Genomic DNA, 57,671 nt, shown 5'->3' with positions numbered 1-57,671 from the left:
TAGGGCGTCAGCCGAGCAGCAACCGGCCGAGCTGGTCGGTCGAGTGCACGACCGCCGTAGCAGCCTCGGCCTCAGCCGGAGAGCCGTAGCCCCACTCCACCAGAATGGCCGGAATGCCGTTGGCCTGGGCACCGATGGCGTCGTAGCTGCGGTCGCCGACCATGACGGCGCCGCTGGTGTCGACGCCGGTCGCGGCCAGCCGGGCGAGAGCCTCGGCGACGATGTCGGCTTTCCTGCTGCGGGTGTCATCGGCGGAGGCACCGACCGTGGCCGTGAAATACTTCGCTAGGTCGAAGTGCGTGAGAATGGCGATGGCACTCAGCTCGGGCTTGCTGGTGGCGAGGGCGAGCGGGATACCCGTCGCGTGAATGCGCTCGAGTAGACCGGCGATGCCGGGAAAGACAGCCGTGTCGAGGGCAGCAGCGCCGTGATACTCAGCCCGATAGACCGCGATGGCCTCCACGGCTTCGTCTGCGGTCATTCCCGCATATTCCTGGAAGGCGTCGAACATGGGCGGGCCGACGTAGGCGAGCAGTTCGGCAGCGGACGGAACCGGACGCCCGAGCAGCGTGAAAGTGCGAGCCAGCGAGCTGGTGATCGCCGGGGCGGAGTCAGTGATGGTTCCGTCGAGGTCGAAGAGGATGGCGCTCCAGGTGCGCGTCAATGTTGCGTTCATTCGGCATAGCCTAGGTGTTCTGGAGGCAATGTACCCCATTTGCCCATTCTGCTCAGCCTTTCCACGGTTAAGCGCGGTCGAGGCTGCGCTGTCGATCTGCTCAAGCGTGACTGGGTCGACAGCACGGTGCTGGTCAACCACCCGGACGGCGCCGACAACACCTTCCCGCACGGCACGCTCGAGTACTGCGCGAGCAATGGCGTGCGGCTGCAGGCCTGGGGCGCACTCGCCCAGGGCCGGTATTCCGGGGCGACGGGCACGGCGGCCGAGGAGGCGGCATCCGCTTTGGTGCAGACGCTGGCCGAGGTGAAGAACACGACCCGCGAGGCCATCGTTCTTGGCTGGCTGATGCGGCACCCCGCGCACATCGACCCCGTCCTCGGATCGAGCGATCCGGCGCGCATTCGGGCCTGCGGGGATGCAACCGCGCAGGCAGCGGCAATGACCCGCGACGAGTGGTTCGCGCTGTACCTTGCGGCCCGCGGGCGCCCGCTGCCCTAAAAGAGTTTCGAGGCCGTATCGTCGAGGCCGCGCATGGCGTCATAGTCGAGCAGCAGACAGCGGATGCCGCGATCCTCCGCCAACTTGCGGGCCTGCGGTTTGATCGTCTGCGCGGCAAAAACCCCACTGACCGGCGCCAAATGCGGGTCGCGATTCATGAGTTCGAGGTAGCGCGTGAGCTGTTCCACCCCGTCGATATCACCATTTCGCTTGAGTTCTACCGCGACAGATCGGCCGGCGGCATCCTGCGCGAGGATATCGACCGGCCCGATGGCGGTCATGTACTCGCGGCGCACGAAGGTGAAACCCTCGCCGAGCAGATGAATGTGCTCGGCCAACAGCTTCTGCAGGTGCGACTCCGCGCCGTCCTTGATCAGGCCGGGGTCGATGCCGAGTTCGTGGGCCGAGTCGTGCTGCACGTCGTAGACGCTGACCACGAGTTGGTCGGCGGTCTTGGCGTGGGTGACCGTCCAGAGGGCGGTGATGCCGGCATCCGCTTGATCGCCGTCGGGCTCGGAGATGGCGATCGAGCAGGGTGGGCTCATCCAGTTCAGCGGTTTGTAGGAGCCACCGTCGGAGTGCACGAGCACGCTGCCATCGGACTTGATCATCAGCAAGCGGGTGGCCAGCGGCAGGTGCGCGCTGAGACGCCCGGCATAGTCAACGGAGCATTTCGCAATTACAAGGCGCACTGAACGAGTTTATCCTGGTCGCCTTCGGCCTCTCATCGGCACGGGCCTCGGCGACCGCGCTCACGGGTCGGGCGGCTCAGAAAACTCGCATTGCGATCTCGGCCGGGGCGGCGAGTAGTGCCGCTATCTCGTCGTCGAGTCGCACCAGCGTGATCGAGGCACCGGCCATGTCGAGCGAGGTGCAGTACTCGCCGACATAGTTACGTCCCACGGTCATGCCCAGCGCGGTGAGCCGCTTGTGGATGATCCCGTAGAGAATGTACAGCTCACTGATCGGCGTGCCGCCGAGGCCGTTCACCATCACGGCGACCCGGTCCCCGCTGACGAATGGCAGGTCGGGAACGATCGCGCTGAGCAGCTCGTCCACGATCTCGTCGGCGGGCATCCATTTGGCCCGGCGTCGCCCCGGTTCGCCGTGGATGCCGACGCCGATCTCGATCTCGTCGTCGCCGAGGGCAAACAGGGGTTCCCCCCGGGCGGGAGGAGTGCAGGCCGTCAGCGCGACACCCATGGTGCGGGTGACGGAGTTGACCTTTTCGCCGATGCGCACCAGCTCGTCGAGGTCGGCACCGGACTCCGCCGCGGCTCCAACGGCCTTCATCACGAAGAAGTTGCCGGCCACTCCGCGGCGGCCGACGGTGTAGGTGGAGTCCTGCACCGACACGTCATCGTCGATGAACAGCGTGCGCACCTGGATGCCGTCGGCGCTGGATACCTCCTCGGCCATCTCGAACGCCATCCGGTCTCCGGTGTAGTTGTTGACCAGGAGCAGCACCCCCTTGTCGGAGGCGAGGAGCTTGGTGGACTCGATAATGAAGTCGATCGGCGGGGCGGCAAAGACGTCTCCAGGGCACGCGCCGTCCAGCATCCCCTTACCGACCGTCATCACGTGGGCTGGCTCATGGCCGGAGCCGGAGCCCTGAATGATGGTGACCTTGTCGTGGTTGGGGGCATCCGCTCGATGGATGAGGTGATATTCGGGAACGTAGCGCAGGGTGTCGGGGTTCGCGAGCGCGATGCCCTCGAGCATCTCGGGAACGAACTGCTGGGGGTCGTTGATGAACTTCTTCATGATGTCTCCACGTCGTTGTCGGGATCGGATGGTTATCGGTGGGCTAGTTGGCCCAGGTTCGGGCGAGGCGCTCGACCAGCACCGCAATGGCGATCGCGCCGGCGTCGGGCGATCCCACGCTGCGCTCGCCGGTGTAGCTCGCGCGCCCGCGCCGGGCCTGGAGCAGGCTCGTGGCTTGTGCGGCCTCCCGAGCGGAGACCGCCATCTTGCCCAGAGCAGTCTTGGCGTCGTCGCCGGCCGCAAATGCGGCCTCGAGCGTGTCGACGGCGGGCACGAAAGCATCGAGCAGGGTTTTGTCACCGACATCGGACTTACCGCGGTACTTGATCCCTTCGATGGCCGCGCGCAGCGCGGTGATGGTGTCCGCCGGGCTGACCTCGTTTCGGCCCTTGAGCGCGGTGCCGGCGCGCAGGAATGCCGTTCCCCAGAGCGGCCCCGACGTTCCCCCGATGGTGCTGGTGATGACGATCGCGATCTTGCTCAGGAACACCCCGGGGTCCGTGCGGTCAACGCCGTCCCAGCCGGAGAGCACAACCTCGAAACCGCGGGCCAGGGAGTAGCCGAAGTCCCCGTCACCGACAACTGAGTCAAGTTCGCCGAAGTATTTCTCGTTGACGAGGGCCTCCTCGGCGATGGAGCGCACCACGAATTCAGTCGCGTTCAGGGAACTGGTCATGATTCTTCCTCCTGGTTGGGGGCGCGCAGCAGCATCGAAAGGTCGCCCAGCGTCACGAAACCGTTCGGCACCACGCCGGCAGGAGAGCCCAGCACGGTTGCGAGTTCGCCATCCGGGTCGCCGAGCGAGGTGACGACGAGGGCAGCACCGTCAAAGTTCTCATCGACGGTGTAACTGCTCACTGTGACGAGGGTGCGCAACCCGGCAGCGCGGGCGGCGCGCAGGCCGTTGTTACTGTCCTCGATGACGATCGCCTCGTCGGTGCTCACACCGAGGTGCTCCAAGGCATAGGCGTAGATGTCCGGCGCAGGTTTCTTGGCGACCACGATGTCTCCTGCGAATACCTGGAACTGCGCGGCCAGGGACTCGCCCACCGCGTGGGTCAGCACTGCCCGCACGGAGGGTTCGGCCGAGGTTGAGGCGACCGCGAGCATCCAGCCGGCAGCAGCCGCCTCGGCGACGATCCGGGCGATCCCTGGGCGGGCGGGCAGCGCTCCGACAGCGATCAGGTCGGTGTAAATCTGGGTCTTGCGCCGATGCCAGGTGGCGACGGTTTCTTGTTGCCGGGCCGGATCGGCGGGAAGATTGGCCGCCTGAACGAAGTCCGGCGTGAGCAGGCTCGTAAGGCGTTCCTTGCCACCGCCGATCAGCAACTTCTCGGCGTAATCCTCCTCGCTCCAGTGCACGGGCAGTCCGAACTCCGCGAAGCTGGCGTTGAAGGCGGGCAGGTGTCCGTGGCGTTCGGTGTCGGCGAGTACGCCGTCGCAGTCGAAGATCAGTGCCGGCATCGCTTACCAGGCCTGGCCGGCCGAGCCGAACGTGCGGGCCAGGCCCGTTGTGAGGTCGACGACATCGCCACTCACAGCGCGAAAAAGCGTCGGCGGGTCCCATTTGTCGGCCTCTTCGGCGAACCGCAGGTTGGCCAGGGTGGATTGCAGATAGGTCACCTTGAGGGCGGTAGAGATGTTCACCTTGGAACAGCCACGCTGGATCAGGTCGTGGAATTGGGCGTCCGTCATTCCGGTGCCGCCGTGTAGGGCGATGGGTATTGGATGCGCCGCCACCAGATCGCTGACCCGGTCGAAGTCCAAAACGGGTTTCGATTTGTAGACGCCGTGGGCGTTGCCGATGGACGGAGCGAAGACATCGACGCCGGTCGCTTCAATGAACGCGAGGGATACGTCAAGGGTCTGCCGCGCCGCGGTCTGATCGGAGCCGACACCGTCTTCGACGCCGGTGATGGATTCAATCTCACCCTCGACATGGGCTCCGTAGCCTCGGGCCTCCTTGACCACCTCAATGGTTTGGCGCTGGTTCTCGGCCACGGGCAGCTGGGACGCGTCGAAGAGCACCGAGTTCCAGCCGATGGCCAGGCACTCGCTGATCACGTCACGGTCGGGGCAGTGGTCGAGGTGCAGGGCGACGGGCACGTCGATGTCGGCGGTCATGGATTGCCACATAGCGAACAGCACCTTCGCGCCGATCGAGCGCACGGTCTTGACCGACGTCTGCACGATGATCGGCGAGCGAACTTCGACTGCGGCAGCCAGCACCCCCTGCATGGTGAGGTCGTTGAACACGTTGACAGCAGGCACGCCGTAGCGGGCATCGAACGCCCGGTCGACGATTTCCTTCAGGGAAACAACTGGCACGACGGCCTCCTTTGGCTTCGTCTCACGTTAAACCGGCACGCGCATCGCGCGCTATCGGGGAGTCCCCCCATTCGCTTTGGGGGAAATCCCTGGTCGTCGTCGGCATCCGTTCAGGAATGATGCGGATGGGCCAGCCCGGCCAGCATTGTGCGGTTGGCTGCTCCCGTCTTCCTGAGGATCGTGCCGACGTGTTTTTCGACGGTTTTTACCGAGATGCCAAGCTCCGTACCGATCTGCTTGTCCCGGAGTCCGCCCTCCACCAGCCGGCGCACCTCCCGCTCGCGGGACGTGAGGAGGGCGGGATCGGCCGGGTCGCGCCACATTTCCAGTAGGGAGCGCGACAGAACAGCATCGCCGGCAACGGCCGAGTCGACCGCTCGCACGAGCGAATGCCCCTCGGCGGATCGGTTCAGGAACCCGCGGGCGCCAGAGTGGGCCGCGCGCCGGATTCGTTCGTCGTGTGGGTCTCCGACCAGGAGTACGACGGCCGTGCCCGGACTGGTGCGAGCCAGCGCCTCGATCAGGTCGGCGCCTGGCAGGTCGACCAGATCGATGTCAGTGACCACGACGTCGGGCTGCAGATACCGTGCCGCAGCGAGGGCGCCGGCGGCGTCGCCGCACTCGGCGATCACTTGGATGCCCGTCCCCTCCTGCGTGAGCAGGTGCACCAAGCCGGCGCGGATCACCGGTCGTTCGTGCATGACGAGCACCCGATGGGGGTGTGTCTCGGTCAGGCGCCCGATCGATACGTGCGTCGGTCTGCACGGATCGTCGCCGCCCGGCAGCCCGAATCCGTGGGCCAGCGCTGCGCGCTCGGACGTGTGAAACTCGGCCAGATTGATGTTGACCTCGATGGCCACGGTGTGCAGACGGAAGTCGGCGATGGCGGCGGCCGCCTGAGCGGCGAAACGTTCGAGTATCCGGGCGTCCTGGCTGGTGAAGAGGCGCTCGGAGCTATTGGCAAAGACCACGCAGGCGCCGATGACCCCGGAAGGAAGCCTGATCGGCACGCCGATGACCGGGCGCTGGTAGCGGGCGTCGTCCCGGCCGAGATGACCGCCCGGCACTTTGGAGTACTCACTGAACACAACGGATCCACCGGCTCGCACGACTGCTCCGGTGACGCCTTCATCCAGTGAGAAGACTTGGCCAGCCCGGCATTCGTCGCCGAGGTCGACCTCTTTGCGGTAGACCTGAGCGGTCTCATCGATAGTGCAGATCGATCCCATGGCGCATCCCAGCAACTGGGCGGCGCGCAGCAGGATCCGTTCCAGCAGAGGTCCGAGCCCCGTATCACCGGCCGGCCCCGTAGCCAGGAACAGGGCTACTTCATCGCCGGGCTCATCGGTCTGCGATCGAGGGGCATTACGAGGGGTCGGCAGGTGAGTCGGGGTCGGGCCCATCGTATTCTCGTCTCTGAGTGTGCAAGCCTGCCTGGTTCCGTAGACAGCACTTCACCCTACGGGTCTGTCCCCCCTTGGCGCTAGCGGCGGGTGCTTCGATGTGGCGAGGAACCACACCAGCCGACGTAGCCTTCTGTGCCGTGACTCATGCGGCGTGGGGCCGTGCCGCCGGGGCCGCCAGCCCGGCCAACACCATGAGCACCAAAACCAGGTAGAGGGCGTTGAGAATGCCCCAGGTCTCACCAAGCAGCCCCAGTACGGGCGGCCCGACCAAAAAGGCGAAATAGCCGATGATGGCCACGGCGCTCACTCGAGCGGCCGCGTTCTTGCTGTCGTCGGCAGCCGCCGACATGCCTACCGGAAAGCCGAGCGAGGCGCCGATACCCCAGAGCACGGTGCCGACGAAAACGAGCGGGGCGTTCGGCGCGAGGATGAACAGCACGAGCCCCGCAATGCCGATTCCGGCGCAGGCGCGCAGCACGACAACTCGACCGAACCGGTCGAGCACGGGCCCGCCGATGACGCGACCCACGGTCATCGCGGCCACGAATACGCCGAAGACAATCGCCCCGTCGGTGTTGCTGAAGCCGTGTCCATCGACCGAGGCGAGGGCGAGCCAGTCGTTCGCCGAGCCCTCGGCGAAGGTCATGCCGAGCACGATAACCCCGATCAACAGCAGTTTGCGATCACGCCAAACGGCGAGGCTGCCCTGCAGGCGCTCGCGCCACGCGAGGCGCGGGGCATCCGTTGTTGCCGTCAGGTCGACACCGACCGGAAGGAACCGCACCGCCACTACGATCGTGCCCAAAATCAGAACCGCCATAACGAGCAGGTGCCAGAACACTGAGATGTGTAGAGCGGATGTTGCGGCGCCGCCGAGCGCGCCGACCACCGTGCCGAGACTGAAGCAGGCGTGCATGAGGGGCATGAGTGTGCGGCCGATGGCCCGCTCGGCGGCCGCGCCCTCGACGTTCATCATGACGTCGAGGGATCCCATGCCCACGCCGAAGACGGCGAGGGCTGCGAACACGAACGGGGCCGAGGGCACGAGGCTGACGCCCGCGCCCATGAGCAAGAGCCCGGTGGCCGACATCGAGACGCTGACCAGCATGGCGCGGCGTACACCGAGGCGGGCGAGCTGGCCCGCGGCGATCAGCAGGCCGATGACCGAGCCGGCGGAGAGTCCGAAGATGAGCAGGCCGACCTGGGCGGTATCGAGCCCGAGTCCGTCGCGCACGGCGGGTACCCGCGACATCCAGCTGGCCAGGCCCAGTCCGGAGATGAAGAACGCTGCGAACACGGCGTTGCGCCAGCCGATCAGGGCTGGGCGCGTGGCGGAGGCGGTCACGGAGGAATCAGCGGAGGTCATCGGGCTCCTAATGTGGCGGGCGGAAGCCTCGACAGCGGGTGGGTGGGTGCCTTAACGCTACAACGAATACTGTTCGGGAGCATCGGAGCTTGCCAACCCGCGCGAGACGACAACTTCGGCCCCATGGGTGTGGCTGGCTCCAAGCGAGACGACGGAATCGGCCCCGTGAGACGCGGCGATGGGGCCGAAGGTGGCATCTCCCGCCGCATGAAGCCGGAAGACTGCCGATTCGCGCCTCAGAGCAACTTAGCGTAGCCTTACCTTAGTCGTTCAAACCCCTGCCCTTGGAGTCCTATGCGCATCCCCATCTCTGTCGCCGCGCTCGTTGCCGGCGCCACCGTTCTTGCCCTCGCCGGGTGCACCCAAGCCGCCGAGCCAACGGCAGAAGGGGCCACGAGCGACGGCGCCTTCACGCTCTACTCCGGTCGGGACGAAGCGCTCATCCAGCCGCTCATCGACCAGTTCGAGGAGCAGAGCGGCATCAGCGTCGAGGTGCGTTACGGCAACACCGCCGAGCTCGGCGCACTCCTGCTCGAAGAGGGCGACGCCACCCCCGCCCAGGTCTTTCTCGCCCAGGACGCCGGAGCGCTCGGCGCCCTCGCCAATGCCGACCTCTTCGCGACGCTGCCCGCAACGACGACCGATGCCGTTCCGACCGGCTTCACCTCGACCGACGACACCTGGGTCGGCGTCACCGGCCGTGCCCGCGTGATCACCTACGACAGTGAAGCGCTCGCCGCAACCGACGTGCCAACATCAGTTGACGCGTTCACCGACCCGGCCTGGTCGGGAAAGTTCGGTATCGCGCCGACCAACGCGAGCTTCCAGGCCTTCGTCACCGCCTACCGGGTGCTGAACGGTGAAGAGGCCGCCGACGAGTGGGTCAAGGCCGTTGCCGCCAACAACCCGGTCATCTTCGACAACAACCGCGCTATCCTCGCTGCCGTCAACGACGGGGTCATCGAGGCCGGACTCATTAACCACTACTACTGGTTCGCCCAGGCCGCCGAAACCGGCGAGGCCAACATGCGCGCCCAGCTGTCGTACCCCGAAGCCGGCGACGCCGGATCCATCGTCAACGTCACCGGCGCCGGCCTGCTTGCCGGCGCAGCAGACGATGCCGACGCCCTCGAGTTCATCGACTACCTCGTTGGCGCAAAAGCGCAGCAGTACTTCGTCGACGAGACCTACGAGTACCCCCTGATCACCGGCATCGACGCCCCGGCCGGACTGCCGGCGCTCGACTCGCTGGTCAACCCCGACCTCGATCTGGCCGACCTCGACACCCTCGAAGACACCCAGGCACTGCTCGGCAAGCACGGCCTGATCTAGCATTGAAGTAGTGAAGGCGCGGGTGCGGGCTCAGGTCGGCAGCCGCGCCCTACCCTCCAGCGCCTTCTCTCAACTGCTCATCACAGCGGATGCCCCCAGCCCGCTCAGCGCGCGTCCCGCAGGGCCGCTCGCATGACCGAGCTGCTTATTCCACCGCCCGAAACCGCCGTGCCCCGCCCGCCCGCCCGGTACCGCTTCGGCGCGCCGCCCTGGCTGCTGGCGCTCGCCGCACTGTGCGCCGCGACTGCTGCCATCCCGCTGGTCTACCTGGTCGTGCGCACGACCGAGGCGGGGCTCACTGACCTCCTCGAAACCCTGGTGCGCCCCAGGGTGCTACAGCTCACGGTCAACACGGTGCTGCTCGCCGCGGCCGTCACCCTGTCGTGCCTCGTGCTCGGCACGATCTGCGCCTGGATTCTCACGCGCATCCGCTTGCCGTTTCAGCGCACGCTGCTGCTGGCCTCGGCGCTGCCGCTCGCGGTGCCGAGCTACCTGGCTGCCTACGGCTGGCTGGTCTGGTTTCCGCACCTCAACGGATTCTGGGCCAGCTGGTTCGTCATGACCATGGTCTGTACCCCCTACGTGACGCTGCCGGTCGCGGCGGCGCTGCGCGGGGCATCCGCTGATCTGGAATCAGTGGCCCGCACGCTCGGTCGCGGCCCGCTGCGCGCCTTCGCGGCCGCGACCTGGCCGCAGATTCGCCCGGCCGCGATCGCCGGGGCGCTGCTCGTCTGCCTCTACTCGCTGAGCGACTTCGGACTCGTCTCGATGCTGCGGTTTCAGACGCTCACCTGGGGAATCAACGCCGCCTACGGCGCGAGTTTCGACCGCAACCAGGCCGCGCTGCTCGCCCTCGTGCTTGTCGTGCTCGCGCTCGTGGTCGTGGCCGGCGAACGCCGCAGCCGCCGTCAGGTCGGCAGCATTCCCGGGCGCAGCACCATGCCGGCCAGAGCCCCCGGCAAGACGGGCCCGCTCTTCGCTGCGGTGCTGCTCGCCGCACCGATCGCCGGGGTGGTGGTTCCGGTGGTCGGCTTGCTCAGCCGCCTGCTCGAAGCCGAAACCCTGCGCGCCATCGACGTTCCACGACTGGTCGAAGCCATCGGAGCGACCCTGGGGCTCGCCCTCGCCGCCGCCGTGGTGGCCGTGTTCGTCGCGCTGCCGATCGCCGCGCTCGCTGCCCGTTACCAGGGGCGCCTGGTGGCCATGATCGAGGCCGTCGGCTTTCTCGGCCACGCCCTGCCCGGCATTGTCGTTGGCCTGTCCCTCGTATTCTTCGCGCTCGCCGCGGTTCCAATGTTCTACCAAACCTCCGTCGTGCTGGTCTTCGCCTACGTCGTTCTGTTCATGCCGCGCGCCATCGGCAGCATGCGCAGTGGGATCGCGGCGGTGCCCGCGAGCCTCGGCGACGTGTCGCGCATGCTCGGCCTCTCGCCCTTTCAGACCTGGTGGCGGGTGACCGCGCGCCTCGCGCTGCCCGGCATCGCGATCGGTGCACTGCTCGTGGCTATCTCGGCCATGAAAGAATTGCCAGCGACGCTGCTGCTGCGGCCGACGGGTGTGTCCACGCTCGCCACCGAGTTGTGGAGTCGCACGGCCCTGTTCGAGTTCGGCGCTGCAGCGCCCTACGCGGCGGCGCTCGTGCTCGTGGCGATGGTGCCCGCGGTGCTGCTTTCCGGCATTCGCGGTACGGCAAGGGAGAACTGATGGGCTGGGTTGCGATCGACGGGCTGCGCGTCGCCTACGGTGACACGCGGGTGCTCGACGACGTCAGTTTGCGCATACCGCGCGGCAGTCTCGTCGCCGTTCTCGGCCCGAGCGGATGCGGCAAGACCACCCTCCTGCGCGCGGTCGCCGGTTTGTTGCCGGTCACCGCCGGCACCATCACGGTTGGCGGACGCCTCGTCACCGGCCCCGGCGTGCAGCGCGCGCCGGAGAAACGCGGAATGGGTTGGGTTCCGCAGGACGCCTCGCTGTTTCCGCACCTCACGGTGGGCGAGAACATCGGTTTCGGACTGCCCCGCACCAAGCAGAACGACGACTTGTATTGCGAACCCGGCGAGGCTCCCGGGGGAGTCGCCGGGCTGTTCGCCGGTTTCACCCGGCGCGGGCGTGCGAACCGGGCAAGGCCGGCGTCGTCGCCCGTCCGCCCGCTCATCGGCGGGCCGGGTTCCGTCCCTGCTGCGCCGGGGCGCGGCCCCGCCTCCGGTACACCGGGGCACACCCACCTCGCGCCGGCGCCGATCACTCCCGACCGCAGCCGCCAATACAGCCGCGCCGCTCGCATCGTTGAGCTCGCCAGCCTGGTCGGTCTGGCCGACCTGGTAGACCGTGCCCCCTCGCAGCTCTCCGGCGGTCAGGCCCAACGCGTGTCGCTGGCCCGAGCGCTGGCCCCCCGCCCCGACCTCATGCTGCTCGACGAACCGTTCGCCGCCCTCGACCCGCTGTTGCGTTCGGCCCTGCGCACCGAGGTCGCGGCCCTGCTGCATGCCCAACACAACACGAGCCTGCTGGTGACCCACGACCAGGAAGAGGCGCTCTCGCTCGCCGACTTCGTGGCCGTCATGCGCGGCGGCGAGATTTTGCAGTTCGGCACCCCAGCGGATGTCTACGAACGCCCGGTCGACCCCTGGGTCGCCGGGTTCGTCGGCGACACTGTCGAGCTCGACGGAATCTGGCGGGGTGGCCGCGTCGACTGCGCGCTCGGCTCGCTCCCGGCGGACTGGATGGGCGCACCGAGCGACGTGGGCGCAGCATCCGCTCCCGCCGACGGACCGAGCGTACGCGTGCTGCTTCGCCCCGAATGGTTGACCCTCGCCAGCCCGACCACTGTGCAACAAACGGATGCCGTCACCACCGCCATCGCGTACGCCGGCCACGACGCCCTGGTGAGTTTCACCCTCCCGGGCGGCCTCGACGTGCGAGCCCGCGTGGCGGCCCCCGACCTGCCGCGCGTCGGCGACCGGGTCACCCTCGGCGTGCGCCAGAACGCCCTTGCCTACCCGCTCGCGTAGCTCACTGAGCAAAGAACCGGCCTGCGGAGGCGGCTGGTAGACCCAGGGTCAGGCGGCCGGGAAATAAAGGGTCGACACGATTGAATCAAATCGGACCGCCGATATGGCGACCTGAAGTACCTGGGTCGCAGTATTTCCGGCGCAAGACACCGTCATGTCTCCGCCCCCACTCGGCATCGTCAGCAGTGCGGTCGAGGAAAAGGAGGTCATGGGTCCGGTAGTAGAAAACGGTGCGATGAATTAACCGCGCCAAGTAGAGCCACCGTCAATCTGGCAGACTCCCGCCGCACCGGCTTCGCCGACCAGCTCACTGGCAGCGGTTTGGTCCACGGCTCCTGTGGGCGTGCAACCTGGCAATGACCGTGCAAGGAATGCAGCGGCACCCGTACCGAGAAACTTCGTCCTTTGACTCAGACTCCTTAAACTACAGACGAGGCAAATGGGTATCGACACATTAGGCGTGGTCGATGCATTTCGACCCTCCCGCCGCCCTGCCTCCGCTCACTAGAGTGAGCCTGCTCGCACCCGAAGGGGCGCGAAAAACTCGAAACGAGGCTCCATGGCCGGCGGGCTGGATGCGCACGCCAAATTTGAGCGACGTGGGCGTAGCATCCGTTCCCGCCGACGGAACCCCGGTGTGCGCCAGAACGCGCTCGCCTATCCGCTGGCGTAACCCGAGCACGTATCGCGCCGTCGTTTGCTGATCTCGCGCTTTTAGGACTGGAAATCAATTATTTCTTCGAAATTACGTAAGGGCATCACGAGGCTACGAGGCTACGAGGCTACGAGACTACGAGGCTACGAGGCTACGAGACTACGAGACTACGAGGATTCTTGACGAGTAATCAGCGGCGCACTCACTAGCTACTGCGCCGCTGCAAGGGAAGACGGGGATGTGATCGTGAAATCTGTCCACGATGCGCTTCTGAGTTTTACTCGCTTTTGTGTCACCCCGGAGACTGAGGGGCTGCCGGGGGCGGGGATCGCGTTCTCGCCGGAGTTGTTGCGGCAGCAGGGCATCCAGTGGAAAGCACGCCTCGCCCCCGACGGTTCGGCGCCCGGCGAGACCCCGACCGAGCGGCGCAGCTGGCTCACCTTCGGCACCCTGGCCAACGGCGGCTGCAGCCTCAACGGCTGGTTCACCACCCTGGACCGGGCCATCATCGGCAACGTCTGTGCCGGTCAACTGAGTGACGCGTACCTCTCCGCCGCAGCGGCGAACCCGGTCCCCGGTGCCGCCGACACTCCCTCCCCCGACACCGCCCGAGTCGTCGACGCCACCCTGGTGCCCGATGTGACACCGTGTGCCCGGGTCGAGTTCCGTGAAACCGAACACGATGGGCACGACAACTGCGGCACACCACCGAAGGGAACCAGCACCGCGGTGAACACGTCGGGCCGAGCAGGGGAAGTCTGCGTGCCGGGCAAGGCAGGAGTCGAACGGGGCTCCGACCCGCCCGACCCGCTCAGTCCCGCTGCGCTCAGTCCATGTCCGCAGCAGCCCGACGACATCCGCTCCCGTAGTGAGAAGCAGGCCGGCATCCTCCGCGCCGTGTTTGAAGCCGCCGCCCGACACCCGGGCACCCCGACGATGGGCGGAGCCGCCCCGACCGTGCTCGTGCACATCAACATCACCGACCTCCTCGACGGCCGCGGTGCCGGCTGGATCGACGGCATCGACGGCCCCCTCAGCCCCGGCCAGGTCGATGAGTTGATCTGCGCCGGCGGCTACCAGCCCCGTGCTGTTCGGCCACACCGGCACCATCCTGCACCTCGGCCGCAGCAATCGATTCTTTACCGCCACACAACGCCGAGCCCTGGCGGCTCGGGACGGTGGTTGTGTCATCCCTGGCTGCACCGTGCCGCCCCACTTCACCCAAGCCCACCACGTCACACCGTGGAGCCAGGGCGGCCTCACCGACATCGATAACGCCGTGCTGCTCTGCAACGCCGCCCACAGCAGTATCGAAACATCCGGCTGGGACATTCAGATGCGCGGCGGCCGCCCGTGGATCCGCGGACCCCTCGCCTTCGACCCCACCCAAATCTGGCGCCCCGCCGGCCAGAATCGCGCCGCCACCCCCGCGGAGAAACCCACCTGGGAAAAGTAGCGCCCGTCGCACGGGCAGCGCACCCGACGCAGCGCTGAGGGCACGGGCACGGGCGCGCGTGCCGCAATCCGCCACAGTGACCCAGCAGCCTAGCCGAAGCCCCGAACGGGGGACCTTCGACCCTCGCGCCCACACAGCGCCGCTGACTAGAGTGAGCCTGCCAGCGCGATGAAAGCGCGCAAAAAACTTGAAACGAGGCACCATGGCCGGCCACACGAACGCCCCCGGGCAGTCGGTGACCAGCCGGGTGCTGAGCATTCTGGCGGCGTTCGAACACAGCGCATCCGCTCGGTCGTTATCGGAGATCAGCCGCGAGAGCGGGCTGCCGCAGAGCACCGCACACCGCCTGCTCGGCGAGCTTGAGACCTGGGGCGCCGTGCAGCGGGATGCCCAGGGCCGCTACCAAATCGGCCTGCGTCTCTGGGAACTCGGCCAGCACGCCGGCCGCAAACTGCGGGATGTGGCCCGGCCTTACCTGCAGGACCTGTTCGGCTTGACCCAGGAGACCGTGCACCTCGCCATTCGCGACGGCACCGAGGTGCTCTACATCGACCGGGTCTATGGCAGCCGGCGCGTGCCGCAGGCCAGCCGGGTCGGCGGTCGTCTGCCGCTGCACGCCACCGCGGTGGGCCGGGCCATTCTGGCCTTCGAAGAGGAATGGGTGCAGAACGCCGTGCTCGACGGCGAACTCGTGCGCCGCACGCCGCTCACCAAGACCGATCCGGCCGAGCTGCGCCGGGAGCTCGGCAAGATTCGCGAACTCGGTTTCGCCCTCGCCTCCGAAGAAGTACGACAGGGCTCGTGCTCGCTCGCAGTGCCGGTGTTTCAGGCGCCGGGCAAGATTTTCGGGGCGCTCGGCATTGTGCTGCCCACCTCGCGGGCGCACCAGCTGGAGCGCTACCTGCCGGTTCTGCAGGGCACGGCGCAGCGCATCCAAGCCGGAATCGCGCACCTGCCACCGGCCACCCTGCGCCTGCCGGCCAGCGTGACCAAACCCACTCAGCCGTGAAGCCACTTCCATCCAGTGGGACACTCCGGTGATCGAAGCAACCGCCGCGTCTTAGATAGACCTCGTCGACCTCAAAGTTGAGAAAAGCAAACCAAGGAGCCATCGTGACCGCGCAATTCGCCCTCGCCCATCCGGCCGCCGCGCCCGGCCAATGCCCGGTCGCGCACGGTGCCTCAGAACACGGTGTCCCAACGAAGAACCACGGCTACGCCCCCTTCGCGATGACTGACCCGTTCCCCTCCTACGCCGCCCTGCGCGAGAACGAACCGGTCATGTTCGATGAGGAGCTCGGCTACTTCATCGTGTCCCGCTACGACGACGTCAAGGCCACCTTCGACAACTGGCAGGTCTTCAGCAGCGAGAATGCCCAGGCCCCGGTGCGGCCCCGCGGCGCAGCGGCCACCACGATCATGAACGATGGCGGCTTCACCGCCTACTCCGGCCTGAGTGCCCGCATCCCCCCGGAGCACACCCGCATGCGCGCCATCGTGCAGAAGGAATTCACGCCGCGCCGCTACAAGAAGCTCGAACCCACCATTCGCGAGAACACGGCACGCCTGCTCACGCAAATGCTGTCTCACCCGGATGCCCGCGGCGACTTCCTCAAAGACGTCGCGGTGGACATCCCCACCATCACCATCCTCGGACTGCTCGGCGTCGGCCCCGAGATGGTCGCGACCTACAAGAAGTGGTCCGACTCCCGCGCCGCCATGACCTGGGGCGACCTGACGGACGACGAGCAAATTCCGCACGCGCACAACCTCGTGGACTACTGGACCGAGTGCCTGCGCCTCGTGAAGAACGCCCACGACCAACTCGAGAACAACGAAAACGGCGACAACCTCGTCTTCGACCTCGTGCAGGCGCAGTCCACCGGCTCCGAGATCTCCGACCACGAGATCGCCTCGGTCTGTTACAGCCTGCTCTTTGCCGGCCACGAGACCACGACAACACTGATCTCGAACACCATCCGCGAACTGCTCGCCCACCCCGCCGAGTGGCAGAAGCTGATCGACGACCCGAGCCGCATCCCGGCCGCGATCGACGAGACGCTGCGCTTCTCCCCGAGCATCGTCGGCTGGCGGCGCAAGGCACTCGAAGACACCGAGATCGGCGGCGTAAGGATTCCGGCCGGGTCGAATATCCTCTTGCTGATGGGCTCGGCCAACCGCGACCCCGGCACCTTCGAGCAGCCAGAAACCTTCGACATCAACCGGGTCAATGCCCGCAACCACCTTTCGTTCGGCTTTGGCATCCACTACTGCCTCGGCAACATGCTCGCCAAGATGCAAGACAAAATCGTCGTCGAAGAGACCCTCAAAGCGGCCCCGGGGCTGCGCCTGATCGACGCCGAAAAGATCGTGTTCGGAGACAACCTGTCGTTCAGGGCGCCCACCTCGGTGCCCGTCACCTGGGGAGAAACTAAATGACCACCACACCGTACATTCAGTTTTTCGACGGCACGGATGCTCCCCGCCACGACCTGCTCGGCGGCAAGTGCGCCTCGCTGGTCGCCCTCACCCAGGCCGGCATGCCGGTGCCGCCCGGCTTCGCCATCACCACGGCCTCCTACGACGCGTTCATCGCCGCCGCCGGCATCCAGGACGACATCCACTCGCTGCTCGCCACCCTCGACGCCGACGACGTGGCCGAAGTGGACCGGGTGTCGGCGCAGCTGCGCTTCGAGATCGAGAGCCGCCCGGTGCCCGCCGACGTGCGCGCCGACTTCGTGGCCGCGTATCACGCCCTCCAGGCCCGGTTCACTGAGCCCGTTCCGGTGGCCGTGCGCTCCTCGGCCACCGCCGAAGACCTGCCCGACGCGAGCTTCGCCGGCCAGCAGGACACCTACCTCTGGCTGAACGGTATCGACGATGTCACCGAGCACATCCGCCGCTGCTGGGCCTCACTGTTCACCTCACGGGCGATCACCTACCGGCTCAAGAACAACATCCCGGGCGAGGGCCTCTCCATGGCCGTCGCCGTGCAGAAGATGGTCAACGCGCGCGCTGCCGGCGTCGCCATCACCATGGATCCGACCACCGGCGACCGCTCCAAGATCGTCATGGAGGCCTCCTACGGCCTCGGCGAATTGGTCGTCTCAGGCCTCGTCACCCCCGACAACGTCACCGTCGACAAGATCATGCTCATGGTCGTCAAGCGCGTGATCGGCGATAAGCACGCCGAGCTCGTGCCCGATGCGGCCAACGGGGCACTGGTCGAACTCGAGGTGTCGGCCGCTCGCCGCGGGGTGCTCTCGATCAGCGAGACCGAGATCACCGCCATCGCGACCATCGCCAAGAAGGCCGAGAAGCACTTCAAATGCCCGCAGGACATCGAGTGGGCCCTCGACCGCGACCTGCCCGATGGCCAAAACCTATTGCTGCTGCAGTCCCGCCCCGAGACCGTGCATTCTTCGCGCAGTTCAGATACTCGAACGGATGCCGTTGCCGTCGCCCCCGCGGCCGGCTACGGCATCGAGAGCATCACCCGATCACTTCTGGTGCAGGCCGGCAAACCAACGATATAAACCCGACCTGCGCCATCCGCTTGGAAAGTCATTTCACCCGCGCACCACCTTCGAGAACGGTTTTCTTATGACAGAGAAGTCATTTCCCAGCCCCTATGACCAGGCCCCGGCCCAGGGCGCCGAGGGCTGGAAAGACCTGTACGCCTACAACCTGGTGTTCCAAGAGAACCGCCGCGAGGTCGAAGAGGCCAAGTTCTGGTTCTGCGACAGCCAGCACTGGCCCACCGTGACCAAGCCGTTCGAGACCATCGGTTTCGAGTTCGCCGTGTCGTGCCTCGGCCAGTACAACACCCGGCACCTGCTCATTCCGCCGGCGAACGGCATTGAGTTTCGCATTCACAACGGCTACGTCTTCATGTCGCCGGTGGGCGTGCCCGAGGCGGAGATCGCCCCCCGCGTGCCCGAGTTCATGGCGCGGGCCGGCCACTACTTTCAGAACTGGGAGACCCTGCTCGAGCAGTGGCAGGGCAAGATTCGCGGCACCATCGACGAGCTCGGCGCACTGAACTTCGACGCCCTTCCCGACAAGGTCGACATCGATGACGTCACGAGCGGCAAGGGCACCGGCCCGAACAACGACCTGCTCGCCCAGTACGACGCGCTGATCGCGCTCACCTACCGCGCCTGGCAGTACCACTTCGAGTTTCTCAATCTCGGCTACGTGGCCTACCTCGACTTCTTCAGCTTCTGCAAGGAGGTCTTCCCAGGCATTCCCGACCAGGCCGTCGCCAAGATGGTGCAGGGCGTCGATATGGAACTGTTCCGACCCGATGACGAGCTCAAGAAGCTCGCCAAGCTGGCCATCGAACTGGGCCTGACCGACCTGTTCGGCAACACCGCGAACCCGGAACAGACCCGCGCTGGCATCGAGGCCGCCACCGGCGGTGCCGCTTGGATCGCCGCCTTCGACGAGGCCAAGGACCCGTGGTTCAACTTCACCGTCGGCAACGGTTTCTACGCCCACGACAAGTACTGGATGGACCACCTCGAACTTCCGCTCGGCTACATCAGCGACTACATCGGGCGGTTGGAGGCTGGCCAGACCATCGACCGCCCGGTCGCCGAGCTGGTCGCCGAACGCGACCGCATCACCGAGGAGTACTCGGAGCTGCTCACCGCCGAACAGCTCGCCGCGTTCGAGGGCAAGCTCGGCCTGGCCCGCCAGGTCTACCCCTACGTCGAGAACCACAACTTCTACATCGAGCACTGGACCATGGGCGTGTTCTGGCGCAAGGCCCGCCAGCTCTCAGCGATGCTGCAGGAGCAGGGCTTCTGGCCAACGGCCGACGGGATGTTCTTCCTCCGCCGCGACGAGGTGCGCGAGGCCCTGTTCGACTACGTCACCGGCTGGGCGGTCGGCGCACCCGCGATCGGCCCGTCGTACTGGCCCGAGGAGGTCGAGCGTCGCCGCGTCATAGTGGATGCCCTGCAGCAGCAGCGCCCGCAGCCAGCCCTCAACACCCCGCCGGCCGTCATTACGGAACCGTTCACCCTCATGCTCTGGGGCATCACGAGCGACCAGATCAAGAACTGGCTCGGCGATTCCGACGCGCCAGAGGGAGAGTTCCGCGGTATGGCGGCCTCGAGTGGTGTGGCCGAAGGGCCGGCCCGCGTCATCCGCAGCTCGGACCAGCTCTCCGAGGTGCAGGAGGGCGACATTCTCGTCGCCCCCGTGACAGCACCGTCGTGGGGTCCGATCTTCGGCAAGATTCGTGCCACGGTCACCGACATCGGCGGCATGATGAGCCACGCGGCCATCGTCTGCCGGGAATACGGCATGCCGGCCGTCACCGGAACCGGCACAGCCTCGTCGCAGATCGTGACCGGGCAGTGGCTGCGTGTCGACGGCAACAACGGCACCGTCACGATCGTTGAGGATCACGCCGTTGAGGGGCACAGTCATGACCTCAGCCTCGCTGCCGACGCCGTTGTCCAACTGGAACAGGCGCTCGATGGACCCGTACTCGAAGGCAGCCATGCCTGATCCGCGCACGGACCAGCCCGCCACTCGCGTTCCTAGTGCGGGCGCGAGAACGGTGCTGATCACCGGCGCCGCCGGCGGGCTGGGCCGTGCCTTTGCCCTGGGCTTCGTAGCCCAGGGCGACCGGGTGGTCGTCGCTGACACCAACTTGGAGGGCGCGCAGCAGACCGTGGCGCTCCTTGAAGCGGCCGGCGGCACCGCCCTCGCCCTTCAGGCCAACGTGACGCAGCTGGGCTCCGTCACCCAGCTCGCAGCGGATGCCTCAGCCTTCGCGAGCGACGGCAAGATCGACGTCATCATCAACAACGCGGCGATCTACGCCACCATCACCCGGTCGCCCTTCGAGGAGATCGACGTGGACGAGTGGGATCGCGTGATGGCCGTGAACCTCAAGGGCCCGTGGCTGGTCACCCGCGCCTGTTCCCCCTACCTGGCCGACGGAGCCGCGGTGATCAACCTGTCGAGCGCGACCGTGCTCAGCGGATCCGCCCAGTGGGCGCACTACGTGGCGTCGAAGGGTGGCGTGATTGCCCTCACCCGGGTGCTCGCCAAGGAGCTCGGCGACCGCAATATCACCGTGAACGCGATCGCTCCCGGCTTCACCCTCACCGAGGCCAGCTACGGCCTGATCGAGGGAGCCGCCGAGTACGGCGTCGACCGCGGTTCGATCAAACGGGCCAGTGAGCCCGCCGACATCGTTGGGGCCGCCCTGTTTTTGGCCGGCCCCGGCTCCCGCTACATCACCGGCCAGACCCTCGTGGTCGACGGTGGCCGACAGTTTCTGTAAGGAGATAAGAATGCCTTCCGTAACCTACATATCCGCCGCCGGCAGTGAAACGGCCGTCGCGGGATTCGCCGGCGACTCCGTCATGGAGACCGCCGTGCGCAACGGTGTTCCCGGCATCGTCGCCGAGTGCGGCGGCAGCCTCTCCTGCGCCACCTGCCACGTCTTCGTCTGCGCCGACAGCGTCTTCCCTCCAATGGAAGAGCTCGAAGACGACATGCTCGACGGCACCGCCGTCGACCGCGAGGCTAACTCCCGGCTCTCCTGCCAGCTCAAGCTGAGCGACGTCGATATTCGCGTGACCACCCCCGAAACGCAGGTGTAGCGATGACCGGCACCGGAACATCCGCTCACGCATCACAAGCGCGAGGCACTCTTATTATTGGCGCCTGCCAGGCCGGCGTGCAGCTCGCCTCGAGCCTGCGCGAGCTCGGCGACACCGAGCCCATCGTGCTCGTCGGCGAAGAACCGCACGCGCCGTACCAGCGGCCGCCACTGTCGAAAGCGTTCCTCAAGGGCGAGGCCACGGCCGATTCGCTCACCTTTCGCACCCACGAGTTCTACTCCGAGCACAACATTGAACTTGTCACGCGGGAACGCATCGTGTCGATCGAGCGTGATGCGACCGGCGGGGTAGCCACGGCCGAATCCGGTCGCCGTTTCGAATTCGCCCGGCTCGCGCTCACCACGGGCGCCGTTCCGCGCCAGATTCCGTTCGAGGGCAGCGAACTCGAAGGCGTCAGCTACCTGCGCACCGCAACGGATGCCGCCCTCCTCGAACAGAGACTGGCCAGCGCCTCCGACGTGGTCGTGGTCGGCGGCGGGTTCATCGGCCTCGAGGTAGCGGCCGGAGCCCGCGCCGCAGGCAAGACCGTGACCGTGCTGGAGGCTGCGCCCCGACTCGTCGGTCGGGCCGTCTCCGAGGCCACGAGCGCGTTCTACCTTGCGGCGCACCGGCGCCGCGGCACCCGGGTGGTGTTGAACGCCCAGGTCAGTCGCTTTGTCGGGTCGCACGACCGGGCCACCGGGGTCGAACTGGCCAGCGGAGACGTGATCAAAGCCGACGTCGTGCTCATCGGCGTCGGGGTCATCCCGCGCACCGAACTGGCCGAGCAGCTCGGGCTCGTCATCGACAACGGCGTCGTCGTCGACGCGAGCGCGCTCTGCTCCGACGGCCTCACCGTCGCCGCGGGGGACTGCGCGAACCTTCCGAACCCCTCGCTGACCCCCGGCGGCATCCCGCGGCTGCGCCTCGAGAGCGTGCAGAACGCGGTCGAACAGGCCAAGGTCGCCGCTGCGACCCTGCTTGGCCTGCCCGCCGAATACTCCACCGTGCCGTGGTTTTGGAGCGACCAGGCCGACCTCAAATTGCAGATCGCCGGGCTCAGCGGCGGCCACGACCAGATCGTGCTGCGCGGCGACCCCGAGACCGAGAAGTTCTCGGTGCTGTACTACCGCGCCGGGCAGCTCATCGCCGCCGACTGCGTGAACCAGCCGCTCGACTTCATCGCCGTGCGCGCCATGCTGCACTCCGGGCAGCACCTGCCCATAGACCGCGCGGCCGACCTGTCGCTGCCGCTCAAGAAACTGTTCCTTCCTGCCGTGCCCGTTTTGATCGGAAAGTGACCCCATGACACTGCAGACCGAAGAACTCGTCGACACCTCGCCAATCGCGGCCGGCGTGACCTCCATCGACCTCAACGCCCTCTGGAGGGCGGTGCGGCCGGAAATGCGCTCACGCTCGAACGACATCCACATCCCCATCTCGTTCGCGTTCGCCGAACGTCTCTGCCTGGCCTACCCCGAAGCGGATGCCCTCGTAGTGCGCGTGGCCATCCTGCTGCATGACACCGGCTGGGCCCGGGTGGACGAGACCAAGATCATCTCGGAGGGGTTTGGTGCCAACTGGCGGCAGGCGGACATCCGCTACGAGCACGAGATCAAGGGCTGCGAGATCGCCCGCGAGGTGCTGCCAACCCTCGGCTACGACCTGGACTTCGTGGCCCGCGTCACCGACATCATCGACGGGCACGACACCCGCCCGGAGAGCTATTCGATCGAGGATTCCCTGGTGCGCGACGCCGATCGACTTTGGCGCTTCACCACCACCGGAATCGCGCTCGCCTCGGGTTGGTTCGGCCAGGAGCCATCCGCTTACTGCCGGCGCCTGCGCACCGATATCATCCCCGAGCTGATCACCGCGGCCGCTCATGAGATGGCGCTCGCCGAACTCGAACGTGCCGAAGCCCTGCTGCAAACGGAGGTCCTTGCCAGCGGCGTCGACGCGCCCGCCCTCGACGGGAGCGGCGCGTGACCAGCCTGGTTGACGCTCAGCCGGTGACCGCCACCCTGCCCTACCGGCACACCGACGACCTGTTCATTGACGGCGACTGGACGCCGGCCACCGGCACCGGTCGAACCCTGGTGACCAACCCGGCAACGGAAGAGGTCTGGGGGTCGGTGCCGCAGGCATCCGTCGCCGATCTTGACCGGGCGGTCGCGGCTGCGCGTCATGCCTTCAGCGGATGGCGTGCCCTGACTCCCACAGACCGCGCCGGCTTTCTGCTGCGGCTGGCCGACGAGGTCGAGAAGCGCGCCGAGGCGATCTCGCACACCAACACCTGGGAGAACGGGTCGCCGGTCGCGGAATCCAGCCGGGCCGCCGGCAACGCCGCCTCGATCTTTCGCTACTTCGCCTCGCTCGCCGGCCTGCTCGAAACGCCGGACGTTCGGCCGTTTCCCGACGGGTCGGGCGAGACCGTGGTGCGGCAGGACCCGATCGGCGTCTGTGCGCTGATCGCGCCGTGGAACTTTCCGATCAACCTCGTTGTCGCCAAGCTCGCCCCGGCCCTGATGGCCGGCTGCACCGTCGTGATCAAGCCGGCCTCGCCGACCCCGCTCTCGGTGCGGCTCATTGTCGATGCAGCTGTGGCCGCGGGCATTCCGCCCGGGGTGATCAACCTCGTCACCGGGCCCGGCTCGTTCGGCGACGCGCTGGTGAAGCACCCCGGCATCGACAAGGTGGCCTTCACCGGGTCGACCCCGGTCGGGCGCACGATCGCCGGGGCCTGCGGCACACTGCTGCGACCGGTCACGCTCGAACTGGGCGGAAAGTCGTCCGCGCTCGTGCTGCCCGACGTCGACCTCGACGCGCTGTCGAAAGTTTTGATCCGCACCTGCATGCGCAACACCGGGCAGACCTGCTACATCTCGACCCGCATTCTCGCGCCGGCCGAGCGCTATGACGAGCTCGTCGACATGGTCACCGCCACCATCGCGGCCGCCAAACAGGGCGATCCGATGCAGCCCGACACTGTTTTCGGGCCGGCCGCCACGCGCACCCAGGAGCAGACCGTGCGCGAATACCTGCGCAGCGGCGTGGCCGAAGGCGCCCGCGCCACGACCGGCGGCGACGTACCATCCGGCTTTGATCAGGGATTCTTCGTGAAGCCCACGGTGTTCGCCGACGTGACTCCCGACATGCGCATCGCCAGGGAAGAGATTTTCGGCCCGGTGCTGTCGATCCTGCGCTACTCCTCGATCGACGAGGGGGTGGCGCTCGCCAACAACACGTCGTTCGGGCTGGGCGGCACGATCTTCTCCGCGGACCCCGACCGGGCATTCGCGCTCGCCTCGCGCCTCGACACCGGCTCGGTGGGGCTCGGCTTCTTCGCCTCAAATCATGCGGCGCCGTTCGCCGGGCGCCACGATTCTGGCCTCGGCGCCGAGTTCGGGCCGGAGGGTCTGAAGGCCTATCTCGTGCCGCAATCGGTGCACCGCCGCATCCGCTGACCTCTACACCGGGAAACCTGAACAGTCCCACATTCAGCGAGTCGCACGGCGCCGGCTCGCGCATGTGCCACCCTTAGAAATAAATAAAGTTTCGGTCGCGCGCCAAATGCAGTTGTAGCCAAGCCAATGGAGGCCTGATGAACGAGCGCAATCCCTATTCGGTCATGAGGCGCAAACCCATTACCGACATTGGCAATGAGGCCGCCAAGAACGGTCTCTTCAAGAGCCTCGGACTCTGGCAGCTCACCGCGATCGGCGTCGGCGGCATCATTGGAATCGGCATTTTCACCCTCGCTGGACTCGTTGCGAACGGCGGCCCGGACGGCGAGGGCGCAGGTCCGGCCGTGCTTATCTCGTTCTTGATCGCTGGACTCGCGAGCGCCGCCGCGGCCCTCAGCTACGCGGAGTTCGCCGGAATGATTCCTCGCGCCGGCTCTGCGTACACCTACGGCTATGTCGCCCTCGGTGAGATCGTCGGCTGGTTCATCGGCTGGGATCTGCTGCTCGAGTACATCGCGATCGTCGCCGTCGTCGCGATCGGCATCTCGGGGTACTTCACCGAGTTCATGAGTGGCATCGGCATCGACGTTCCGACCTGGATGCAGGGCACCCCCGATACCCTGGACGGCGGCCTGATCAACCTGCCCGCCATCGTGGTGTGCGTGCTCGTGACCTTTATCCTCAGCCGTGGAACGCAGACCTTCGGCCGCTTTGAGCTCGTCGCCGTAGGGCTCAAGGTGCTGTTGATCCTCGCCATCATCGCGCTGGGGTTCTTCTACATCAACACCCAGAATTACGTTCCATTCTTGCCGAACGGGTTCGGCGCGGTCTTCACCGGCGCAGCCACTGTCTTCTTCGCCGTCTTCGGCTATGACGCCATGAGTACCGCCGCCGAAGAGGCCAAAGATGGCAAGAAGCACATGCCGAAGGCAATTTTGCTCTCGCTCGCCATCGCCATGGTGCTCTACGTGCTCGCCACTCTCGTGCTCACTGGCATGCAGAATTGGCAGGATATTGACCCGACCGCCGCCTTTGCCGTCGCGTTCCAGTCCGTTGGGCTTCCAGTCGTCGCGACCGTGCTCTCGGCCTTCGCTGTCATCTCGATCCTCACCGTCATGCTGACCTTCCTGCTCGGCGTCAGTCGGGTCTGGTTCTCGATGAGCCGCGATGGCTTGCTGCCGAAATGGTTCTCCGGCACCGATAAAAGGGGAACCCCCGCCCGCGTGACTTGGATCGCCGGCCTGGCCGCGGCCGTACTGGCCGGGGTCTTCCCGATCCGTTTGATTGCCGACCTCACCAACATCGGGATTCTTGCCGCCTTCGTTGTGGTCTGCGTCGCCGTGATCGTGCTGCGACGCACCCGACCCGATGTTCCGCGCACCTTCAGGCTGCCTTTCATGCCCTGGGTACCCGTGTTCGGGGTGCTCTCCTCTGCCTTCCTCATCACGCAGCTGCACTGGGAGACCTGGCTGCGCTTCGGCATCTGGCTTGTCATCGGTCTGGTCATCTACTTCTCTTATGGTCGCCGCAACTCGGTCATGAACCCGAAGAGCCCGCGCTACATTGAGCATCCGGTCGATCCGCACTAGCCACGCACCGGCACCGGCACCGGCACCGGCACCGGCACCGGCAACGGATATGGATGCGGCACCGCATCTGCTCAGCTGATCAGCGCGCGCCGACGCCCATCCAGGCCATACTGCGGGCGCGCAGTGACAGTGTCACGGCGCGGGCACCGAGGTAGCCGAGCGCGAACGCCGCCATGAGCAGCGCGAGCCCGGCCTCGCCCGCCGGCGCCCAGGCGAGTACCGCGCCGGCGAGTGGCACGAACACGGCGAGGTTGACCAGCCCGGTCAGTGCCAGATAGCGGGCATCGCCGGCTCCGATCAGCACGCCGTCGAGCACGAATACGACCGCGCCGAGGGGAACGGACGCCCCCAGCACGATCAGGGTCAGTGGCAGCAGGGAGGTCACGGCTGAGGCATTGGTAAACGCATGCCCGAGCACGCCGCTCGTGCCGATGACGACGACAGCGAGCACGAGGCCGGCGAGTACGCCCCACTCCAGGCAGCGGCGGAGCACCGCGCGAACCTGAGCCACATCCCCGGCGCCGAGGCCGCGCCCGACGAGGGCCTGGGCGGCGATCGCGAGGGCGTCGAGGGCGAAGGCGAGCGTCGCGAACAGGGTCATTGCGATCTGAAAGGCGGCGAGTTCGGGGGAGCCGAGCTGGGCGGCAACGAACACGGCGAGCAGCATGGCGGCGCGCAGGCTCAGGGTGCGCAGGAACAGCCAGCCGCCGCTTCGGACGCCGATCAACATGCCTTTTCGGTGCGGACGTAGCGGCGCGCTGTGGCGCCGGGCATGCCTGGCGACCACGACGAGGTATACGGCGACCATGCCCCATTGCGCCACGACGGTGCCCACGGCAGAGCCGGCGATGCCCCAGCCGAACAGGTAGATGAACACGTAATTGAGCGCGATATTCGCGCCGAAACCGATCCCGGCCACGTAGAGCGGGGTGCGGGTGTCTTGCAGGCCGCGCAGCAGTCCGGTGGCCGCGAACACCAGCAGCATGGCGGGCAAGCCGAACATGGAGATGCCGAGGTAGGTGGCGGCATCCGCTGTCACGGTCGTTTCGGCGCCGAACGCGCCGACCAGCGCCGGGGTGGCGAGCAGGCCGAAGGCCGCGAGCACGACGCCGAGGCCGAGGGCGAGCCAGAGCCCGTCGATGCCGACCGAGACGGCCCGGCGCGTGTCGCCGGCACCGAGCCATCGGGCCACCGCCGGGGTGGTGCTGTAGGCCAGAAAGACCATGAGGCCGATGATGGTCTGCAGCACCGCGCTGGCCAGGCCGAGTCCGGCCAGCGGGGTGGTGCCGAGGTGCCCGACCATGGCCGAATCGGCCAGCAGAAACAGCGGTTCGGCCACGAGGGCGCCGAGCGCGGGCACGGCGAGGCGCAGAATGTCCCGGTCAATGGGCTTGGCCCGCAGAATGTTGATGGTTCGACTCTACGGCGGCCCCGCGGCTCACCGTGCGAAGGCGGCTCCAGTCAGGCCAAGCATCGTGCGGAATTGTTAAGAATGCCGAATCTTTCACTAATGATGAACGCGAATTCGGCCTATCGCTGGCCCCATCCGGATAGGTTCGTGGCAGAAGCTTCTGCCGACCGTGGACGCTTCGGGCACGCTTTGCTGCGCCGGGAACACCAATCCCGGCCCAAGGTGCCCTTTCCATCCGCAAGGGTGATTGCCGCCTCACAGACGAGTGTGCGAACATCCGCTTCGAAAGGCTCCACCGTGCCTGATAACCAAACACACCAGGAGGCACCGAGCATCGGCGTCGTCCGCGAGAGCGGGGCGGATGAGCGGCGCGTCGCCCTCGTGCCGCGCGCCGTGGCCTCCCTCATTGCGAAGGGACTTGACGTTGTCGTCGAGTCCGGCGCGGGGGCGGAGGCCCTCATGGGTGACAACCTCTACCTCGCAGCCGGCGCCACCATCGGTGACGCCTGGAGCGCGGACATCGTGCTCAAGGTCGCTCCGCCCACCGACACCGAGATCGCTCGGCTGAAGGCGGGCTCGACGCTGATCGGGTTCCTCGCACCGCGAAACACCGAGAACAAGATCGCCGCCTTGCAGAACGCGGGCATCGTCGGTTACGCGGTCGAGGCGATCCCGCGCATCTCCCGGGCTCAGGTCATGGACGCCTTGTCGTCGCAGGCGAACGTCGCCGGCTACAAGTCCGTCATCCTGGCGGCATCCCTCTCGACCAGGTTCTTCCCGATGCTCACCACCGCGGCGGGCACGGTCAAGCCGGCCAGCGTGCTCGTGCTCGGTGTCGGCGTTGCGGGGCTGCAGGCGCTCGCGACCGCCAAAAGGCTCGGCGGCCGTGCCACCGGCTATGACGTGCGTCCGGAGGTCGCCGACCAGGTGCGTTCGGTCGGAGCCCAGTGGCTCGACGTTGGCATTGATGCGGCCGGTGACGGCGGCTATGCCCGCGAACTTACCGCCGAGGAGCGCGCCCAGCAGCAGACCTCCCTCGAGACTGCGATTTCTACTTTCGATGTCGTGATCACCACCGCGCTTGTTCCGGGGCGTCCGGCGCCGCGGCTCGTGACCGCCGCGGCCGTGCACGGTATGAAACCGGGCAGTGTCGTCATCGACATGGCCGGCGAGACCGGCGGCAACTGCGAGCTCACAGTTCCCGGCGAGACCGTGGTCATCAATGGTGTCACGATTGCGTCCCCGCTCAACCTGCCCTCGACAATGCCCGAGCATGCGAGCGAGCTGTACTCGAAGAACCTCACCGCGCTGCTCGAGTTGCTCGTGCGTGACGGCCGACTCGACCCCGACTATTCCGACGACGTGGTGGCGCTCTCCTGCGTCACGCGCGTTTCAGTCTCGAACAGGATCTGACCATGGACTACACCGGCTTTTTGGCGAATATCGCCATTCTCGTACTCTCGGGCTTCATCGGCTTCGCCGTGATCTCCAAGGTGCCCAACACCCTGCACACCCCGCTCATGTCGGGCACCAATGCCATCCACGGCATCGTCGTGCTCGGCGCCCTGGTCGTTCTCGGTACCGCGCACAACCCCAGCATTCCGCTGCAGATCATCTCCTTCGTGGCGATCGTGTTCGGAACCGTCAACGTCATCGGCGGCTTCGTCGTGACCGACCGAATGCTCGCCATGTTCAAAACCCGCCCCACCAGCGGCGCGACCGACGGGAAGAACTGACCATGGATATCCTCGTCTACGCCCTCTATATCGTCGCCTTCGCCATGTTCATTCTCGGGCTGTCGGGGCTGACCGCGCCCCGGTCTGCCGTGCGCGGCAACAAGATCGCCGCGGCCGGCATGGGCGTCGCATTCATCGCGACCCTGATCCACATCCGCGAAACCAGCAGCTGGCTGGTGATCATCGCCGCCCTCGTGGTGGGAGTGATCGTCGGCATCCCGCCCGCCCGCAAGGTGAAGATGACGGCGGTGCCGCAGCTCGTCGCCCTGTTCAACGGCGTCGGCGGCGGAACGGTCGCCCTCATCGCTTGGGGCGAGTTCATCGAAAGCGACGGCTTCACCGGCCTGCGCGTCGCGTCCGGCCCGGTGCTTCCGCTCGTCATCGCCTCCCTGTTCGCGGCCATCATCGGTTCCTTGTCGTTCTGGGGCTCGATCGTGGCGTTCATGAAACTGCAGCAGATTTTGCCCGGGCATCCGCTCTCGGTCGGACGCCTGCAGCAGCCGCTCAACGCGATCCTGTTCCTCGGCTCCGTGCTCGCGGCCGTCATCGTCGGGATCGGCTCGGCCAGTACCGGCGCAGATCCGATCTGGTTCGGCGTAATCCTGATCCTGGCCGGCATCCTCGGGGTCATGACCGTGCTCCCGATCGGCGGCGCCGACATGCCGGTCGTCATCTCCCTGCTCAACGCGCTCACCGGTCTCTCGGCGGCAGCGGCCGGGCTCGCGCTGAACAACATCGCGATGATCGTCGCCGGTATGATCGTCGGGGCGTCGGGCACGATCCTCACCAACCTCATGGCCAAGGCCATGAACCGGTCGATCCTTTCCATCGTGGCCGGCGGCTTCGGCGGCGGTTCCACGGGCGTTGCGGCCACCAGCACCGGTGACCAGCACGCGAAGTCCACTTCAGCAGCGGATGCCGCGATCAAGCTCGCCTACGCCAACCAGGTCATCGTCGTGCCCGGCTACGGCCTGGCTGTGGCCCAGGCCCAGCACGCCGTGAAGGACATGGCCAAGGTGCTCGAAGCCCGCGGCATCGAGGTCAAGTACGCCATCCACCCGGTGGCCGGACGTATGCCGGGGCACATGAACGTGCTCCTCGCCGAGGCCGACGTCTCCTACGACGCCATGAAGGAAATGGACGACATCAACGGCGAGTTCTCACGCACGGACGTCACCATCGTCATCGGCGCAAACGATGTCACCAACCCCGCGGCCCGCAACGACCCCAACTCGCCCATCTTCGGCATGCCCGTGCTGAACGTGACCGAGTCCCGGTCGGTGATCGTGCTCAAACGCTCGATGAGCTCGGGCTTCGCCGGCATCGAAAACCCTCTGTTCTTCGCGACCAACACCACCATGCTCTTCGGCGACGCCAAGAAGTCCGTTGCCCAGGTGACCGAGGAGCTCAAGGCGCTGTAAGCGTTCTTGTTGCACGACCGCGCCCGAAACGGGTGCGCGCTACCCGGTTGCGGTAACCCTCGCCGGGTGGCCGGTCCCTGTCGCGTGATCGGTCTAGGGACCAGAGGGTGCGTGGCCGGCTCAGACATGTTCGATTTGGGAGATTAGGTAACTTTAGAAAAAATAGATAAACCAAACTAAAGTGCCTCAACTGTCTACGTGGAAAACATTGACAACCCGTACACACCGAATGCCGGCGCCGCACCTGAGATCCTCATCGGGCGAGACGCTCACACGGAGGCCTTCGAGACGCTGCTCAAGCGACTTTCCCGCGGCAGGTCCGAGCAATCGATGATTATCACGGGGCTCCGGGGGTTGGCAAGACGGTATTGCTCAATCGATTCGTCGAAATAGCCATCGCTTCAAAATGGGAAGTGATCGAGCTCGAGGCGAGCAAACACAACAACACTCATTTTCGTCAGGCAATGTTCTCGCAGCTAAAGTCAGCACTACTCCGGCTGGCACCGAGAGCTCGATGGACTGCTCGAGGCAAGCGCGCTGCCGAGGTGCTTAGCGCATTCGCGGTGTCAGTGGATGGCCAAGGCGCATGGTCACTCTCGTGGGATGTTCCACCAGCAGAAGGCTTTGCCGACCATGGCGATCTTGGCATGGATCTGACCGACGTACTTGTTGCGATTGGTGAAGCCGCGAAGGAGCAAGAAAAGGGATTGATAATCCTAATTGACGAAGTGCAATTCCTGGGAAGCACTCAACTCGAAGCCCTGATTCAGGCCGTACACAAGACGGTGCAGAAGAAGCTGCCCGTCACTTTCGTCGGGGCCGGTCTTCCTCAAATCACAGAACTAGCGGGCGATGCCAAGTCGTATGCTGAACGGCTCTTCAAATTTCCGAAGATTGGATCGCTCGAAGGCGACGACGCGCGAAAGGCGCTCACCGAGCCCGCAGCCAATGAGGGCGCAATTTTTGCAGCGGCCCTGCGCGGTAGGCCGGATTGAAGAAGCGGAACTTTCCAATGCTGATGCCGCAGAACCGCGGTTTGACTGTGTGCAGCATCCGCTCGCCGTCATGATCCCCGTCGTGACCGACGACGTATAGATCCTGGATGACAACTCAAGTCGGACAGCATTTGGCCGAGTCTAATTTGACTTGGTTTCAGCTAATTTGTCGAGCGTGGTTTCTACGTCTCGTGCAACCGTCGTCAGAAGGAGACGTCGATCCTTGTCTCTGTTTGAATTACCCGTTGTTTTGTCACTACTGGATCAACGTCGCGCAGCCTAAGGTACCCGCTGACAGCGAACAATTGGGCCGACTGTGCTCTCAGCACAGCGTTGGAATCGCAGTAGATGCAGCGCCCCGGGAGCCGGGAGAGTCGTCGTTGTGCGTCAAGGACTGAAGACGGTCAGATTCTCGAACGACGTCATCCACCTATTGCTGAGGTCTTGCTCCAAACCAGGACAGCGGCCGCTCGCATCTCGCCCGTTGGGCCACCTGTCACCCGCCCCAGATAGGCTGAACCCATGACCTCACTGGCGACTGCATCCGGAATCAACAGACACGAACTTGACCCGGAGGTGCGCCCGCAAGACGACCTCTTTCGGCACGTCAACGGCAAATGGATCGCGCGCAGCGAGATCCCCTCCGACAAGGCCCGCTGGGGCTCGTTCATGATGCTTGCCGAAGACGCCGAGAAGGCCGTTCGCGAGATCATCGTCGAGGCACAGACTGCCCCCGCCGGCACCCTCGAGCGCAAGTTCGGCGACCTCTACACGAGCTTCCTCGACGAAGAACGCATCGAAGCGCTCGGCGCCACCCCGCTGGAGAGTGACCTGAGGGCGGTCGACGCCGTCACCACCATTTCCGAACTGCTCGCGACCCTCGGCCGCCTCGAGCGGGGCGGCGTCGCCGGCGCCTTCCACCTCTACGTCGACAACGACCCGGGCAACCCCGAACGTTACCTCGTCTTCATCGCTCAGGGCGGCATCGGCCTGCCCGACGAGTCGTACTACCGCGAAGAGAAGTTCGCCGACATTCGGGCCAAGTACCTCGAGTTCCTCGAGCGGATGTTCACCCTTGCCGGCTTCGCAGACGCCGCCGACCGCGCAGCGCGCGTTTTCGCCCTGGAAACCGAACTCGCCTCGCATCACTGGGACAAGGTCGAAACCCGCGACAGCGAGAAGACCTACAACCTGCGCACCTGGGGCCAGGTCTCCGCGCTCGCTGCCGGCGCGGACGTTGACCTCTGGCTGGAGGGCCTCGACGCCCCGGCCGGCGCTCTCGAAGAGGTTGTCGTGCGGGAGCCCAGCTACATCGCCGGCCTCGCCACCACCCTCACCGAAGACCGCCTTCAGTCGTGGCAGGACTGGCTGCGCTGGCAGGTCATCCGCTCGAGTGCTGCGTATCTGTCTGGTGAATTCGTGGAGGCGAATTTCGACTTCTACGGCCGCACCCTGAGCGGCACCCCGCAGCTGCGCGACCGCTGGAAGCGCGGCGTCTCGCTCGTGGAGGGCGCCCTCGGCGAGGCCGTCGGCCGCATCTACGTGGAACGTCACTTCAAGCCCAGCGCCAAGGAGAGCATGGACGTGCTCGTGGCCAACCTCGTCGCGGCCTACGAGAACAGCATCAGCACCCTCGAGTGGATGACCGAAGAGACCCGCACCAGGGCGCTCGAGAAGCTCAGCAAGTTCACGCCGAAGATCGGTTATCCCGTGAAATGGCGCGACTATTCCAGCCTCCAGATCACCGCAGACGACCTGATCAGCAACGTCAAGGCCGCTGGCGAGTTCGAGTTTCAGCGTGAGCTCGGCAAGATCGGCAAGCCGCTCGACCGCGACGAATGGTTCATGACCCCGCAGACCATCAACGCCTATTACAACCCCGGATTCAACGAGATCGTTTTTCCGGCCGCCATTTTGCAGTTTCCCTTCTTCGACGACGCGCGCGACCCAGCCGCCAACTACGGTGCGATCGGCGCGGTCATCGGCCACGAGATCGGCCACGGCTTCGACGACCAGGGCTCCAAGTACGACGGCGACGGCCGCCTCACCGACTGGTGGACCGCCGACGACAAGGCAGCCTTCGAGCGGCGCACGACCGCGCTCATTGCCCAGTTCGACGGCCTCGAACCGAAAGCTATCCCCGGGAACACCGTCAACGGTGCGCTCACGATCGGCGAGAACATCGGCGACCTCGGCGGGCTCTCTATCGCCTGGAAGGCCTACCTTCTCTCGCTGAACGGTGAAGAATCGCCGGTTATCGATGGCCTCACCGGCGCTGAACGCTTCTTCCTCTCCTGGGCCCAGGCGTGGCAGATGAAATTACGCGACGCTGAGGCCATCCGCTTGCTGGCGATCGACCCGCACTCGCCGAACGAGTTTCGCTGCAACCAGATCGTCAGCAACATTCCCGCGTTCTACGAGGCGTTCCAGGTGGGCGAAGCGGATGACCTTTACCTCGCTCCCGAGAAGCGCGTCACCATCTGGTAGCCCGGTGGCCCCCGTCGGGGGTTAGTCTGGAGCAGGTTCTTCTGAGCCGGGGATGAGGCCAGCGCGGGGCGTTTGCCGAAGAGAGGATCGACCCAGTGGTCTATTCCAGGCGCGATGGCGACAGCGCTACCTTCAGCCGAGCGGATGCTGTCCCGGCCCGTTCTCGCCACGCCGCACTCCCCGGCGGCAAGCACCGCACGGCGGACAAGCCTGAGGATTTCACCCGCGGCTTCGCGTTTCTCGGGGAACTCGCCCTCAACGGCGTGCAGGTTTCGGCGCGGGCGACCGATCTTGCGACCGGACGCGTGCTGTTCTCGGTCGACGACCACGTGTCGATGCCGACGGCGAGCGTGGGGAAGGTGCTGCTGCTGATCGAGGTGGCCGCGCGCCTGAACGACGCCGAATTCGGTCTTGCCACAATGCTCGAACGGTTGAGTGCGGATGCCGTGGGCGATTCCGGCGTCTGGCAGCACCTGCAGATTTCACGCCTCGGCGTTGCCGACCTCGCTGCCCTGGTCGGTGCGACGAGCGACAACCTCGCCACCAACGTGCTCATTCGCGCCGTGGGGCTGCACTCGGTGCGCGCTCGCACGGAGCAACTCGGACTCAGTCGCACGGCGCTGCTCGACCTGGTGCGCGACAAGCGCGGCCCGGACGACGCCCCACAGCTGTCCGTGGGCAGCGCCAAGGAACTCACCTGGCTGCTCACCGCGCTCGCCCGCGGCGAGATCGTCGACGCCGAGACGAGCGCGCGGGTGATCGGCTGGCTATCGCTCAACACCGACCTGTCGCTCGTGGCCAGTGCATTCGGACTTGATCCGCTGGCCCACCGGGAGAGCGATCACGGCCTGCTCATGGTCAACAAGACCGGGACGGCTGCGGGGGTGCGCTGCGAGGTGGGAGTCCTGCGGGGTCCGCGTGCCGGCGTGACCTACGCGGTGTCGATGGTGTTCGACGACGCCCAGCTGATGACCCGGCTCGCGGTGCTCGCTGGTATGCGCGCCGTCGGGGCGGACCTCCTGGAGTACGTGCACTGAGTTGCGCGTGCTGAGGTGTGAGTTTCGATCCGATTTAAACGTTTCAAGCGCCTGAAACTCACACCTCGGTCATTAAAAGCTACGGGTCGGCTCGACGTGCCCGGTTCGCAGCTCTGCGAAGTCCCGCGCTGGTCACTGCTCAAGTAGACAGTCTGACTAACTAGTGAGACTATGTAGTCATGCAACCGAAACCCTGGCCGGCCGATTGGATGCGCGCGGCCCTCAGCCTGTGCGTGCTTCGCACGCTCGCGCCCGGCCCGACCTACGGGTATGCGATCGCGACCGCGCTCGAAGCGGCGGGGTTCGGCGCCATCAAGGGTGGCACGCTCTATCCGCTGCTCACCCGCTTTGAGGCGGCTGGCTGGATCGCCGCCGAATGGCGACCGGGCGCCGGGGGACCCGGGCGCAAGTACTTCTCGCTCACCGATGACGGGCAGCAGGAACTTGCGGACCAGTCTGCCCACTGGCAGCTCTTCTCCACCACCGTGCACGATCACCTGCAGAAAAGGCCGGCCGAATCATGATGACCAGCAACCCGATCGATCACGACAGCAGCGATTCCGGCAGCGCCCAGCACTATGCCGCCGCGCTCGACCTCCCGACACTGCCTCCGGCCGGGGCTGCGGCCAGAGTGACCCTAGTGACCAGCGGCATAGGTGCCATCGGGCTGGTCGTGCTGGCGCAAGCGTCCTTTCCCCTTGCGGCCGGTGACGAGACTCTGGTCGTGCGGTTGTGGATGCTCATAAGCCTGGCCGGGATGGTGGTGACAATTGCATTGATACCCCGAGTCATCCCCTGGATAGTGCGCGCTCGTCGCTTTCGGTTATGGCTGGTCGCGTGTGGGCTGCCATTCGTGTGCTGGGGTCCGTTCGCGCTCATCGTGTATCAGGGACAGTTGATCTTGTTCACGCTCCCGCCGGTGCCGATCGCCATCGGAGCCGCAGTGCTTCTGCTGGCACCCCCAATCTTCAACCAGGTGCGACACACCTTCCAGGACGACCCCATCATTGAGCCTGGCGGTGACCCCGAGCCGCGCCCGACCCGGGTATCTCGCGTTCTGTACGTGGGTGCCAACTGGATCATGGTCGTCTACGGTGCCATCAGCTTCGTGCTCACCTTCGCCCTCTACCCGAGTAATTGATGTCCGATCCAACAAGAGGGGCCGAATCATGACGACCAACCCGCGTGATCTCGAAAACGGCAGCGCGGGCATCCGCTCGGCGAAGCTGGACGACGCAACCTGGTTCGACGAGTTCACGATCGAATTGCGACTGCTCGCGGTGCCGGGCATCGACATCGGCGATGCGCTGGCCAGTGCGCGGGAGTTTCTGGCCGACTCCGGAACGAGCGCCGAAGAGTGCTTCGGCAGCCCCAGGAACTACGCGGCCGAGCTCGGCCTGGCGACCATGCCGCAACGCGCGGTGAACGGGGTGGGCCTGCGGGCCGGTCTCGGTGTGCTGGGGCTCATCGGGTTCACGGTGTCGGCGCTGCCGCTCGTGCAGGGGGAGGCGGTGCGCGTCGATCTGCCCACCATCACCATGTTCGTCCTCGTGATCGTCGGCGCCGTACTGATGCCCACGTTCCTGCGGTCGCTCGCGCGGGTGCGCCCGCGGGCCTGGATGTTCGTGGTCGCCGTCCTGCTGGGCTTGGCCCTCCCCATCGGGCTGAACCTCGCGATCGACTCCGCTGTTACTCTCTTCACGGTTCCCGCGCTGGCCGTCGTGATCATTTCGGCGCTGCTCGTGCTCGTTCCGGCGATCTGGAGCCAGGCACGCCATTCCCTGCGGGAGGATCCCCTCATCGACCCGGGCGTCACGCCGGCATCAGGCCCCTCGCTCGCAACCCGCCTATTTCTGGGCCTGGTCACCTGGTCGATGGTGATGGTATCGATCGTGATCTGGCTGTTCGCGCTGTTCGGCGAGCCGGTTGCGCGCTAGGTCGCAGCTCAGACGATCGCGAGCTCCGGCCCGGCGGCGCTCAGCTTGCGGGCCTGGCGTGGGTCGATTCCGTCGTCGGTGATGATGAGGTCGAACTCATTGGCGTCGGCGACGTGGCAGAACGAGTTCTGACCGATCTTGCTCGAGGTCATGGCGAGCACTCGCCGCCGACCCGACAGCATCATGGCACGCTTCACCTCGGCCTCGTCGGGAATGGTCGTCGTGAGCCCGGCCTCGGCGGTCAGGCCGTTGCCGCCGACGAACGCGACGTCCACGTTGAGCTGGCTGATGCGTGCCCGAGTCCACTCGTCGACCGCTCCCTGCGACACACTGCGCACCCGACCGGGCAGCGCGAGCACCGTGAGCAGCGGTTTACGCGAAAGCAGCCGCACAGCGGGCAGATTGTTGGTCACGACGATCAATCGCCGGTCCTCCGGAAAAACGGATGCGATCACCAGCGTGAGTGCGCCGGAATCCAGCAGCACAACGCCATCCTCCGGCAATTCCTGCAGCACACGCTGGGCGATGCGATGTTTCTGTGGCGCGTTCTCCAACCGCCGCTGCGCGAGGGCAATCTCGAACGGCGTGCTCTGCACCAGGCGGGCACCGCCGTGCTGGCGCCGGATGACGCCCTGGCGTTCGAGCACCACGAGGTCGCGGCGAATGGTCTCGGCGGTGACCTCGAGCGCGACGCTCGCAGCGGCCACGGAGATCTCGCCGGTGCCACCCTGCGCGAGCGCGATGATCGCGGCCTGTCGTTCCGCTGGGTACATGCCTGCCTCCTCGCAGTCGACGGCGCGCAGCCGTCGCCTCAGACTAGCAATCCGGCGGGCGGAAGCCGGCCGATGGCATCCGTTTTTGTGGTTTCACAGCAAAAATAATGCAGACTCGGGCATTTTGTCGTCACAAAAACATCACAAAACCACAATTTGAGTTGCTTTTTCCACTCAATCGGGTCACAGTAACTACATACCAGTCCACAAGGACGTGTCGACGATGAAGAGGTTTGAGATGACGAAGTCTTATTCCATGAAGAAAAGGCTTGCCCTCAGCGCAATCGCCTTCTCTTCGGTGGGTGTGCTTTTGGCCGGATGCAGCGGAGCCGGAGGTGGCGCACAGCAGGCCGACGGCCCGGTGACACTGACCCTGGCTACGGTGAACAACCCGCAGATGAAGGACATGGAGGAGCTCAAGGGCGCCTTCGAAGATTCCCACCCCGACATCACGGTGAACTTCGTCGCCATGGAAGAAAACGACCTGCGTGACGCCGTCACCAAGGACGTCGCCACCCAGGGCGGCCAGTACGACATCGTCACCGTCGGCAGCTACGAAGTGCCGATCTGGGGCCAGAACGACTGGCTCGTCGACCTCGGCCCGCTCGCCGAGGCCGACACCGCCTACAACGTCAACGACCTGCTGCCGCCCGTGCGCGAAGCCCTCACCGTCGACGACAGCCTCTTTGCCGTTCCGTTCTACGGCGAGTCGTCCTTCCTGATGTACAACAAGGACATGTTCGCCGCGGCCGGCCTTGAAATGCCGACCAACCCCACCTGGGACGAGGTTGCCGGCTTCGCCCGCACCCTCAAGTCCGACGGCGTGGCCGGCATCTGCCTGCGCGGCAAGCCCGGCTGGGGCGAGCTGTTCGCCCCGCTGACCACTGTCGTGCAGACCTTCGGCGGCAGCTGGTTCGATGAGGACTGGAACGCCGAGGTCAACTCGCCCGAGTTCACCGAAGCCGTACAGTTCTACACCGACCTCGTGAAGGATGCCGGAGAAGCCGACCCCGTCTCGACCGGCTTCACCGAGTGCCTCAACCTGTTCTCGCAGGGCAACGCGGCCATGTGGTACGACGCCACGAGCGCTGCCGGCCCCATCGAGGCCGATGGTTCCGCCGTCGCCGGCAAGATCGGCTACGTGCACGCCCCGGTCAAGGAAACCGAGGAATCCGGCTGGCTCTGGGCCTGGAACCTCGCCATTCCGAAGACCAGCAACAACCAGGACGCCGCGTGGGAGTTCGTGAGCTGGGCGACCAGCACCGAGTACATCAACCTCGTCGGCAGCACTCTCGGCTGGGAGCGCGTTCCCCCCGGATCCCGCACCTCGACCTACGAGAACGCCGACTACCTCGCCGCAGCCTCGGCGTTCGCACCGATCACCAAGGACATCATGCTCGGGGTCAACCCGACGCAGCCCGGAGTGAACCCGCAGCCGTGGGTCGGCATCCAGTACGTCACCGTGCCGGAGTTCCAGGACCTCGGCAACCAGGTCTCGCAGGACATCGCCGACGTCTTCGCCGGCCGCGACACCGTTGAGAACGTTCTCAACAAGGGCCAGGAGCTGGCCCAGCAAGCCGGAGACGCCCAGAAGTAACCAGCACACAAACGCGGGCGGCGTCGACCAGGCGCCGCCCAAACCTCGTCAGTTCAACGCCGAGAACTAGAAGGAACTCAGAGATGACCGCGCCAGATTTGATCGTGGCTGAACCCGCGCACGACCCGGCCCCCGCCGCGTCACGCACGCTTCGCCGCCCCCCGAAGCCGGAGCTGAGCGCCGGCCAGAAGAAGGCCCTCCGCCTGGCCCGCACCCTGGTCTGGCCGGCCATCGTCGTCGCCATTCTCGTGACGCAGATTCCCTTCCTCGTCACCATCTACTACTCGTTCCAAAACTGGAACCTGATGCGTCCCGGCTCGCGCGGCTTCGCCGGCTTCGACAACTACGTGACCGTTTTCACCGGCGGCGCGTTCATGCAGTCACTGTCGGCGACCGTGGTCATCACCGGTTCGTCGATCGTGCTCTCCGTTCTCTTCGGCCTCGGCATCGCCCTGCTGCTCAACCGCAAGTTCTTCGGCCAGGGCCTGGCCCGCACCCTCGTCATCACGCCGTTCCTCATGATGCCTGCCGCCGCAGCCCTCATCTTCAAATGGTCCATGCTCGACGCCAACGTCGGCATGGTCAACTGGGGCCTCTCGGTGCTCGGCGTCGACCCCGTGCAGTGGAACACCGACTTTCCCGCCCTCACCGTGATCATGGTGCTCACCTGGCAGTACACGCCGTTCATGATGCTCATCCTGCTCGCCGGGCTGCAGAGCCAGAGCAAGGAGACGCTGGAGGCGGCATCCGTTGATGGAGCCGGCCCAGTTCGCAGCTTTCTGCACATGACCCTCCCGCACCTGCGCCAGTACATCGAGCTGGCCGTGCTGCTCGGCGGCATCATGCTGCTGCAGGTCTTCGACCCGATCGCCATCATGACTCGCGGCACGGGCGGCACCAAGACCCTCTCCTACCTGCTTTACGAACGCGCCTTCGTGGGCCTCGAAATCGGCGAAGCGGCCGCCTATGGCGTGATCACCGTTCTGCTCACCATCATCGTGGCGAGCGTCGCCCTTCGCCTGCTCTTCAAGATCTTCTCCAGTGAAGGAGCCAAATCATGAGTACCGCCACCGCCACCAAGCCCGGCACCGTACCCCGCGCAAGCGCCCCGGCCCAGTCGCACCGCCGTGCCAAGCGGATGCGCCACCGCGCTACCAGCACGGCGCTCACCATTTTCACGTGGATCGTCACGCTCGGATTCTTCTTTCCGGTGGCCTGGATGGTCTTCACCGCGTTCAAGACCGAGTCCGCGGCCGCGACCCGAACTCCGACCATCTTCACCGCACTCTCCCTCGACCGCTTCACCGAGGTGCTCGACCGCGGGTTCGGCGTCTACCTGCTCAACTCGCTCACCGCGAGCGTCATGAGCACCGTCATCGTGCTGCTGCTGGCAATTCCGGCGGCGTACGGCCTCTCCATTCGCCCGATCATCAAGTCGACCGATGCGCTGTTCTTCTTCATTTCCACCCGGTTCATGCCGATCGCGGCCGCGATCATTCCCATCTATCTGCTGCTGCAGGGACTCGGAATGCTCGACAACATCACGGCCCTGAGCGTTCTCTACGTGGGCATGAACCTGCCGCTCGCGGTGTGGATGATGCGCTCGTTCTTCAGCGAGGTGCCGCTCGAGATCGTCGAAGCGGCCCAGATCGACGGTGCCAACTTCTTCACCGAGCTCGTGCGCGTGGTCATGCCCATCGTCGCCCCCGGCATCGCTGCGGCCGCGCTGATCTGCTTCATCTTCGCCTGGAACGAGTACTTCCTGGCCAGCCTGCTCACCTCCACCATGGCACGCACCACTCCCCCGTTCCTCGGCAGTTTCGTCGACGGGCGCGGGCAGTTTCTCGCGGTACTCTCGGCAGCATCGACTCTCGCGGTTCTTCCCGTGGTCCTGGCCGGCTGGCTGGCGCAGAAGCGCCTCGTCACGGGCCTCGCCATGGGCGCGATCAAGTAGTTGTAAGAACACCTGTCGTCGAGAACACCAGGGGAGCCCACATGAAACCGGATCCAACCAGTCGCAGCGCCGATGACCGTCGCGCGAGCATTCTGCTCGCGCTCGCCGGTGCCGGCCGGGTCGAGGTGAACGAGCTCGCCGAGTCGCTCGCCGTTGCGGAGGAGACTATTCGCCGCGACCTGCGCACCCTCGAAGACGACGGACGGCTGCGTCGAGCCCACGGCGGTGCGATCAGCGTCGCCGACCCGGTCAATGACCTCGACCGGCTGACGGTGCCCGAACCGGTCGCCCACCCGGTCGCCACCCTGGCGGCGACCCTGCTGCCGGAGCGCGGCATCCTCTTTCTCGATGCCGGGCCGATTGCCGAGGCGCTGTCGGTGTGCCTGCCGAACTCCGCCGCGCTGCAGGTGGTGACGACCTCGATTCCGGTGGCCCTCGTGGCAAGCCGCAACTCCGAACTCTCGGTCTACAACCTCGGCGGTGCCGTCGATCCGGTCGACGACTCGCAATCCGGCCAGTGGGCCCGAGAATCGCTCGAGCACATTCGCATCGACCTCGCGTTCATCAGCGTGAGCGGCCTCACCCCGAGCGGCCAACTGCTCGCTGCCAACCCGAAAGCCGCCCGCATCAAGCGCGCCGCGATGGATGCCGCCACCACCGTCGTGCTCGTCGCCGACCATGACCAGTTCCAAGCGCACGGCCTGGTGAAGTTCGCTCAGCTCGACGAGGTCGACCACCTCGTCGTCGACGGGGAAGTGAATGACGCGATCCTCGCCCTGGCCGCCGAGGCCGGCGTGCCCGTGTTGCGTGCGAGCGCGCTCGAATCGGAGATCACACAGTGACGGCGGCCAGCCTGGCGTCGGAGATCGGCAGCTACCCGATCGACGGCCTGCTGTTCGACTGCGATGGGGTGCTCGTCAACTCCGACGAAGCCGCCGCCGTAGCCTGGAACGAATGGGCCGTCGAGTATGCTCCCGGCTTCGACTTTAACCGCGACATCATCCACGGCCGACCGGCCAGGGAGACGATCGCCGAACTCGTGCCGGCCGTCGACGTGCACCGCGCGGACCACGCGCTCATGCTGAAAGAGGTCGAAACGGCCCCGCTCGTGCGAGCCCTGCCCGGCGCCCGCGACCTGCTGCTGGCGCTGCCTAGCGCCCGGTTCACCATCGTGACGAGCGCCGTGGCCGTCGTGGCCCGCGCCCGGCTGCGGGCTGCTGGGCTGCCCTGCCCGGTGGGCCTCGTCACCTTCGACGATGTGACGCGCGGCAAACCCGCCCCCGACCCGTATCGCCTGGGGGCGCAGCGGCTCGGCATCGACCCGCGCCGAGCCGTCGTGTTTGAAGACGCCGACGCCGGCGTGGAGTCGGCGCAGGCCGCCCAGATCGGGCTCACCGTCGGCATCGGCGTGCGCGGACTCGACACCGGGGCGACCCTCGTTTTAGCAGACCTCGCCGGCATCCGCTTTGACGGCACCCTGCTGTATCTGGGAGGCGCGGTGCAGTTGCGCGCCGACCCCGCCCGCGCTGCTCCGATTGAATCGCACACCGAATGAATGAGGAACCCATGACCGACACCACGACTCCCGCCCTGGTCGAGCTCCGCAACGCGACGCTGTCGTCGCTGCCCGCGACCGTGCAGGTTCCCAGCTACGACCGCACCGGTCTCACGGCCGGCATCGTGCACTTCGGCGTTGGCGGTTTTCACCGCGCGCACCAGGCCCTCATGATCGACGACCTGCTCGAGCAGGGCCTCGCCCGCGACTATGCCATCTGCGGTGTCGGCGTCATGCCCTCCGACGCCCGCATGCGCGACGCCCTGCTCGTGCAGGACGGCCTGTACACGCTCGTCGTGAAACACCCGGACGGCACGCTCGACGCCCGCGTGATCGGGTCGATCATCGACTACTTGTTCGCCCCCGACGACGTGGAGGCCGTGATCGAACGCCTCGCGAGCCCCGAGGTGAAAATCGTCTCCCTCACCGTCACCGAGGGCGGCTATAACATCCACCCGGTCAGCGGCCGGTTCGACCTCAGCAACCCGCAGGTCGCCGCCGACCTGCAAGCGGATGCCGCCCCCACGACGGTCTTCGGCCTCGTCGTCGAGGCCCTGCGTCGTCGACGCGAACGCTCGACCCCGCCGTTCACCGTCATGTCCTGCGACAATCTACAGGACAACGGCCGCGTCGCCCGCCGCTCCTTCGTGGCCTTCGCCACGGCCAAGGACGCAGACCTCGGCGCCTGGATTGAAGCCTCCGTGAGCTTTCCGAACTCTATGGTCGACCGCATCACCCCGGTCACAACCGACGACGACCGCGCCCAGATCGCGAAGGCCTTCGGTCTCGCCGACCACTGGCCCGTAGTCTGCGAGCCGTTCCTGCAGTGGGTGCTCGAAGACGCGTTCACCGACGGCCGCCCGCCGTACGAGAAGTCGGCCGCCCAGCTCGTGAGCGACGTCGAACCGTACGAGCTCATGAAGCTGCGCCTGCTCAATGCGAGCCACCAGGGGCTCGCCTACTTTGCGCATTTGATGGGCTACCGCCTCGTGCACGACGCCGCGGCCGACCCGCTCATCGCCGGGTTCCTGCGCGCCTACATGGACCGCGAGGGATCATTGACGCTCAAGCCGGTACCCGGCATCGACCTCGAGGACTACAAGACGCAGCTCATCGAACGGTTCAGCAACCCGGGGGTGCGCGACACCGTTGCCCGCCTGGCCGCCGAGTCGAGCGACCGCATTCCCAAGTGGCTGCTGCCGGTGATCCGCGAGCAGTCCGCCCGGGGCGGCGAGCTCGCCCTCTCCGCCGCGATCGTGGCGAGCTGGGCCCGCTACGCCGAGGGCATTGACGAGCACGGTGAACCGATCGACGTTGTCGACCGCGTCAAAGACACCGTCATGCAGAACGCCACCGGCTACGCGAGCGACCCGCACTCCTTCCTGCGCGACCGGGACCTGTTCGGTGACCTGATCGACGACGACGCCTTCGTGGCGGCTTACGACCATGCGCTTGGCCTGCTGCACACGGTCGGAGCCCGGGGCACCCTCGAACATCTCCTGAAGTCCCTCGATTAGGCTGATCACAACTAGGTTTCAAAGGAGATGCGTTGGCACTGAAACGTCGCGTGGTGGTCGGAGTCGATTCCTCGACCCAGAGTTGCAAGGTCGTGAGCGTCGACGCCGACACCGGTGAGCTTTTGCAGCTGCAGAGCGCACCCCACCCCGACGGCACGAGCATCAACCCTGCGCGTTGGTGGGAGGCCTTCGAGCAAGCCGGAGGCGCCGACGCGGCCGCTGGCGCCGGCAACGTGCTCGCTCTCGGAGTGAGCGCGCAGCAGCACGGCATGGTCGCCCTCGATGACACCGGCACGCCCGTGCACGACGCCCTGCTCTGGAACGATGTTCGCAGTGCCCCGCAGGCCAGAGCGCTCACCGAGCAGTACGGTGCCTCGATGTGGGCCGACGAGGTCGGCGTCGTGCCGGTCGCGTCGTTCACCATCACGAAGCTGGCCTGGATGCACGAGAACCGGCCCGAGCTCGCCGCCCGCGTCGAACAGGTGCTGCTGCCGCACGACTGGCTCACCTGGAACATTCTCGGCCGGCCCGTCGAGGCCACGACCGATCGCAGCGATGCCTCCGGCACCGGATACTTCTCGGTGCACAGCAACGAGTACCGCCTGGATCTGCTCGAGTCCGCCCTCGGCCGCGCAGCCAGGGTGCCGCGGGTGCTCGGCCCGTCGGAGCGGGCCGGGGTCACCAGCGGCGGCGTCATCGTCTCGGCCGGCGCCGGCGACAACGCCTCAGCCGCACTCGGCCTCGGGGCCGAAGAAGGCGACGTGATCGTGTCTATCGGCACGAGCGGCACCGTGTTCGCCAGCACCGCTGCCCAGATAGCGGATGCCTCCGGCTCGGTCGCCGGGTTCGCCGACGCCGCCGGCGGTCAGCTTCCCCTGCTCGCCACCATCAATGGTGCCCGCACGCTCGTAGCCACGGCCGGTATGCTCGACGTGAACATCGAACGCTTCGGCGCGCTCGCTCTGAGCGCCCCGATCGACGCCGACGGTCTGCTCATGCTGCCCTACCTCGACGGCGAACGCACCCCGAACCTGCCGGATGCCACCGGCTCGCTGACCGGCATGCAACGGGGCAATATGCGCCCCGAAAACCTGGCCCAGGCATCCGTTTTGGGACTGGTCTGCAGCCTCGCCGACGCACTCGACTCGCTGCGCAGCCAGGGCGTGCCCGTGCGCCAGGTCATTCTGATCGGCGGCGGCTCACAATCGCCTGCTGTGCAGAAGATCGCAGCGGATGTCTTCGGCGTGCCGGTCCTGCTGCCAGCCCCCGGCGAATACGTGGCTCTCGGCGCCGCCCGGCAGGCCGCCTGGGCCCTTGACGGCGAGTTTCCCGAGTGGAAGCGCGAGATCGCGACCGAACTTACGCCCTCAGCCGCCCGGGACTGGGCCGTCGACGTGCGCGCCCGCTACGCCGAGCAGCGCGGCTTGATCTACGGGGTTTGACACTAGGGGTACCCGATGAACCAGAGCAGCCAGATCGCGACGGGCTGCAGGGCGATCGAGCCCACGAGCAGGCCGCGACGCAGCGGCTTCGACCGGGCGATCATTGGGTCGCCGAGCAGCGGTGCCAGCGGCAGCAGCAGACGAAACAGGCTCTGCTGCGGCAGGAACACGGCCACAAGGTAGAGCGCGTAGCTCGCCGAATACGCGATGACGTCCGGCCGAAGCGGATGCAGCGCCCGCCGCGACAACCACCACCCGAACCCGGCCATTAGCAGCAGAACCAGCACGATGCCTGCCACGCCGAGGTAACGGCCGGCCATCAGGAACCACGGCGTGAGCGGCACGAACGACGTCCGGCCCACAAAGCCGGTCCACCACGACAACTCCGTGGCGAGATAGGCATCGTGCACGCCCGTGACGGCGCCGGCCACGAGCGGCCAAGCCAGCCCGGCCGCGGCAATGCTCAGCCCGGCGGCCACGATCGCCCAGCGCTGACGCCAGGGGAAGAGCTCTTGTTCCCGCCAGCGCAGCAGCAGCATGAAAGCGAGGGCCAGCGACAGCGCCAGCACGCCCGGTCGGGTGAACGCGGCCACCGCGGCGAGCGGAATCATCAGCAGGTAGCGCCGCTCCATCATCGCCCAGAGGCTCGCGAACGCCAGGAACAGAAACAGGCTCTCGGCGTAGGCCACCTGCAGAATGAACGACAGCGGCCCGAAACAGAACAGGGCCACCGTCCACAGCGCCGAATGGCTCCCGACTCGCGGTTCCAGCAGGCGGTGAAGCGCGAGCGCGGCCAGGGCGCCGAACAGGGTCGCCACGAGCACGCCGGCCACGTAGAAGTCGAGGCCGGCCAGCTGCGCCAGACCGCGAGACAGCCAGGGAAACACTGGCAGAAACGCCCAGACGTTTGGCTCGACATGTCCGGCGGTATCCGTCGGCAGCTCGGTCGGATACCCGTGCAGCGCAATTTGTCGGTAGAACGAGCTGTCCCACGACCCTGAGAAGGTGAAGAAGTTCGGGTCGCGCCGGTAGCTCGCGAAGGTCCAGCCAGCCCGCGAGGCGACGGCGAACAGCGTACCGAGCAGTGCGGTCGTGACGAGCCGCGACAGACCCCAGATCAGCAGCACGAGTCCCCACGGCGGCAGTCGGCCGAGGCGGGTGCGGAGCGCGCGCAGCCGCTCTGCCCCACCCCCGATCGTCATCGGTCCAGACTAGCTGTCAGCAGCAGCGTCCCTGCGGGTTCGCATCCTGCCGGTCCGTCTGGTCGCGCCAGAATTCGCGCTCGGTCATGAGCGGATGCGGCGCGCGGCCTGCGCCCGCGGCATCCGTTTCGCATTCACTCGCGTGGTGCGCCACATACTTCTCGTAGGCGTCCTCGCCGAGAATCCCCTTAAGGAACCAGACCACGCCGCGGGCGCCCTTGCGGACGCCCGCCAGAACGGTCATCAGTGACCCTTGACTTTGATTTTTTTCTCCACCGGAAGGGCATCCCACTCGGCCTGTAGTACCTTTTCGGGCGGGGTCATGATGAACCCGGCCGGCGCGTAGATCTGCGACTGCACGGCATCATCTTCACTCGTGGCACTGGAGTTCTTGCGGTAGGCGTTCCAGGTGGCTTGAATCGCAGTGAGGATCACGATGATCGCGAGCACGACGAAGACGATCGAGAGAACGCCCTGCACCATCGTGTTGCGCACGACAGCCTCCATGGCGAGAACGTTCGGCGCGGTGCCGAAGCTCGTCTCGCCAGCGGCGAGGGCATCGGAGAACGCGCGGTTCTGCGCGAAGTAGCCGATGGCTGGGGTAGTCGAGAAGATCTTCAGAAACGACGCTGAAATCGTGACCACAGCGGCGAAACCGAGCGGCAGTGCAACGACCCAGAGGTACTTGAACAGGCCCCGCTTGGCGACGATGGCCATGCACACGGCCAGGGCGATCGCCGCGAGCAGCTGGTTGGCGATGCCGAACAGCGGGAACAGCGTGTTGATGCCGCCGAGCGGATCCGTCACTCCCATGAGAAGCACGGCTCCCCAGGCGGCGACCATGACCGCCGTGGCCGCCCAGGCGCCGGGGCGCCAGGACGTGTTCTTGAACTTCGGGAAGAAGTTACCGAGGCTGTCCTGCAGCATGAAACGGGCGACGCGGGTGCCGGCATCCACTGCGGTGAGAATGAACAGGGCTTCGAACATGATGGCGAAGTGGTACCAGAAGCTCATCATCGACGCGCCGCCGACGAGCTGCTGCATGATGTGGGACAGGCCGACGGCGAGCGTCGGGGCGCCGCCGGTACGGGAGACGATCGACTCCTCGCCGACGTTGGTGGCCATGTCGGTCAGCATGCTCGGTGTGAGGTTGACGCCGGTCAGACCGAGGCTGTTCACGAAAGCGACCGCGCCCTGCACGGTGCCGCCGGTGAGAGCGGGCGAGGCGTTCATGGCGAAGTAGATTCCGCGGTCGATCGACAGCGCGGCGACCAGGGCCATGATTGCCACGAGCGATTCCATGAGCATGCCGCCGTAGCCGATGAACCGGGTCTGGCGTTCCTTCTGAATGAGTTTGGGCGTCGTGCCAGAGGCGATCAGCGCGTGGAACCCGGAGAGGGCGCCGCAGGCGATCGTCACAAACAGGAACGGAAAGAGGGTTCCGGCAACGACGGGGCCGGTGCCGCTCGTGGCGAAATCACTCACGGCCGGCACGCTGATCTCGGGGCGGATGATGACGATCGCGACCGCGAGCATGCCGATCGTGCCGATCTTCATGAACGTCGAGAGGTAGTCGCGCGGGGCCAGCAGCAGCCAGACCGGCAGAATAGCGGCGATGAAGCCGTAGATGATGATGCCCCAGGCGATGGTGACCTTATCGAGGAGCAGGTAGGTCTGGCCGAAATCGGTGCCGGCCACCATGCCGCCGCCGACGATGGCGGCGATCAGTAGTACGAAGCCGATGATGGAGATCTCGGTGATCTTGCCCGGGCGGAAGAAGCGCAGATAGCAGCCCATGAACAGGGCGATCGGGATGGTCATGCCCACCGAGAACACGCCCCACGGGCTTTCGGCGAGAGCATTGGTGACGACGAGAGCGAGGATGGCGACGATGATGACCATGATCACGAGGGTCGCGATGAGGGCAGCGGTGCCGCCGATCACGCCGAGTTCGTCGCGGGCCATCTGGCCGAGAGAGCGACCGCCGCGGCGCATAGAGAAGTGCAGAATCAGGTAGTCCTGCACCGCGCCGGCGAGTACGACGCCGACGATGATCCAGATGGTTCCGGGCAAGTAGCCCATTTGTGCGGCCAGTACGGGGCCGACGAGGGGGCCGGCGCCGGCGATGGCGGCGAAGTGGTGACCGAACAGAACGCGGCGATCGGTGGCGGCGAAGTCCTTGCCGTCGGCCTTGTACTCGGCCGGGGTGGCCCGGCGGTCATCGGGGCGAATGATGTGCTTCTCGATGAACTTCGAGTAGAAGCGGTAGCCAATGAGATAGGTGCAGATCGCGGCGAACACGAACCAGATGGCGTTGACGGTCTCACCGCGCACGACGGCGAGCATGACCCAGCTGAGGCCACCGAGCAGTGAAATAGCCGACCAGATGATGATTTTGAGAGGCGTCCACTGACGATCGTGGGCGTCAAGCTCCTCGGGATCCAGGGCGACCGCCAGGTCGTGCGGAATTCGTTTCAGAGCGGTCGATTCTTCGGTCGTGCTGGACGAAGCGCCCATTTCTCCTCCTTGAGCCAAGGCAAATTCTGTGAATCTACCTACTAACGTTACATCCGCGCGAGAAAGGCTCCGAACCAGAGCGGGAACTCGGGTCGGATCGAGCGCGTAAAATGGGTAACCGGGCACTCGCCCGCATTCTGCGCCTTCGACCATTGGAGCCACCGTGGCGACGCCCACTCATCTTGATTCCGTCATCGCCCTCGCCCGCCACCGCGGTTTTGTTTTTCAGGCCGGTGAGATCTACGGCGGTTCCCGCTCGGCCTGGGACTACGGGCCCCTCGGCGTCGAGCTCAAGGAGAACATCAAGAAGCAGTGGTGGCGTTCGATGGTCACCAGCCGCGACGACGTCGTCGGCCTCGACTCGAGCGTGATTTTGCCTCGCCAGGTCTGGGAAGCATCCGGTCACGTCGAGGTTTTCAGCGACCCGCTGATCGAGTGCACCAGCTGCCACAAGCGTTTTCGCGCCGACCACCTCGAAGAGCAGTATGAGGAGAAGAAGGGCCGCCCGCCCGAAAACGGACTCGATGACATCGCCTGCCCCAACTGCGGCAACCGTCACATCTGGACCGAGCCGCGCGCATTCTCCGGACTGCTCAAGACCTACCTCGGCCCGGTCGATGACGAGGCCGGCATGCACTACCTGCGCCCCGAAACGGCGCAGGGCATCTTCGTGAACTTCGCCAACGTGTTGCAGGCGTCGCGCTCGAAGCCTCCGTTCGGCATCGGCCAGATCGGCAAGAGCTTTCGCAACGAGATCACCCCCGGAAACTTCATCTTTCGCACCCGCGAGTTCGAGCAGATGGAGATGGAATTCTTCGTCGAGCCCGGCACGGATGAGACCTGGCATCAGTACTGGATCGACACCCGCATGAAGTGGTACACCGACCTCGGCATCAATCCCGAGAACCTGCGCCTGTTCGAGCACCCGGCAGAGAAGCTCTCGCACTACTCCAAGCGCACCGTCGATATCGAGTACCGTTTCGGCTTCACCGGCACCGAATTCGGTGAGCTCGAGGGCGTGGCGAACCGTGGTGACTTTGACCTGTCAACGCACGCCAAGGCATCCGGTAAAGACCTCTCGTACTTCGACCAGACCAAGAACGAGCGCTGGACGCCCTGGGTGATCGAGCCCGCCGCCGGCCTGACCCGTTCGCTGATGGCCTTCCTGGTTGACGCCTACGTCGAAGAAGAGGTTCCGAACAATAAGGGCGGCGTCGACAAGCGCACCGTACTCAAGCTCGACCCACGCCTGTCGCCGGTGAAGGCCGCCATTCTGCCGCTGTCGCGCAACGAGAAGCTGTCGCCGATGGCCCGCGAGCTTGCCTCGAACCTGCGCCAGCTCTGGAACGTGGATTTCGACGACGCCGGAGCCATCGGTCGTCGCTACCGTCGTCAGGACGAGATCGGCACGCCGTACTGCATCACGGTCGACTTCGATTCGCTTGACGACCAGGCGGTGACTGTGCGCGACCGCGACACCATGGCGCAGGAGCGCGTGCCGCTCGCCGAGCTCGAGGCCTACCTGGCCGTGCGACTCCGCGGCGCGTAGTCTCACACAGCGGATGCACCGGCATCCGTCGTGCAGACTGAGACCATGCAAGCGGTCTATTTCGAAGAGTTCGGTGTTCTTCCGATGTTGCGCGAAGTGCCGGAGCCGCGTTTGAGCGCGGCCGGCGTGATCGTGCGGGTGGAGGCCACGGGCCTTTGCCGCAGCGACTGGCACGGCTGGCTCGGCCATGACGCCGACATCGCCCTGCCGCACGTTCCCGGGCACGAACTGGTCGGCGTGATCGATGAGGTCGGGCCGCTCGTGCGCCGGTTCCGAGCGGGCCAGCGGGTGACCGTGCCCTTCGTCTGCGCTTGCGGCGAGTGCCCGGAGTGCGACGCCGGAAACGGCCAGGTCTGCCGCAACCAGACCCAGCCCGGTTTCACTCACTGGGGCTCCTACGCCGAGCGGGTCGCGCTGCACCACGCCGACGTGAACCTCATCGCGATTCCGGACGACCTCGACGCCGGCGCCGCAGTGCTGCTCGGCTGCCGGTTCGCCACCTCGTATCGCGGGCTCGTGCACCAGGCCCGCCTCCAGGCGGGCGAAACTCTCGTGGTCGTCGGCTGTGGCGGAGTGGGCCTGAGCGCGATCATGATTGGGCAGGCGCTGGGAGCCACGGTGATCGCCGTCGACATCAGTGCCGATGCGCTCGACGCGGCGACTCGGGCCGGCGCGGCGCACGTGGTCAACTCGACCGGGCTCTTCGATGCCGAGGTGGTCGCACGCATTCGGGCGCTTACCGTGGACGGTGCGCAGGTGAGTCTCGAGGCGCTTGGCCGGGAGAATACCGTGGCTATCAGCATCCGCTCGCTGGCTACTCGCGGGCGGCACGTGCAGATCGGCCTGCTGGCCGACGACCCGCGGATGCCGCTGGGCACGGTGATCGCGCGGGAACTGACCGTGCTCGGCAGCCACGGAATGCCGGCCCACGACTACCCGGCGCTGCTCGACCTCGTACTGAGCGGCCGACTGCGCCCCGCGGACCTGATCAGCCGCCGCATTTCCCTGGCCGAAGCACCGGCGGCCCTCGCCGCCATGTCCACGCCCGGCGCGCCGGCCGGCGTCACGCTAGTCGAGGTTGCCCGCCCCTGACCGTCGCGCGCTGCCACCTTCGGCCCCTTGAACCGGGGAGGTCAGCTAGGAAGCTATGGAGCCGGCGGCATCCGCTGTACCGGCGACGGGCAGTGTGACGTCGATGCCGAACAGGGCGTCGAGGCCGGTCAGGTAGGCGTCTTGCTCGCCGGCGCGGGCCAGGTCCCGGGCGCGCACCATGGGGGTGTGCAGCAGCACGCCGGCCAGGTGACGCAGGGCCGACTCGGTGGCCTCACTCGAGTCGCCGCGGCTGCGAGCCCGGGCGATCTCGGCGTCGCGCAGCTCGAACACGTAGCTGCGCAGGGCGACGACGGCCGGGGTGAGGCTCTGTTCTTCGGCAACATCGGAGAACTTGCGGGCCGCCTTGCCGACGATTTCGCGGGCCTCGGTCGTGGCGTTGAGCTCTTCGAGCGGGGCGTGGATGCTGATGGTCTCGAGGTCGAGAAGTTCGACGCCGGGAACCAGGGTGACATCGGGGGCGACGTTGCGGGGCAGGCCGAGATCGATGATGAGCTGCGGCGGTGCTTCGGGTCCTGAGTCAGCCGGGCACAGCCGGGCGGGAGCGTCGGCGGTGGCGCCAGCAATGGCGAACGGGTCCGTGCCGATCTCGGCACGACCACGGGTGATCAGGGCGGCATCGATCACGTGGTCGTCGCGCAGAGTGCAGGTGACGACGACGTCGGCACGGGCCACCTCGGCGGCGAAATCCTCGGCGGGTACGGCGTCAATGTCGTGCGAGGTGGCGAATCCGACGGCCCGGCCCGAGGGCGAGTACACCCGCACGTTCTCGGCTCCGCGGTCACGCAGGGCGGCCAGCGAGGCGCCGGCATAGCGTCCGGTGCCGACCAAAAGCACGCGAGCGCTGGACCAGTCGCTGACCCGGCTTTCGGCCAGCTCGAGGGCGAGGCGCACGATCGAGCGGCCGGCCGATCCGATGCCGGTGCGGTTCTTCACGCCGCGCGAGGTCTGCGAGGCCCGCTGAAACAGACGCTCGAGCTCGGGGCTCGTAGTGCCGTCGGCGCGAGCCTGCTCGAGCGCGCGGCGCACTTGGCCGGCGATTTCGACCTCGCCGACGACGACGGATTCGAGCCCGCTGGTCACCGCGAACAGGTGCTCGGCCACGCCATTGCCGTGCACGAGGGTGAGGTTGTCGCGCAGAACGTCGATATCGAGGCCGCTCGAGGCGCTCACGGCCTCAATCGCGGCGTAGACGGCGGGCAGCGGCGACACGCCGTAGGGCTCATCCAGGTCGAGGTAGGCCTCGAAGCGGTTGCAGGTCGCGACGACGACGGCACCGCTGAGTGGCCCGTGCTGCCGAACCATGCGGGTGGCCGAAGAGCCCCCGCCCACAGACAATTTCTCCAGCACATCGAAGGTGGAGTTTTTGTGGCTGGCGGAAAGAAGAATGAGCACTAGCCGATTCTACGACTTCTTGCTGTACGCTTCCGTCGCGCGCCGTCAGGGATATTTGAGAGAATGGGCGTGATGATCCTCGACGCGCAGCATCCACTCTCCTCCGGCCTCACCGCCGACTCCCGCCTGATCCAGGCCTACCAGGGCACTCGGCCCGCCGTGACCCCGGTGTGGTTCATGCGCCAGGCCGGGCGATCGCTGCCCGAATACCGCGAATTGCGGGTCGGAACGCGCATGCTCGACGTGTGCCTCGACCCCGAACTGGCGAGTGAGATCTCGCTGCAGCCGGTGCGCCGCCACAACGTCGACGCAGGAATCTTCTTCAGCGACATCGTCGTTCCCCTGAAGCTCGTCGGGGTCGACGTGTCGATCGTGGCCGGCAAGGGTCCCGTTCTCGGCAAGGCCGTGCGCACTTCAGCGGATGTCGACGAACTCACCTCCCTCGACCCCGCCATTCTGGAGGAGGCCCTCGCGCCGATTCGGGACGCCGTGGCCCTGGCGGTCTCGCAGCTCGGGTCGACCCCGCTGATCGGCTTCGCCGGTGCCCCGTTCACCCTCGCCGCCTACCTGGTCGAGGGCGGTCCCTCCAAGGATCACATCCACGCCCGCACCCTGATGCACTCCGAGCCCGAGGCCTGGGCGAAGCTCATGGCCTGGACCGCCGATGTCACCGGCCGGTTCCTGCGCGCCCAGGTGGTCGCCGGCGCGAGCGCGGCCCAACTGTTCGACTCGTGGGCCGGAGCGCTCTCGCTGGCCGACTATGCGGCATCCGTTGCTCCAGCCTCGGCTGCGGCGATCGCCCACGTGCGCGATCTCACCTACACGGTGCCCGGCGCCGACGACGTCTCGGTTGATCGCAACGTGCCGATCGTGCACTTCGGCGTCGGCACCGGCGAACTACTGAAAGAGATGCACAACATCGGAGCCGACGTCGTTGGCGTTGACTACCGCGTACCGCTCGACGAGGCCAACCGCCGGCTCGGCGGCGCGGTTCCGGTGCAGGGCAACGTCGACCCGGCCCTGCTCGCAGCTCCCTGGCCGGTGCTCGAAGCGCACGTGCGCGACGTACTCGAACGCGGCCGCAGCGCACCCTCCCACGTACTCAACCTCGGCCACGGCGTTCCGCCCGACACCGATCCCGACGTGCTGACCCGCCTGGTCAGCCTCGTGCACGACGTGAGCGCGGCCGAATAGGAGCAACAGAATGATCGACGTTCTCGTGATCGGCGGGGGAGTGGCCGGTCTGGTGGCCGCCCGTGAATGCGCCCAGGTTGGTCTGGCCGTCACCATCATCGAGGCAACGGATGCCGTCGGCGGCCCGGTCGCCGGCCACATTCTCGACGGGCTCAGTCTTGACAGCGGAGCCGAGAGCTTCGCCGTGCGCGGCGGAACCGTCGCCGCTTTCGTCGAGGACCTCGGCCTCACCGACCAAATCGTCGCCCCCAACGTGGCCGGCGCCTGGCTGCACCTGCCCGCGCTCAACTCCGGCTCGCCGTCCCGCGCCCGCGCGAAGAAGGTCGCCGCCGGAACCGCTCTGCAACGCCCGTCAGCGAATGCCTCGGTGAGCGTTCCGCTCCCCAAGGCCGGCGTTCTCGGAATTCCTGGTTCCCCACTCGCCGACGACGTGCGCCGCGTGATCGGCTGGAAGGGGTCGCTCCGCGCCTACCTCGACCGGCTCATGCCCGTGCTCACCATCGGCCGGGAGCACAGCCTCGGCGACCTCGTGAAAAAGCGCATGGGTGCGCGAGTACTCGACCGCCTGGTCGAACCGGTTGCCTCCGGCGTCTACACGACGAGCGCCGTCGACCTCGAAATCGACGTCGTCGCCCCCGGACTCAACCGCGCCCTCACCACCGCCGGCTCGCTCTCCGGCGCCGTCTCAGCCCTGCGGTCCGGCGCCCCCGCCGGCTCCAACGTCGGCGGGCTGCTCGGCGGCATGGCCAGCCTGCCCGCAGCCATCGTGACCGCCCTCGAGCGCCACAACGTGAGCATCCTCACCGGCACGACGGCCGAGACCCTGGCTCGCTCCGGTACCGACGATGCGCCGACCTGGTCCGTCACCGTCACGCGCCCCGCGGATGCCGCGCCCGCCGACCCGGCTGACCCGATCGACTCAGCTGACCCCGCCGACGTCGGCACCACGACCCAGACCATCACCGCCCGCTACGTCATCATCGCGACTCAGGGAGCCCAGGCGCTGCGACTGGTCAATCCGCTCGGCGCCCGGTTCGATGCGCTCGCCGAACTCGACTGGCCGGCCCCGACCGCGGTGACCCTCACCTCGCTCGTGCTCGATGCGCCCGCCCTCGACGCTCACCCGCGCGGCACCGGCGTGCTCGTCTCGATCGACGCCCCCGATGTCACCGCGAAGGCGCTCACGCACGTCACCGCAAAGTGGGCCTGGGTTGCCGACGCGGCCGGCCCCGGCCGGCATGTCGTGCGGCTGTCCTATGGCCGGGCGGGTCACTCCAACCCGACCGATGACCTCAGCGACGTTGAACTGCAGGCGCTCGCCCTGCACGATGCTGCCACCCTGCTCGGTGTGCCGCTTCCGGCCGGCTGCGTGCGCGCCTTCGCCCGCACCGAGTGGCGTGACGCGCTGTCACCGGCCACTCTCGGTGCGCCCGAACGCGCCCAGCTGGTGCACGAGGCCGTGGCCGCGACGCCCGCACTGGAGATCACCGGTGCTTGGCTGGCCGGAACCGGCCTCGCCTCGGTCATCCCGCACGCCCTCGAGGCCGGCGACCGCATTCGGCACGCCGCCCTCGGCCTGACCATCACCGCCCCCGACCTCTAGCGGACGCCGAAACTGTGCACTTCCTGTATTGATACGAGCGCGGTGTGACATACCCGGGCGCACCCGAGACCGAAACGGCGAACCGGGTTACTCTGGGGAGACCTTACGAAAGTGGAGACTCAATGCGCGGAAAGCTTCTGTTCATCACGGGCGGACTCGTCGGCTACGTGCTCGGTGCACGCGCCGGCCGCAAACGCTACGACCAGATCGCCGCCGCTGCCAATGATCTCTGGAACGCCAAACCTGTGCAGCGCCGGGTGACCGAGGTGCGCGATGCCGCCCTCGAGCTGGTTGGAGACGTTCCCTCCACCCTGTATAAGGCCGGCAAGAAAGCGGTCAACCAGGCGGTCGCCAAGAAAAAGCAGGCTTCCACCCCCGCCGTGACCACCCCAGCCGCCAAGGCGAGCACGACCACGAGTCGAACGGCCGCCGCAAAGCCGAAGCCGAAAGCGACCCCTAAAGCCAAGCCCGACGAAGACGATTCCGACGCGCAGTAAGCCCGACGGCAACTCGTAGAATTCTCAGACACCCGAAACACCGACACCCGAACCTAGGGAAGGCAATCCGTGACTAGCAGTGGATTCAACCCGAAGAGCAAACGCCCGTTGCTCGCCCTGATCGGGGAGCTGCCCGGCCAGATCAGTGCCCTCGTCAAAGCCGAACTGGATGCCTTCAAGGCCGAGTTCGCCACGAAGGCCAAGAACTTCGGGGTTGGTGCTGCCCTCTTCATCGTGGCCGGAGCCATCCTCTTTTTTGCACTCGGAGTGTTCGTCGCCCTCGCGGTGATCGCGCTGGCTCTGGTGTTGCCGCTCTGGCTGGCCACCCTCATCGTGGCGGTGGCGCTCGTGCTGCTCGCCGTCATCCTCGTGCTCATCGGTGTCAATCGGGTGAAGGCAGCCACGAAACCAGACCCCGAGGGCGTGCACGCGAGCATCCGCCTGGACGCAGATGCATTCAAGGGAGTTGGCGAATATGACACCAAATAGCGGCACGCAAACCGAGAAGCACGGCATCGGCGATCTTCGTGCCGAAGCGCGGCACGCGCGGGCCGAACTCGCCTCG

General features: G+C 66.4%; 53 protein-coding genes (1 of these 53 only partly in view). 39 read left to right on the top strand and 14 right to left on the bottom strand.

Annotation, left to right across the window (positions count from 1 at the left end):
• Positions 1-7: 7 nt before the first annotated feature.
• Positions 8-676, bottom strand: a complete 669-nt coding sequence (locus E3T35_RS18695) for an HAD hydrolase-like protein (protein WP_134344867.1) — start codon at positions 674-676, stop codon at positions 8-10.
• Between the two features lie 39 nt (positions 677-715).
• Between E3T35_RS18695 and E3T35_RS18690 the strand changes: the two genes are divergently transcribed.
• A complete protein-coding gene (locus E3T35_RS18690; RefSeq protein WP_134344868.1) occupies positions 716-1,177 on the top strand; it encodes an aldo/keto reductase in 462 nt (153 codons plus the stop codon).
• Here the strand turns inward: E3T35_RS18690 and nucS are convergent.
• The 7 genes from nucS to E3T35_RS18655 form a co-directional block, all read right to left on the bottom strand.
• Complete coding sequence (gene nucS, locus E3T35_RS18685; protein ID WP_134344869.1) at positions 1,174-1,869, bottom strand: endonuclease NucS; 696 nt, start codon at positions 1,867-1,869, stop codon at positions 1,174-1,176. The two genes, E3T35_RS18690 and nucS, sit on opposite strands and share 4 nt — an antisense overlap.
• A 76-nt stretch (positions 1,870-1,945) precedes the next feature.
• The gene (dhaK, locus tag E3T35_RS18680; protein ID WP_134344870.1) at positions 1,946-2,941 is read right to left on the bottom strand and encodes a dihydroxyacetone kinase subunit DhaK; all 996 of its coding nucleotides are present in this window, start codon (positions 2,939-2,941) and stop codon (positions 1,946-1,948) included.
• A gap of 43 nt (positions 2,942-2,984) precedes the next feature.
• Positions 2,985-3,617 (bottom strand): dihydroxyacetone kinase subunit DhaL, encoded by a 633-nt coding sequence (dhaL, locus tag E3T35_RS18675; protein WP_134380632.1) that lies wholly within the window; start codon positions 3,615-3,617, stop codon positions 2,985-2,987.
• Positions 3,614-4,405, bottom strand: a complete 792-nt coding sequence (locus E3T35_RS18670) for an HAD-IA family hydrolase (protein WP_134344871.1) — start codon at positions 4,403-4,405, stop codon at positions 3,614-3,616. The genes dhaL and E3T35_RS18670 overlap by 4 nt, the downstream gene beginning before the upstream one ends.
• A gap of 3 nt (positions 4,406-4,408) precedes the next feature.
• The gene (locus E3T35_RS18665) at positions 4,409-5,269 is read right to left on the bottom strand and encodes a class II fructose-bisphosphate aldolase (protein ID WP_134380629.1); all 861 of its coding nucleotides are present in this window, start codon (positions 5,267-5,269) and stop codon (positions 4,409-4,411) included.
• A gap of 110 nt (positions 5,270-5,379) precedes the next feature.
• A complete protein-coding gene (locus E3T35_RS18660) occupies positions 5,380-6,672 on the bottom strand; it encodes a GAF domain-containing protein (RefSeq protein ID WP_134380626.1) in 1,293 nt (430 codons plus the stop codon).
• 145 nt (positions 6,673-6,817) lie between these two features.
• Complete coding sequence (locus E3T35_RS18655) at positions 6,818-8,041, bottom strand: MFS transporter (RefSeq protein ID WP_134380624.1); 1,224 nt, start codon at positions 8,039-8,041, stop codon at positions 6,818-6,820.
• Positions 8,042-8,335: 294 nt separating this feature from the next.
• Here E3T35_RS18655 and E3T35_RS18650 point away from each other — a divergent pair, with 294 nt between their 5' ends.
• From E3T35_RS18650 to E3T35_RS18585, 15 genes are all read left to right on the top strand, one after another.
• Positions 8,336-9,373, top strand: coding sequence for an extracellular solute-binding protein (locus tag E3T35_RS18650; RefSeq protein WP_134380622.1), 1,038 nt, complete (start codon positions 8,336-8,338; stop codon positions 9,371-9,373).
• Positions 9,374-9,505: 132 nt separating this feature from the next.
• Positions 9,506-11,077 (top strand): iron ABC transporter permease, encoded by a 1,572-nt coding sequence (locus tag E3T35_RS18645; protein ID WP_134344876.1) that lies wholly within the window; start codon positions 9,506-9,508, stop codon positions 11,075-11,077.
• A complete protein-coding gene (locus E3T35_RS18640) occupies positions 11,077-12,384 on the top strand; it encodes an ABC transporter ATP-binding protein (RefSeq protein WP_134380620.1) in 1,308 nt (435 codons plus the stop codon). The genes E3T35_RS18645 and E3T35_RS18640 overlap by 1 nt, the downstream gene beginning before the upstream one ends.
• 901 nt (positions 12,385-13,285) lie before the next feature.
• Positions 13,286-14,314 (top strand): hypothetical protein, encoded by a 1,029-nt coding sequence (locus E3T35_RS19430; protein WP_166790010.1) that lies wholly within the window; start codon positions 13,286-13,288, stop codon positions 14,312-14,314.
• Positions 14,244-14,495, top strand: a complete 252-nt coding sequence (locus tag E3T35_RS18635; protein WP_166790009.1) for an HNH endonuclease signature motif containing protein — start codon at positions 14,244-14,246, stop codon at positions 14,493-14,495. Before E3T35_RS19430 ends, E3T35_RS18635 begins: the two co-directional genes overlap by 71 nt.
• A 202-nt stretch (positions 14,496-14,697) precedes the next feature.
• A complete protein-coding gene (locus E3T35_RS18630; RefSeq protein WP_134380616.1) occupies positions 14,698-15,504 on the top strand; it encodes an IclR family transcriptional regulator in 807 nt (268 codons plus the stop codon).
• Positions 15,505-15,608: 104 nt separating this feature from the next.
• Positions 15,609-16,934, top strand: coding sequence for a cytochrome P450 (locus E3T35_RS18625; RefSeq protein WP_241988916.1), 1,326 nt, complete (start codon positions 15,609-15,611; stop codon positions 16,932-16,934).
• Positions 16,931-18,031: a PEP/pyruvate-binding domain-containing protein gene (locus E3T35_RS18620; RefSeq protein ID WP_134380613.1), complete on the top strand. Its 1,101-nt coding sequence runs from the start codon at positions 16,931-16,933 to the stop codon at positions 18,029-18,031. Before E3T35_RS18625 ends, E3T35_RS18620 begins: the two co-directional genes overlap by 4 nt.
• 67 nt (positions 18,032-18,098) lie before the next feature.
• The gene (locus tag E3T35_RS18615) at positions 18,099-20,015 is read left to right on the top strand and encodes a PEP-utilizing enzyme (protein ID WP_134380610.1); all 1,917 of its coding nucleotides are present in this window, start codon (positions 18,099-18,101) and stop codon (positions 20,013-20,015) included.
• Complete coding sequence (locus tag E3T35_RS18610; RefSeq protein ID WP_134380763.1) at positions 20,008-20,799, top strand: SDR family NAD(P)-dependent oxidoreductase; 792 nt, start codon at positions 20,008-20,010, stop codon at positions 20,797-20,799. Before E3T35_RS18615 ends, E3T35_RS18610 begins: the two co-directional genes overlap by 8 nt.
• Positions 20,800-20,809: 10 nt before the next feature.
• On the top strand, positions 20,810-21,121 hold the full coding sequence (locus E3T35_RS18605) for a 2Fe-2S iron-sulfur cluster-binding protein (RefSeq protein ID WP_134344884.1): 312 nt from the start codon (positions 20,810-20,812) through the stop codon (positions 21,119-21,121).
• A 2-nt stretch (positions 21,122-21,123) separates the two neighbouring features.
• The gene (locus tag E3T35_RS18600) at positions 21,124-22,422 is read left to right on the top strand and encodes an NAD(P)/FAD-dependent oxidoreductase (RefSeq protein WP_134344885.1); all 1,299 of its coding nucleotides are present in this window, start codon (positions 21,124-21,126) and stop codon (positions 22,420-22,422) included.
• 4 nt (positions 22,423-22,426) lie between these two features.
• Complete coding sequence (locus E3T35_RS18595; RefSeq protein WP_134380607.1) at positions 22,427-23,110, top strand: HD domain-containing protein; 684 nt, start codon at positions 22,427-22,429, stop codon at positions 23,108-23,110.
• Complete coding sequence (locus E3T35_RS18590; protein WP_198421050.1) at positions 23,107-24,588, top strand: aldehyde dehydrogenase family protein; 1,482 nt, start codon at positions 23,107-23,109, stop codon at positions 24,586-24,588. Before E3T35_RS18595 ends, E3T35_RS18590 begins: the two co-directional genes overlap by 4 nt.
• A gap of 137 nt (positions 24,589-24,725) precedes the next feature.
• Complete coding sequence (locus E3T35_RS18585; protein WP_134344886.1) at positions 24,726-26,177, top strand: amino acid permease; 1,452 nt, start codon at positions 24,726-24,728, stop codon at positions 26,175-26,177.
• A 79-nt stretch (positions 26,178-26,256) separates the two neighbouring features.
• On the opposite strand, the gene E3T35_RS18580 is transcribed toward E3T35_RS18585, so the two are convergent.
• A complete protein-coding gene (locus E3T35_RS18580) occupies positions 26,257-27,579 on the bottom strand; it encodes an MATE family efflux transporter (RefSeq protein ID WP_134380604.1) in 1,323 nt (440 codons plus the stop codon).
• Positions 27,580-27,885: 306 nt separating this feature from the next.
• On the opposite strand from E3T35_RS18580, the gene E3T35_RS18575 reads away from it, so the two are divergent.
• From E3T35_RS18575 to E3T35_RS18535, 9 genes are all read left to right on the top strand, one after another.
• Positions 27,886-29,001, top strand: a complete 1,116-nt coding sequence (locus tag E3T35_RS18575; protein ID WP_134380602.1) for an NAD(P) transhydrogenase subunit alpha — start codon at positions 27,886-27,888, stop codon at positions 28,999-29,001.
• Positions 29,002-29,003: 2 nt separating this feature from the next.
• Positions 29,004-29,324, top strand: a complete 321-nt coding sequence (locus tag E3T35_RS18570) for an NAD(P) transhydrogenase subunit alpha (protein WP_092338562.1) — start codon at positions 29,004-29,006, stop codon at positions 29,322-29,324.
• A gap of 2 nt (positions 29,325-29,326) precedes the next feature.
• Complete coding sequence (locus E3T35_RS18565; protein ID WP_104089891.1) at positions 29,327-30,745, top strand: NAD(P)(+) transhydrogenase (Re/Si-specific) subunit beta; 1,419 nt, start codon at positions 29,327-29,329, stop codon at positions 30,743-30,745.
• 368 nt (positions 30,746-31,113) lie between these two features.
• A complete protein-coding gene (locus E3T35_RS18560) occupies positions 31,114-31,740 on the top strand; it encodes a hypothetical protein (RefSeq protein WP_241988915.1) in 627 nt (208 codons plus the stop codon).
• Between the two features lie 522 nt (positions 31,741-32,262).
• The gene (locus E3T35_RS18555; RefSeq protein ID WP_134380599.1) at positions 32,263-34,227 is read left to right on the top strand and encodes a M13 family metallopeptidase; all 1,965 of its coding nucleotides are present in this window, start codon (positions 32,263-32,265) and stop codon (positions 34,225-34,227) included.
• A 95-nt stretch (positions 34,228-34,322) separates the two neighbouring features.
• The gene (locus tag E3T35_RS18550; protein ID WP_134344891.1) at positions 34,323-35,264 is read left to right on the top strand and encodes a serine hydrolase; all 942 of its coding nucleotides are present in this window, start codon (positions 34,323-34,325) and stop codon (positions 35,262-35,264) included.
• A 179-nt stretch (positions 35,265-35,443) separates the two neighbouring features.
• A complete protein-coding gene (locus E3T35_RS18545) occupies positions 35,444-35,788 on the top strand; it encodes a PadR family transcriptional regulator (protein WP_134380596.1) in 345 nt (114 codons plus the stop codon).
• On the top strand, positions 35,785-36,405 hold the full coding sequence (locus tag E3T35_RS18540; protein ID WP_134344893.1) for a hypothetical protein: 621 nt from the start codon (positions 35,785-35,787) through the stop codon (positions 36,403-36,405). The genes E3T35_RS18545 and E3T35_RS18540 overlap by 4 nt, the downstream gene beginning before the upstream one ends.
• Before the next feature lie 28 nt (positions 36,406-36,433).
• On the top strand, positions 36,434-37,201 hold the full coding sequence (locus E3T35_RS18535; RefSeq protein ID WP_134380593.1) for a hypothetical protein: 768 nt from the start codon (positions 36,434-36,436) through the stop codon (positions 37,199-37,201).
• Between the two features lie 8 nt (positions 37,202-37,209).
• On the opposite strand, the gene E3T35_RS18530 is transcribed toward E3T35_RS18535, so the two are convergent.
• Positions 37,210-37,974, bottom strand: a complete 765-nt coding sequence (locus tag E3T35_RS18530) for a DeoR/GlpR family DNA-binding transcription regulator (RefSeq protein WP_092338580.1) — start codon at positions 37,972-37,974, stop codon at positions 37,210-37,212.
• 256 nt (positions 37,975-38,230) lie between these two features.
• Here E3T35_RS18530 and E3T35_RS18525 point away from each other — a divergent pair, with 256 nt between their 5' ends.
• The 7 genes from E3T35_RS18525 (at position 38,231) to xylB (ending at position 46,039) form a co-directional block, all read left to right on the top strand.
• On the top strand, positions 38,231-39,571 hold the full coding sequence (locus E3T35_RS18525) for an ABC transporter substrate-binding protein (protein WP_198417731.1): 1,341 nt from the start codon (positions 38,231-38,233) through the stop codon (positions 39,569-39,571).
• Between the two features lie 83 nt (positions 39,572-39,654).
• Complete coding sequence (locus E3T35_RS18520; RefSeq protein ID WP_134344897.1) at positions 39,655-40,632, top strand: carbohydrate ABC transporter permease; 978 nt, start codon at positions 39,655-39,657, stop codon at positions 40,630-40,632.
• Complete coding sequence (locus E3T35_RS18515) at positions 40,629-41,525, top strand: carbohydrate ABC transporter permease (RefSeq protein WP_134344898.1); 897 nt, start codon at positions 40,629-40,631, stop codon at positions 41,523-41,525. The genes E3T35_RS18520 and E3T35_RS18515 overlap by 4 nt, the downstream gene beginning before the upstream one ends.
• Positions 41,526-41,566: 41 nt before the next feature.
• Positions 41,567-42,367, top strand: a complete 801-nt coding sequence (locus tag E3T35_RS18510) for a DeoR/GlpR family DNA-binding transcription regulator (protein WP_092338587.1) — start codon at positions 41,567-41,569, stop codon at positions 42,365-42,367.
• Positions 42,364-43,080 carry an HAD-IA family hydrolase gene (locus E3T35_RS18505; protein ID WP_198421049.1) on the top strand — a complete coding sequence of 239 codons (717 nt, stop codon included), beginning with the start codon at positions 42,364-42,366 and terminating at the stop codon, positions 43,078-43,080. Before E3T35_RS18510 ends, E3T35_RS18505 begins: the two co-directional genes overlap by 4 nt.
• An 11-nt stretch (positions 43,081-43,091) precedes the next feature.
• Positions 43,092-44,597 (top strand): mannitol dehydrogenase family protein, encoded by a 1,506-nt coding sequence (locus E3T35_RS18500; protein WP_134380590.1) that lies wholly within the window; start codon positions 43,092-43,094, stop codon positions 44,595-44,597.
• Between the two features lie 32 nt (positions 44,598-44,629).
• On the top strand, positions 44,630-46,039 hold the full coding sequence (xylB, locus tag E3T35_RS18495; RefSeq protein ID WP_241988914.1) for a xylulokinase: 1,410 nt from the start codon (positions 44,630-44,632) through the stop codon (positions 46,037-46,039).
• Positions 46,040-46,041: 2 nt separating this feature from the next.
• Here the strand turns inward: xylB and E3T35_RS18490 are convergent, their stop codons facing one another.
• Genes E3T35_RS18490 through E3T35_RS18480 form a run of 3 tightly spaced genes read right to left on the bottom strand, consistent with a single transcriptional unit; the run spans position 46,042 to position 49,758 of the window.
• Entirely contained in the window at positions 46,042-47,241 is a 1,200-nt protein-coding gene (locus E3T35_RS18490) for a mannosyltransferase family protein (protein ID WP_134380587.1), read from the bottom strand.
• Between the two features lie 16 nt (positions 47,242-47,257).
• The gene (locus E3T35_RS18485) at positions 47,258-47,488 is read right to left on the bottom strand and encodes a YbdD/YjiX family protein (RefSeq protein ID WP_370449358.1); all 231 of its coding nucleotides are present in this window, start codon (positions 47,486-47,488) and stop codon (positions 47,258-47,260) included.
• Positions 47,485-49,758, bottom strand: a complete 2,274-nt coding sequence (locus E3T35_RS18480) for a carbon starvation CstA family protein (protein WP_134380581.1) — start codon at positions 49,756-49,758, stop codon at positions 47,485-47,487. The genes E3T35_RS18485 and E3T35_RS18480 overlap by 4 nt, the downstream gene beginning before the upstream one ends.
• 163 nt (positions 49,759-49,921) lie before the next feature.
• Here E3T35_RS18480 and E3T35_RS18475 point away from each other — a divergent pair, with 163 nt between their 5' ends.
• Both E3T35_RS18475 and E3T35_RS18470 read left to right on the top strand, forming a co-directional pair.
• Positions 49,922-51,307: a glycine--tRNA ligase gene (locus E3T35_RS18475; protein ID WP_092338597.1), complete on the top strand. Its 1,386-nt coding sequence runs from the start codon at positions 49,922-49,924 to the stop codon at positions 51,305-51,307.
• Between the two features lie 45 nt (positions 51,308-51,352).
• Positions 51,353-52,399 (top strand): alcohol dehydrogenase catalytic domain-containing protein, encoded by a 1,047-nt coding sequence (locus tag E3T35_RS18470; protein WP_134380578.1) that lies wholly within the window; start codon positions 51,353-51,355, stop codon positions 52,397-52,399.
• 45 nt (positions 52,400-52,444) lie between these two features.
• Here E3T35_RS18470 and E3T35_RS18465 read toward each other — a convergent pair whose 3' ends face one another.
• The gene (locus E3T35_RS18465) at positions 52,445-53,812 is read right to left on the bottom strand and encodes a glutamyl-tRNA reductase (protein WP_134380575.1); all 1,368 of its coding nucleotides are present in this window, start codon (positions 53,810-53,812) and stop codon (positions 52,445-52,447) included.
• A 72-nt stretch (positions 53,813-53,884) separates the two neighbouring features.
• Between E3T35_RS18465 and hemE the strand changes: the two genes are divergently transcribed.
• The 5 genes from hemE to E3T35_RS18440 all read left to right on the top strand — a co-directional run.
• Positions 53,885-55,006 carry a uroporphyrinogen decarboxylase gene (gene hemE, locus E3T35_RS18460; protein WP_134380752.1) on the top strand — a complete coding sequence of 374 codons (1,122 nt, stop codon included), beginning with the start codon at positions 53,885-53,887 and terminating at the stop codon, positions 55,004-55,006.
• Positions 55,007-55,016: 10 nt separating this feature from the next.
• Entirely contained in the window at positions 55,017-56,609 is a 1,593-nt protein-coding gene (locus E3T35_RS18455) for an NAD(P)/FAD-dependent oxidoreductase (protein ID WP_134380572.1), read from the top strand.
• 122 nt (positions 56,610-56,731) lie between these two features.
• A complete protein-coding gene (locus tag E3T35_RS18450) occupies positions 56,732-57,106 on the top strand; it encodes a hypothetical protein (RefSeq protein ID WP_174777114.1) in 375 nt (124 codons plus the stop codon).
• 69 nt (positions 57,107-57,175) lie between these two features.
• Positions 57,176-57,595: a phage holin family protein gene (locus E3T35_RS18445; protein WP_092338604.1), complete on the top strand. Its 420-nt coding sequence runs from the start codon at positions 57,176-57,178 to the stop codon at positions 57,593-57,595.
• Positions 57,582-57,671: the start of a hypothetical protein gene (locus E3T35_RS18440; RefSeq protein WP_241987694.1), read on the top strand. 192 nt of this gene lie beyond the right edge of the window; the window shows 90 of its 282 coding nt (coding positions 1-90); its start codon is at positions 57,582-57,584; the stop codon falls past the right edge of the window. Before E3T35_RS18445 ends, E3T35_RS18440 begins: the two co-directional genes overlap by 14 nt.

The sequence above is a fragment of the Cryobacterium sp. TMT1-2-2 genome, assembly GCF_004403505.1.
Classification (GTDB): Bacteria; Actinomycetota; Actinomycetes; order Actinomycetales; family Microbacteriaceae; genus Cryobacterium; species Cryobacterium flavum.
Note: the sequence above shows the minus strand (reverse complement) of the source record. Positions and strands in the feature narration are given on the sequence as shown.

Bases quoted from the DNA above. Each gene is read 5' to 3' on its own strand.
- E3T35_RS18520 (WP_134344897.1), top strand. From the start codon at position 39,655: ATGACCGCGCCAGATTTGATCGTGGCTGAACCCGCGCACGACCCGGCC.
- E3T35_RS18695 (WP_134344867.1), bottom strand. From the start codon at position 676: ATGAACGCAACATTGACGCGCACCTGGAGCGCCATCCTCTTCGACCTC.
- E3T35_RS18525 (WP_198417731.1), top strand. From the start codon at position 38,231: ATGAAGAAAAGGCTTGCCCTCAGCGCAATCGCCTTCTCTTCGGTGGGT.
- E3T35_RS18540 (WP_134344893.1), top strand. From the start codon at position 35,785: ATGATGACCAGCAACCCGATCGATCACGACAGCAGCGATTCCGGCAGC.
- E3T35_RS18555 (WP_134380599.1), top strand. From the start codon at position 32,263: ATGACCTCACTGGCGACTGCATCCGGAATCAACAGACACGAACTTGAC.
- E3T35_RS18620 (WP_134380613.1), top strand. From the start codon at position 16,931: ATGACCACCACACCGTACATTCAGTTTTTCGACGGCACGGATGCTCCC.
- E3T35_RS18645 (WP_134344876.1), top strand. From the start codon at position 9,506: ATGACCGAGCTGCTTATTCCACCGCCCGAAACCGCCGTGCCCCGCCCG.
- hemE (WP_134380752.1), top strand. From the start codon at position 53,885: ATGATCCTCGACGCGCAGCATCCACTCTCCTCCGGCCTCACCGCCGAC.
- E3T35_RS18650 (WP_134380622.1), top strand. From the start codon at position 8,336: ATGCGCATCCCCATCTCTGTCGCCGCGCTCGTTGCCGGCGCCACCGTT.
- E3T35_RS18565 (WP_104089891.1), top strand. From the start codon at position 29,327: ATGGATATCCTCGTCTACGCCCTCTATATCGTCGCCTTCGCCATGTTC.
- E3T35_RS18470 (WP_134380578.1), top strand. From the start codon at position 51,353: ATGCAAGCGGTCTATTTCGAAGAGTTCGGTGTTCTTCCGATGTTGCGC.
- E3T35_RS18450 (WP_174777114.1), top strand. From the start codon at position 56,732: ATGCGCGGAAAGCTTCTGTTCATCACGGGCGGACTCGTCGGCTACGTG.
- E3T35_RS18455 (WP_134380572.1), top strand. From the start codon at position 55,017: ATGATCGACGTTCTCGTGATCGGCGGGGGAGTGGCCGGTCTGGTGGCC.
- E3T35_RS18595 (WP_134380607.1), top strand. From the start codon at position 22,427: ATGACACTGCAGACCGAAGAACTCGTCGACACCTCGCCAATCGCGGCC.
- dhaL (WP_134380632.1), bottom strand. From the start codon at position 3,617: ATGACCAGTTCCCTGAACGCGACTGAATTCGTGGTGCGCTCCATCGCC.
- E3T35_RS18605 (WP_134344884.1), top strand. From the start codon at position 20,810: ATGCCTTCCGTAACCTACATATCCGCCGCCGGCAGTGAAACGGCCGTC.
- E3T35_RS18640 (WP_134380620.1), top strand. From the start codon at position 11,077: ATGGGCTGGGTTGCGATCGACGGGCTGCGCGTCGCCTACGGTGACACG.
- E3T35_RS18535 (WP_134380593.1), top strand. From the start codon at position 36,434: ATGACGACCAACCCGCGTGATCTCGAAAACGGCAGCGCGGGCATCCGC.
- E3T35_RS18660 (WP_134380626.1), bottom strand. From the start codon at position 6,672: ATGGGCCCGACCCCGACTCACCTGCCGACCCCTCGTAATGCCCCTCGA.
- E3T35_RS18545 (WP_134380596.1), top strand. From the start codon at position 35,444: ATGCAACCGAAACCCTGGCCGGCCGATTGGATGCGCGCGGCCCTCAGC.
- E3T35_RS18670 (WP_134344871.1), bottom strand. From the start codon at position 4,405: ATGCCGGCACTGATCTTCGACTGCGACGGCGTACTCGCCGACACCGAA.
- E3T35_RS18510 (WP_092338587.1), top strand. From the start codon at position 41,567: ATGAAACCGGATCCAACCAGTCGCAGCGCCGATGACCGTCGCGCGAGC.
- E3T35_RS18530 (WP_092338580.1), bottom strand. From the start codon at position 37,974: ATGTACCCAGCGGAACGACAGGCCGCGATCATCGCGCTCGCGCAGGGT.
- E3T35_RS18480 (WP_134380581.1), bottom strand. From the start codon at position 49,758: ATGGGCGCTTCGTCCAGCACGACCGAAGAATCGACCGCTCTGAAACGA.
- E3T35_RS18615 (WP_134380610.1), top strand. From the start codon at position 18,099: ATGACAGAGAAGTCATTTCCCAGCCCCTATGACCAGGCCCCGGCCCAG.
- E3T35_RS18570 (WP_092338562.1), top strand. From the start codon at position 29,004: ATGGACTACACCGGCTTTTTGGCGAATATCGCCATTCTCGTACTCTCG.
- dhaK (WP_134344870.1), bottom strand. From the start codon at position 2,941: ATGAAGAAGTTCATCAACGACCCCCAGCAGTTCGTTCCCGAGATGCTC.
- E3T35_RS18630 (WP_134380616.1), top strand. From the start codon at position 14,698: ATGGCCGGCCACACGAACGCCCCCGGGCAGTCGGTGACCAGCCGGGTG.
- E3T35_RS18500 (WP_134380590.1), top strand. From the start codon at position 43,092: ATGACCGACACCACGACTCCCGCCCTGGTCGAGCTCCGCAACGCGACG.
- E3T35_RS18610 (WP_134380763.1), top strand. From the start codon at position 20,008: ATGCCTGATCCGCGCACGGACCAGCCCGCCACTCGCGTTCCTAGTGCG.
- E3T35_RS18600 (WP_134344885.1), top strand. From the start codon at position 21,124: ATGACCGGCACCGGAACATCCGCTCACGCATCACAAGCGCGAGGCACT.
- E3T35_RS18490 (WP_134380587.1), bottom strand. From the start codon at position 47,241: ATGACGATCGGGGGTGGGGCAGAGCGGCTGCGCGCGCTCCGCACCCGC.
- E3T35_RS18655 (WP_134380624.1), bottom strand. From the start codon at position 8,041: ATGACCTCCGCTGATTCCTCCGTGACCGCCTCCGCCACGCGCCCAGCC.
- E3T35_RS18515 (WP_134344898.1), top strand. From the start codon at position 40,629: ATGAGTACCGCCACCGCCACCAAGCCCGGCACCGTACCCCGCGCAAGC.
- E3T35_RS18585 (WP_134344886.1), top strand. From the start codon at position 24,726: ATGAACGAGCGCAATCCCTATTCGGTCATGAGGCGCAAACCCATTACC.